This is a genomic window from Branchiibius sp. NY16-3462-2 (assembly GCF_001594145.1).
GTDB lineage: Bacteria > Actinomycetota > Actinomycetes > Actinomycetales > Dermatophilaceae > Branchiibius.
In genome coordinates this window covers 515964-573034 of the sequence record NZ_LVCF01000001.1, presented here as the reverse complement: position 1 = coordinate 573034, position 57071 = coordinate 515964, and the positions used below count along the sequence as shown (strand labels likewise).

Sequence of the window (57071 nt, the reverse complement as noted above, 5' to 3'; positions counted from 1 at the left end):
CGCCGAGCCGGAAGGCCGTCGCCGTGCGCTCGGGGTCACCGAGGTAGCCGTGGGCGACCGTCGGACCGGTGATCTCGATCTGGCCGTCCGCGTCGAGGCCGACGGTGGTGCCGTGGAGGGGTCGGCCGTCGTAGACCGCGCCGCCGGCGGTCTCACTCATGCCGTAGGTCCGCACGACGGTGACCCCCTTCTCGGCGGCGCGCTCCAGGAGCTTCGGGCTTGCGGCGGCGCCGCCGAGCAGGATCGCATCGAACGATCGCAGTGCCGCAGGTGACGTCTCCAACAACCGGGTCAGCTGGGTCGGGACCAGTGCGGTGTAGCGGTGCTCACCGGTGAGTTGCCTTGCGGCGTCATCGAAGTCGTGCTCGACGGCGACCGGTGTGGTGCCCGCTCGCAGCGACCGGATCAGCACCTGCGTGCCCGCGATGTACTGCGCGGGCATCGGCAGCAACCACTGGCCCGGTCCGCCGAGCCGGTCGTGGGTGGCGTCGGCGCTTGCGATCAGTGCATCGGTGGTGAGCATCGCGCGTTTGGGTACGCCGGTGGACCCGGAGGTGCCCACGACGAGAGCGAGGTGGGCTGGGAGGTCGGACTCGGCGTACGTCGGGAGGATCGGCGGCTGCCCGGTGAAGGGGATCAGCGCGGGTCCGGTGCCATCCAGGGCACTACGCAAGGCGTTCAGGTACGCCGCGTGCTCACCCGGTCGGACCTCGAACGGTTGCAGGGTGGGCACAACCGTCACTGTATGCCCGCCCTATCGTTATCCCTGTGACAGCCCGGATTGCAGTGGTGACAGGTGCTTCCAGTGGGATCGGCCGCGCTTCGGCGCGCCGGTTGGCTGCCGAGGGTTTCGAGGTGATCTGTGCCGCGCGGCGGACCGACCGGATCGCGGAGCTGGCGGAGGAGATCGGCGGTCGGGCGGTCACCTGCGACGTGACGTCGGCCGCGGATGTCGCCGCTTTGGCGGAAGCGGCCGGGGACCGGGTGGACGTGCTGGTCGCCAACGCCGGGGGCGCGCTCGGCACCGACCCGGTGGCGACGGCGAACCTGGACGACTGGCGGCGGATGTACGACACCAACGTCATCGGCGCGACGGCCACGATCCAGGCGCTGTTGCCGGCCCTGATCAACGCGCACGGTGTCGTGATCACGATCGGATCCACCGCTGGGCTGGTGGCCTACGAAGGCGGCGGCGGGTACTGCGGGGTGAAGGCGGCGGTGCACTCGATGATGCAGTCGCTGCGCCTCGAGATCTTCGACCAGCCGGTGCGGATCTGCGAGATCGACCCGGGGATGGTGAAGTCTGACGAGTTCGCCCTGGTGCGCATGGGTGGTGACGCTGCCGCGGCGGAGAAGGTCTATGCCGGGGTCGCGAACCCGCTGACCCAGGACGACATCGCCGACGCGGTGGCCTGGATCGCGACGCGCGCGGAGTACGTCAACGTGGACCAGTTGGTGATCCGGCCCCGCGCTCAGGCTGCTAACCACAAGGTCTTCCGGCAGTAGTCAGCCCTTCACGTTGGCTTTGATCCGGGCGGTGATACCCCGATCGCGAGCCATCCGGGCGGCCAGGGTCGTCGGCGGTGGCGGCTCTTCGTCGCTCAGTCCGTAGTGGTGACGGACGAACGCCGCGAAGCCCGGGATCGTGAATTCCAGCTGGCCGTAACCGGATTCGGCGATGATGCCAGCCGCGATCAACTTCTGCCGGGGCAGGCTCAGGTCGTTTGAGGTCTTGCCCAGGGTCTTGGCCAGATCGATCCGGCGGATCGGTCCGTCGCCGAACACCGCCAGCGCACCGACGAGCTCCACTTCCTGTTGACCGGAGATCTTGGCCAGCCGCGCTTCGTAGAGTTCGGCGAGATCCTTCCGGGTGTCGAGGATGGCTCCCGCAACATGGTGTCGCGTGATGCGTCCCCCCGGATCCGGTCGGCCCGCGCGTCCCCAGGCGTAGTCGCCGATGAGCTGCACGGTATGTGGGTAGCCGCGCGCTTCCTGCACGGCATCGCCCAGTGCGTCGTGGTCCCAGAGCACCCCGAGCTCGCGTGCTGGGCCACCCAGGGCAACAGCGACAGCATCGTCCAAGAGGCTGCCCAGCCGCTTGTAGGCGAAGCGTTCTGAGTTGCTGACCGCGCGGTTGATGTGACCGACGCTTTCGGGCAGTCCGGCTCCGAAGAACGCCACGGGAAGATCCTGAGCCTCCGACTGCAAGTGCTGCCAGGCGTAGGAGAGGGCCCGCAGGCCGTCTGGGTCAGCTGACTGGATCTCGTCGATGAATAGGACGATTCCCGTCTTCCCTTTGCCGATACCCGCCGAGGCAACCGCGACGATAAGGGCCTCGAGGTCGCGTGCCGCGGCTTTGGGCCTCGTATCCGAATGACGATGGGAAGCCTTGATGGATGCAATCCCGGGGACGCCGAGCTCAGCCTCGAGGTCGACAGAGTTGAGGGCGTGTCGTAGACGGCCACGTTCCTGAATTAGCTCGGTCAAGGCGCGCTCGCACTGAGCAGCAATGGCCGCGACCAAACCCTCAGCTTCTCCCGCGGTGACCCAGATGGTGAGAGCGCCGCGGGCGAGGGCTCGTTTTTGGACCTCCCGCATGAGCGACGTCTTACCAAGTCCCCGCGGACCATGGTCGATCCGGATCCGCGGGACCAGCCGACCTAATTGGGTCAGGTAGTCCAACCGCTCGTCGACCTCCGCCAGTTGCTCTTGCCGTCCGGCGAGGTGATGGGCGACCGCGCCGGGGCTGTAGGGGCTGGGTTGGACCATACATATGACTCTATATGAGTGACACCCAGTCATATAAAGTCATATGCCGGCACGGTGGATAACTGGTTCGGGCATAGTTGACCTGTGCAGACCGCCGAGGTGCTCGAACTGCTCCAAGACGTCGCCGACCGCATCGTGCGACCCCGATTCCGCAGCCTGTCCGATGAGCAGGTGATGGAGAAGAACCCCGGGGATCTGGTGACGGTCGCCGACCGCGAGGCGGAGGTGGCGATCACGGAGGTCCTGCGATCGGCGTACCCCGATGCGTTGATCGTCGGCGAGGAGGCGGTCGCTGCGGATCCGGCCATCCTGGGCCGCGCCGCGGACGCGGGGCACTGGTTCACCGTCGACCCGATCGACGGCACGAAGAACTTCGTGCACGGCTCGCCCGACCACGCGCTCATGGTGGCCGAGTTGCAGGGGCCGACCGTGGTGCGCAGTTGGATCTGGCAGCCGGAGCATCAATTGGCGTACGTCGCGGAGCGGGGTGCCGGGGCATGGTGCGGTGAGCGTCGGCTCACCCGGGCGGCTGTGGCGGGACAACCTGATGGGCGGACGTCATGGCGCCGCGAGGTGGGCCAGTCACTTGGGGCAGACCTACCGCCGATGAGTCTGACCTGGGCGTCCTGCGGCATCGACTACCCGAAACTCGCTGAGGGAGAGACGGATTACATCGTCTACGGGGGCACGATGCCGTGGGATCACGCGCCCGGGTCGTTGCTGTTGTCCGAGGCCGGTGGCGTGGTCGGTTATCCGGACCTTGCGCCGTACAACCCGACGACGTTACGCAAGCCGTTGATCGCGGCGGGGTCGCAGGCGGTCTTCGAACAGGTCGCCCCGAAGGTCTGACCCACGTGCTCAGCCTGTCGTCTGCGCCGAATCTGATTCAGCCGCTTCGACAATGGACGCCGGCGCGACGCGTTCCCACAGCACCGCACCACAGCAGGCGGTCAGGACCCAGCCCACGGCGATGGCGCCGCACCAGATGATGATGGTCATCGCGACCCCGATCGCCCCGAACCCGTCCCAGCTCTCCAGGAGCGGCGGCGAGATGACACGCAGCAGCAGCGGCAGGATGACCCCGTCGATGGCCAGACCGGCCAGGCCAGCCGTGGCCAGGAACCGGGCACCGCGACCGCCATCGTGCACCAGGAGGGCCGGTGTGATGGTCCAGAACAGCCAGATCGGCAACAACGACACCACGTAGAGCGCGATGCCCTGGGGGACAGGGTGGTCGCTGCCGAAGGCGATCATGTCGTGCAGGGCGAGACTGATCAGATAGGCCAGGAACCACACGGTGCCCCGCCACAGCCGTTGGCTGAAGGGCAGCATCTCCCGTCGCCAGGCGGCCGCGAAGATGCCGGCTACCTGCACCGTCATCGGGATGCCCCACACCAGGAACCCGGCCAGACCCAGAATCGTCCAGGACGAGCGCAGACCGTCTGCCGTGCCGAAGGCGTCGCGCACGGCCTTCGCCAAGTCGCCCGTCAGCCCCAGCTGGCGGTCGAAGAGGACACCCACGCTGATGTTGGACGCGAACCCGCTCAGATAGCCGAAGCCCAGGATGATCAGCGGCAGGACGGTCGTGAACAGGGTCAGCGACAGCAAACCGGCCTGGTTGCCTCCGTCGATTTCGCGGAACCGGCGGATGACCGTGGGAAAGAAGGCGGTGCTCTGCCGGTCCTTCAGCTGTTGCAGGTCCACACCTCAGCGTAAGCAGCCGCGATGCGCGCCACGACAGAATGGACAGATGGCTCCTGCTGTCCGACTCATTCGCGCCGATGCTCTCAGCGATGTGGCTCAATACGCCTACGCGGCCACCGTGGAACCGGGTGCGCGTCTGGTCTTCCTCGCTGGCGCTTGCCCGCTCGAGCACGATGGATCGATCGCAGCGGTGGGCGACTACACGGGGCAAGCCGCCAAATGCGTTGAGACCCTCACCGAAGCACTCCGGGCAGCCGGCGTCACGATCACGGACGTCGTCAGCACCCGTGTCCTGGTCGCGTCGTCCGAGCGCTCGGATCTGGTTGACGTGTGGCAGGTCGTGCGGGCAGCATTCGGCGATCACGACGTGCCCAGCACCTTGTTGGGCGTCACCGTGCTGGGCTATGAACACCAGCTGGTGGAGATAGAAGCGGTCGCCGCGGTTGCCGATCCTGACGGCAACCAGTTCTGCGTCGCCGGCGGAACCGACGAAGGCTAATCGCGCGAACCGGTGAAGCGCGATTCTTCGATGCGGGCGACCAGGCGACGCATGGTCTCGGCCGCCGCATCAGCGCGGGTCGACCAGTCGTCGGTGGCTTCGCCACGGTAGCCACGCGCGGCGAGGGTGAGCGTCGATCGGTCATCCGGGTCGAGGCTGCCGAGAATGACCTCTACCGCGACGTCCTTCGGATGGATCCGGCCGGTCTCCAACGTCGCCACCATCCGGGCGAGCGTCAGCAGCACGTTTCGCTCGTCCCCTGCGAAATTGCTTTGCAGAGAGGGCAATCCATCGTGCAGGGACTGGAAGAGGTCCGCTTCCGGAACAGGGTCGAGCAGTTGGCGCGGCGGGACACCCCTTACAACAAGCGCGTGGTCCCGGGCACTCGTCACGACAACCGGCAGGTTGGCGTCGATCGCGGGCTGCGGCACATAGCCAGCGAGGTAGTCGTCACGCAACCACTCGCCGTACAGGAAGTCACACGTCGACGGGTATCGCCAGGGCACCACGTCGCGCAGGGCTAGAGAGGTCAGTTCGACGGGGCGTCCCGGGGTGACCGTCGCGCGGGCTCCTGAGACGCGCAGGAGGTAGTCGATCATCGCGCGGCGGGCGCCTTGTGACCAGGACGAGCGAGTTATGACCAGCACGTCGAGGTCGCTTTGCGGGCGTAAGCCGCTGGCGGCCGCCGACCCGACGACCGAAACGGACAGCACCCCGTCCGGATCCAGTTCGTTGAGGAGCTCGACCAGGCCGGTGACCACCGGGTGGCTACGGACGTCGGGCTCAGGCGTCGACGTCATGCAGGTGATGTACGAGGTCGTGAAGGTAGTAGCGAGCCAGTGTGTCGACGGTGAAGATCGATCCGTTGCTGCGGCGACCGGGTCGATCGAGTTGGTCGGCGGTGATGGTGTCGAGGCGGGAGGCGATCTGCTCTGTCGCAGTGGCTAATTCGATGCTCACCGCATCGGGCGACAACGACGCGTAGTCACCGTCGATCGCGGCCGCGTCCTGATCCCAGTTGGCGAAGAGCGGATCGTCCTCGGTCAGTAGCTGCTCGAACCGCTCGTCGAACACGCGGTGGACGTCCCGCACGTGAGCGGCGTACTCGGTCGGTGACCATACGGTGGGTTCGGGCCGCGTCGTCGCATCCGGGCGCGCGAGCCGGTCCTGCCACCGCGGGGTCATCGATCGCACCTGGTCGGCGATGGTCGCGAAGTCGATCTGTGTCGGATCGAATTCGCAGTCCGGGCAGGCCTTTTCGAGGACCCAGGTCCAGTCCTTGGTGTCTGGTTCGATGGAGGTCACAACTCAGCGTAGGCAGCCGCGAGACGCTGCCGCCACCACGTTTCCCGCTCAGGCGCCGCGCGGAGGGATGAGAGACGGTCAGCCGAGGGTCGGCGTACGTCGATCGAACCAGCCTGGGGCACCAGCGGACTGGATGTCACATCACCTGAGAGAAGCTCGACGGTTCCTAAGCCACAGGCGAATTCGAGATCCGGAAGCGCCGCAGCCAACGCGACTCCGGCCGCGATCCCGATCGACGTGTCCAGCGCAGAGGACACCACCGTCGGCAATCCGGCTTCGAGCGCGATGTCGAGGGCAGCCTGCACCCCGCCCAGCGGCGCGACCTTGACCACTGCGATATCCGCCGCGCCCAGCCGGGCCACCAACAACGGATCAGTCGCCTTCCGGATCGATTCGTCGGCAGCCACCCGCAGGTCAACGCCGTTGTTCACCAACGCAATTCGCAGCGATGCCAACTCCTCCACGGTCGCGCACGGCTGCTCGGCGTACTCCAACTCAAAGCCCGACAACGCGGTCAACGCCCACACAGCGTCGTCCAGCGACCAGCCGCCGTTCGCGTCGACCCGGATCCTGCCGGTGGGCCCGAGAAGGGAGCGCACCTCGGCCACGCGGGCCACGTCGTCGTCCAGCGACTGACCACGCTCGGCGACTTTGACCTTGGCCGTGGTGCACCCGTCGTACCGCGCCAGGACCCCAGCGACCTCCGACGCGTCCACCGCCGGCACGGTCGCGTTGACGGGGATCGACGAACGCACCGGCGCAGGCCACGAGCCCCACCCGGCCTCGATGGCGGCCGCCAGCCAGCGCGCGGACTCGGCCGCGTCGTACTCCAGGAACGGCGCGAACTCGGCATCACCCGTCGGCCCGCGCAGGATCATCGCCTCGCGATGGTCGACGCCACGGAAGCGCGTCCGCAACGGAATGGAGACGACGTGCGCACTGTCCTGAAGCTCCTGCAGGTCGATCACGCAGTCCAGCCTAGGGTTGGCCCTGTGACTGATCAGAACCCGTTCGATGAGACCGCCTGGGCGTTGGTGCCCGGCTTCGAGGACCTGACCGACATCACCTACCACCGGTGTGTGCTGGACGGGCCGGCCAGGGGCACGGTGCGGGTGGCCTTCAACCGCCCCGAGGTGCGCAACGCCTTCCGCCCGCACACGGTCGACGAGCTGTATCGCGCGCTCGACCACGCCCGCATGACCCCCGACGTGGGCTGCGTGCTGCTGACCGGCAACGGCCCGTCGGCCAAGGACGGCGGCTGGGCGTTCTGCTCCGGTGGCGACCAGCGGATCCGGGGCCGATCGGGTTACCAGTACGCCGAGGGGGAGACGGCCGAGACCGTCGACCAGGCGCGCGTGAAGGCGGCCGGGGGACGGTTGCACATCCTGGAGGTGCAGCGGCTGATCCGCACGATGCCCAAGGTCGTGATCGCCGTGGTCAACGGCTGGGCCGCCGGCGGCGGGCACTCGCTGCACGTGGTGTGCGATATGACGATCGCCTCCCGCGAGCACGCCCGCTTCAAGCAGACCGACGCGGACGTGGGCTCCTTCGACGCGGGGTACGGGTCGGCGTACCTGGCCAAGCAGGTCGGTCAGAAGTTCGCCCGGGAGATTTTCCTCCTGGGCCGGACGTACGACGCGGAGACGATGCAGCGCATGGGCGCGGTCAACATCGTGGCGGACCACGCGGACCTTGAGAAGGAGTCGCTGCAGGTGGCGGCCGAGATCAACGGCAAGTCGCCGACGGCACAGCGGATGCTGAAGTTCGCCTTCAACCTGACCGACGACGGCTTGATGGGTCAGCAGGTCTTCGCGGGCGAGGCGACGCGGTTGGCGTACATGACCGACGAAGCGGTGGAGGGTCGCGACGCGTTCCTGGAGAAGCGCGACCCTGACTGGTCGGAGTTCCCCTGGTACTTCTAAACCTGCGCCTAGGGCTACCAACTCCAGGACACTCGACCTATGACGGGTTCTGATCCGCTGAAGACCGCTGAACACCGCCGGCTCGCCGAGGCGACCGGCCGTGCGGAAGACTCGCTGTCCGAGGCAAATCCCTGGTACGAGTGGGGCCCCTATCTGGCCGAGCGAGCGTGGGGATCGGTCCGCGAGGACTACAGCGCCGACGGCGACGCGTGGGCCAGCTTCCCGCACGACCAAGCCCGCTCCCGGGTCTACCGCTGGAACGAAGACGGCATGGCGGGGATCTGCGACGTCCGTCAGGAACTGTGCCTATCCCTGGCGCTGTGGAACGGCCGCGACCCGTTCCTGAAGGAGCGGATGTTCGGCCTCAGCGGGCCGCAGGGCAATCACGGTGAGGACGTCAAGGAGTACTGGTGGTACCTGGAAGGACTGCCCAGTCATGCGCTGCTGAAGTGGCGTTATCACTACCCGCAGGCGGAGTTCCCCTACGAACAACTCGTTGCTGAAAACGCCCGTCGCACAAGGCAGGACCCCGAGTTCGAGCTAATGGATACAGGTGTCTTCGACGACGGCAGGTTCTGGATCGTCGACGTCACCTACGCCAAAGAGTCGCCCACCGATCTGTTCATGCGGATCGACATCACCAATCACGGTCCGGACCAAGCCACCCTGCACGTCCTTCCCACCTTCTGGTTCCGCAACACCTGGCGGTGGACCGACGCGCAGCCGCCAGCGCTGTCCCTCGACGGCACGACCATCGTGTCGGACCATCCGATCGCCGGCGGGTACCGGTTCGACGTCGAGCCCGGGTCTGATCCGCGAATCCTGTTCTGCGACAACGAAACCAACCCTGACGTCCAGGACGGCGCACCACGACGCTCGGCGTACCCCAAGGATGGGATCAACGATCACGTCGTCTCGGGCGCACCCACCGTCAACCCTGACCAGCGGGGCACGAAGGCGGCGTTCTGGTTCGAGCCGACCGTGGGTGCGGGCCAGACGGTGACCCTGCGACTCCGGTTGCACCGTCCAGTGGACGAGCCGACCAGTTGGGACGCCGCGCTGTGCGATTCCGTTGTCGCCCAACGGATCAACGACGCCGATGAGTTCTACGCGGCGATCGGCAAGGACCTCGACGACGAACGCCGGCTGGTGCTACGACAGGCGTCGGCCGGGCTGGTCTGGAGCAAACAGATCTACCCCTACCGCGTGAGTCGATGGTTGGACGGCGATCCTGCCGAACCGCCCCCGCCACCGGAACGAGAAACCGGTCGCAACGCCAATTGGCGCCACCTGGACGCGTTCGACATCCTCGCCATGCCCGACCCGTGGGAGTACCCCTGGTTCGCCGCCTGGGACCTCGCCTTCCACTCGATTGCCTGGGCCCACCTGGACCCGGCGTTCGCGAAGTACCAGCTCACCGTCCTGTTGCGGGAGTGGTTCCAACACCCCAACGGTGCGCTACCGGCGTACGAGTGGGACTTCGACGACGTCAACCCGCCGGTCCACGCGTTCGCGACCCTGCGCGTGTTCCTCATCGACGGCGCCCGGGACCGCGCCTTCCTCGAGCGCATCTTCCAGAAGCTGATGCTGAACTTCACCTGGTGGCTCAATCGCGAAGACCCCAGCGGTCACAACGTTTTCGGTGGCGGCTTCCTCGGCCTGGACAACATCAGCCCGGTCGACCGGTCGCATCTGCCCCCCGGTGTCACGATCGAGCAGGCCGACGGCACCGCCTGGATGGCGATGTATTCGGAGAACATGCTGCTGATCGCGCTCATGCTGGCCGAGCAGAACGACGTCTACGACGACATGGTCGTGAAATTCCTCGAACAGTTCCTGCTGATCGCCGATGCGCTGGATGACGCCCATCTCTACGACCCGGCCGACGGGTTCTTCTACGACCGGTTGACTGACGCCGCCGGGCAGCAGATCCCGATCAAGGTGCAGACCCTGGTGGGCATGATCCCGCTGCTCGCCTCCGTGTCACTTCCGCCGGAGCAGGTACGGCGTCTGGCGGTCCTGGAGAAGCGCACCGCCCGCCGACTGGATGACTCCGAGCGCAGCCCTGCCCAGCGGGAGCACAACCTTGGTCGTGTCCCGCGGGTAGCAGGAACCGACGGGGTCCTGATCTCCCTGGTCACACCGGACATGGCGAGCACCGCCTTGCGGCACGTCTTCGATGAGCAGGGATTCCTCTCCCCGCACGGCCTGCGGTCGGTGACCAAAAGGCTGTCCACGCCGTACGTCGTGCCCGGACTTCCCAGCGCGGTCATCGATTACGAGCCCGGCGAGTCCACGACCGACATGTACGGCGGCAACTCCAACTGGCGCGGTCCGGTGTGGCTGCCCACCAACTATCTGGTGGTGCGCACGCTGGTGCGGTACGACAAGGTGCCCGGCTCCCGGTTCACCGTCGAATACCCCACCGGCTCAGGCGTACAGCGCTCGATGGACGACATCGCTACCGACCTGGCCGACCGCCTGGTGGGGATCTGGTTGCCCGGCCCGGACGGCCGCCGCCCGGTGTGGGGAGGCGATCCGCGGTTCGCCGACGATCCCGCCTGGCGCGACAACCTGCTGTTCTTCGAGTACTTCCACGGCGATACGGCAAAAGGTCTGGGTGCCAGCCACCAGACCGGCTGGACCGCCCTGGTGGTCGATCTGCTGCTCGACCCGCCCGGCCGCGCGGCGGGCTAGGCTCCCGACCATGCAACCCAAACGTCGTGGTCTGTGGCTGACCATCATCGGAGCAATCATCATGCTCCCGGTCGCCTTCGCGATCTTCCTGGCCGGCACGGTGTTCGGGGTCAAGAACATGGCCAACCTGGTCAAGGAGGCCCCGGTCGTCGCCGCGGGCTCCACCCACGACTTCGCCGCAAACACCACCGTCGCGATGTTCGGCGACGCCACCGGTTCGTCCTGCTCGGTGACCGATCCGGCCGGTAGCCCGGTGACGGTCGAGAACTCCACGAGTGGTTCGGTCAAGGAGGGCGACAGCACGTTCAACCTGCTCGGCTCGTTCACGACGACCGACGCCGGCGCCTACAAGATCGACTGCGGCTCTGTTGACGTGAGCGTGCTGAGTGGCAAGGACGCCGCGGACGTCAGCAAGAAGTTGCTCATGCCGATCTTCGTCGGCTTCGGTGGTGCCTCGCTGGCCGGCCTGATCGGCCTGGGACTGCTGATCACCGGCATCGTGAAGCTGGTGCGTTCCAACCGCGAGCGCACCGCGTGGAGTCAGCAGCAGGCGTACGCCGGTGGGTACGGCGCGCCCACCGGATATCCGTACGGCCAGCCCCAGCAACCCCAGCAATACGGCCAGGCCCCGCAATACGGCCAGCCCCAGCAATACGGCCAACCGCAGCAGCCGCCGCAGGCACCGCAGTACGGGCAGCAGCAGACGCCCCCACCTGCGCCGGGTTCAGACCAGCAGCCACCGACCCAGCAGTGAGCTTCGTTGTCGGCTTCGACCTGGACATGACCCTGGTCGACTCGCGCGCCGGCATCGTGGTCTGTATGCAGCGCACGCTGGCCGACCGTGGGGTCGAGGCCAGCGACGAGCAGTTGTGGCCGCTGATCGGCGCTCCGCTGGCGGACAACCTGGCCCAGTTCCTACCGCCCGACCAGGTCCCGGAGGCGGTGGAGCAGTATCGGTCGCTCTACCCCCGCCTGGCCGTCCCGATGACGACCGCACTGCCCGGTGCGCACGAGGCCTTCGCCGCGATCCGCGAGCACGGCGGCCGCCCCATGGTGGTCAGCGCGAAATACGAACCCGCCGTGCATGAAGTGCTGGACCAGGTCGACCTGCATCCGGACATCGTCGTCGGGGATGCCTTCGGTGCCGGCAAAGCAGTCCCGATCCGGGAGCATCACGCCACGATCTTCGTCGGGGACCACGAGGGTGACATGGCGGGAGCCGTGGCCGGGGGAGCATTCGCCCTCGGCGTGCTCACCGGACCCCACGACGAGGCGAGGTTGCGGGCGGCCGGCGCCCGGTCCGTCGTACCCGATCTGCGCAGTTTCGGCCCGTGGCTGAACGATTATCTGTCCGGCCCGCCCGCGCGTTAGCCTTAAGGACCGGCACGTTTCGGCGTGCCCTCATGACGTTCGGGTGAGAGCCCGATAACCCAGCACAACGAGGTGGACAGTGCCTTCCGGCAAGGTGAAGTTCTTCGATTCCGACAAGGGATTCGGTTTCGTATCCGGCGACGACGGCCAGGACGTGTTCCTGCCCTCCAGTGCGCTGCCCGCTGGCACCACGGCGCTCAAGAGCGGCACCCGCATCGAGTACTCCGTGGCCGAGGGCCGGCGCGGCGCCCAGGCGCTGAGCGTCACGCTGACCGAGCCGACGGTCTCGCTGGCCGCCCGCAGCCGCAAGCCGGCTGACGACATGGCGATCATCGTCGAGGACCTGATCAAGTTGCTCGACAACGTCGGCGGCAGCCTGCGCCGGGGTCGCTACCCCGACAAGGCCCAGGCCGGCAAGGTGGCCGCCGTGATGCGCGCCGTTGCGGACGATCTGGACGCCTGACCATGACCGTCGAGGTGCGTGAGAAGCCGAAGAAGGCCAAGGCCGAGAAGGCCGACAAGGTCCTGCTCGGCGCGGTCGATCTGGCCCGGGCCGCGCTGCTCGACATCACCCCCGCCGACACGATCGGGGAGCATCAGGGCGCCGAGATGATCGGCGAACGACTGGCCATGCACCACTTCGCCTACACCGCCAAGGGGTACGTCGGGTGGCACTGGACCGTGTCCGTCGCCCGGGCGCCCCGGCAGAAGTTTGCGACCGTGTGCGAGGTCAACCTGCTGCCCGGCGGTGGCGCGATCCTGACCCCCGATTGGGTCCCGTACGCCGAGCGGTTGCGTCCCGGTGACATCGGCGCCGGGGATGTCACGCCGTACGTCGAGGACGATCCGAACCTGGAGTTCGGATTCGAGGCCAGCGGTGACGAAGAGGTCGATGAGATGGCCTTCTTCGAGTTGGGTCTGGGCCGGCGCCGGGTGCTCTCACGGGAGGGCCGGGAGGCCGCCGCCCAGCGCTGGTACGACGGCTCGCACGGCCCGCGCTGCGCGGTCGCCGTCGAGGCACCGGCGCACTGCACGACCTGCGGCTACTTCCTGCCGATGCCGGGCGCGCTACGGCCGGTGTTCGGGGTGTGCGCCAACGAGTGGTCGCCGTCCGACGGGTCGGTCGTCTCCCTCGACCACGGCTGCGGCGCGCACAGTGAGGTCGATGTGACCGCGCGCGAGCCGGAGCAGGTCGAGCCGGTGCGACTGGACGACTTCGAGCTCGAGGTCGAGACGGTCGAGCTCTAGGGTCGCCACTTCCGCTCGAAGGGCAGCCGCCACGCCCGCGGTGCCACGAGTTGGTGGATCTGGTTGGGCCCCCACGACCCGGCCGAGTAGGGCCGCACCGGTGGTGGATTGTCGAGCAACGGCTGGCTGAGCTCCCACACCCGCTCGATGCCCTCGGCACTGGTGAAGAGGGTGTGATCACCGCGCACCGCGTCGTAGATCAGTCGCTCATAGGCCTCCAACACCGACCCGGTCCAACTGGTGTCCTCCACGCTGAACTGCATGGACAGCTTGTCCAGCCGGAACCCGGGCCCCGGGCGCTTGCCGTAGAAGGACAGCGACAGTTTGGAGTGGTCGGCCAGATCGAAGGTCAGGTGGTCCGGCCCGTGCTCACCGACGCCGGACCCGGCCGGAAACATTGATTTGGGCGGCTCGCGGAAGGCGATCGAGATGATCCGCTGGCCCTGCTCCATCTTCTTGCCGGTCCGCAGATAGAACGGCACGCCCGCCCACCGCCAGTTGTCGATGCGGCAGCGCAGCGCGATGAACGTCTCGGTCTCCGACTCCGGGCTGACGCCGGGCTCGTCGCGATACCCGACGTACTGACCGCGGACAACGTCGCTGGGCAGGATCGGCAGCATCGAGCGGAAGACCTTGTTCTTCTCCTCGGTGATCGCCCCCGGCTCCAACTCGGTGGGCGGCTCCATCGCGGTGAAGGCCAGCACCTGGAACAAGTGCGTGACGACCATGTCGCGGAACGCGCCGGTGTTCTCGTAGAACGCCGCGCGCCCTTCCAGCCCGAGCGCTTCGGGTACGTCGATCTGGATGTGCTCGATGAAGTTGCGGTGCCAGATGGGCTCGAACAAACCGTTGGCGAAGCGGAACGCCAGGATGTTCAGCGCCGCCTCTTTGCCCAGGAAGTGGTCGATCCGGAAGACCTGCTCCTCATTGAAGACCTCATGGACGGCCGCGTTGAGCTTCTTGGAGGAGGCCAGGTCGGTGCCGAACGGCTTCTCCATGATGACCCGGGATCGCTCGACCAGGTCGGCGTCGGCGATCATCTGGATGACGTTCAACGCGGCCTTCGGCGGGACGCTGAGGTAGTGCAGTCGCCGGGGCGTATCGGTGAACTCGGCCTCAGCCTCATCGACGGTCTTCTTCAGCCCGGCGGGGCCGTCCTGGCTGCGAACGAAGTACAGCCGCTTGGCGAAGTCCTCCCACACCGCATCGTCCGGGTTGTGGGAGGAGAACTCCGCGACCGCCTTGGCAGCGAACTCCACGAAGCTGTCCCTGGTGTAGTCCTCCATCGAACTGCCGACGATTCGCAAGTCGTTCAGCAGGCCGGTCTGGAACAGGTGCAGCAGCCCCGGTAGGAGTTTGCGTCGCGACAAATCGCCGGTCGCGCCGAACAGGATGATCGTGGTGGGCCGTTCCGCCATGGATCCAGCGTCCTGGCTCAGAAGGCCAACCGGAAGACCTGGCGTGAAAACGTCAGGTTACGAATTACTGGCTGATCAGGGAGTCGGTCCGCCGAAGCCGCCGCCGAAACCCGAGTTCCCGTCAGTCTGCTGGATGCGGGTACGCGCTACTTCGTAGTCGACATCCTTGGAGGCCATCCCGCGGTTGCTGCCACCGCCGATGAATACAAACAAGCCGATCAACACAACGGGGATCAGAATGGCGATGAGCACGCCCATGGCGGTTGTCCTTTCGGTGTCAGCGCGGTGCTGACGAACCAAAGTCAACACCTTGGGCGTTTCCACGTCCAGCGGCCAAGTAGGCCCATGCGAAGAACCCGAGAACGAACCCGGTCAGCGCGATCCAAGGCCAGTCCTTCTTGTCCCCGGTGTGCAGCGCCGGAACGATCCACGTGATCACGAACGCCACTGCCCAACAGGCGATTCCGACGAGCAGCACCTTCTTGGTGTCCACGCGGACGGGAGGGGGCGGCGTACGTTGGAAGATCGGGTCGTCGCTCACGGGGTTCAGCCTAGGCGAGCGCGGGCAGGTCGTCGGCGTCGACGATGCGGTAGGCGTACCCCTGCTCGGCCAGGAACCGCTGGCGGTGGGCCGCGAACTCGGCGTCGACGGTGTCGCGGGCGACCACGGTGTAGAAGTGCGCTGTGCGGCCGTCGCCCTTCGGTCGCAGGACCCGGCCCAGCCGCTGGGCCTCCTCCTGGCGGGAGCCGAACGTGCCGGACACCTGGATCGCCACGCTCGCCTCGGGTAGATCGATCGAGAAGTTGGCCACCTTGCTGACCACGAGCAGGGAGATCTCGCCCTCGCGGAACTGCTGGAAGAGCTTCTGGCGCTGGTTGACCGGCGTGTCACCGGTGATGATGTCGGCGTTCAGCCGGCCGGCCAGAGTCTCGAGTTGGTCGAGGTACTGCCCGATCACCAGCGTCGGCTCACCGCGGTGCTGCTCGACCAGTTGCTCCACGACCCGGTCCTTGGCGGGCGCGCACGAGGCGAAGCGATAGCGCTCGTCCGGTTCGGTGGTCGCGTAGGCCAGGCGATCCGACTCGGACAGCGTGACCCGGACCTCGACGCAGTCGGCAGGGGCGATGTAACCCTGGGCCTCGATGTCCTTCCAGGGTGCGTCGTAACGCTTCGGGCCGATGAGGCTGAAAACGTCTGACTCCCGGCTGTCTTCGCGCACCAACGTCGCGGTCAGACCGAGCCGTCGACGCGCCTGCAGATCGGCGGTCATCCGGAAGATGGGCGCTGGCAGCAGGTGCACCTCGTCGTAGACGACCAGACCCCAGTCACGGGCGTCGAGCAGCTCCAGGTGCGGGAAGACGCCTTTGCGCTTGTGGGTGAGCACCTGGTACGTCGCGATGGTCACCGGCCGGATGTCCTTGCGGGCACCGCTGTACTCGCCGATCTCCTCCTCCGTCAGGGAGGTGCGCTTCAGCAACTCATCGCGCCATTGGCGGGCCGAGACGGTGTTGGTCACCAGGATCAGCGTCGTGGCGCCGGCCTTGGCCATGGCGCCCGCGCCGACGATGGTTTTGCCTGCACCACAAGGGAGTACGACGACCCCCGAGCCGCCGTGCCAGAACCCGTCGACCGCTTGTTCCTGGTAGGGGCGCATGTCCCAACCCTCGGTCCGCAGGCTGATCGCGTGCGCCTCGCCATCGACGTACCCCGCCTCATCCTCGGCGGGCCAGCCCACCTTGATCAGCTGCTGCTTGATGGCGCCGCGCTCCGAGGGATGCACCAGGACGCGGTCGTCGGCGACGCGCTCACCCACCAGCGGGGTGATCTTCTTGTGCCGCAGGATCTCCTCGAGCACCGCCCGGTCGGTCGAGATCAGCAGTAACCGGCCGTCGTCGTCCTTGACCAGCCGCAACCGGCCGTAGCGGTCCATCGTGTCGGCGATATCGATCAGCAGCGCGTTGGGCACCGGGTAGCGGCTATAGGTGATCAGGGTGTGCACGACCGTCTCGGCGTCGTGACCCGCGGCGCGGGCATTCCAGAGGCCCAGCGGGGTGATCCGGTAGGTGTGCATGTGCTCCGGAGCGCGCTCCAACTCCGCGAACGGAGCGATCGCCCGGCGAGCGTCACCGGCCTGGGGGTGGTCGACCTCCAACAGCACGGTCTTGTCGCTCTGGACGATCAGCGGTCCGTCGGTCATGGGTGTCCTTTCCGGAAAGGGTGCAACCTATCGAACGCCAATGAACCCCGATTCTCTTCCCGCGTTTAATATGGCGCCTATGAATTCGGGGATCACCAATACGTTCGACCCGTCGGTCCGCGCTCAGGACGATTTCTTCGAGCACGTCAACGGCGAATGGATCAAGAGCACCGACATCCCGGCGGACCGTGCCCGCTACGGCGCGTTCGACCGGTTGCGCGAGGCTTCTGAAGCCGCGATGCGCGAGTTGATCGAGACCGCCGCCGCGACCGACGCCGAGCCGGGCACCGAGCAGGCGAAGGTGGGAGATCTCTACCGCTCGTTCATGGACACCGACCGCATCGAAGCCGTCGGCAGCGAACCGTTGAAGGACGACCTAGCGACGATCGCCGCCGTGCACGACGTCCCCGGTCTGATCGAGCAGTTCGGCCGCCTGGCCCGCCAGGACGTCTGGGGACCGGTTGCGATCTACGTGTCGGCCGATGCGGGTAACCCCGAGGAGAACATCGCCTACCTGGAGCAGTACGGCCTGGGTCTGCCCGACGAGTCGTACTACCGCGAGGATCAGTACCAGCCGATCCGGGAGAAGTACATCGCGCATATCGAGAAGCTGCTCAACCTGGCCGGGCATGAGGCAGCCGCCAAGCATGCGCAGGGCATCTTCGACGTGGAGCACCTGCTCGCGTCCTCGCACTGGGACAACGTCGCCAGCCGGGACGCCGTGCGCACCTACAACAAGTCCACCTTCGCCGATCTGCAGCAGTTGGCGCCGAACGTCGACTGGACCGCGTTCCTCACCGCCCTCGACGCGCCGGCGGGCGCTTTCGACGCGGTCGTGGTGCGCCAGCCCAGCTTCCTGACGGGCCTGTCCGCGGCCCTGGCGGATCTGCCGATCGAGCAGTGGAAGGACTATCTGTCCTGGCGGCTGATCAGCTCCCGGGCGCCGTACCTCACCGAGGCCATCGTGCAGGAGAGCTTCGACTTCCACGGCCGGACGCTGTCCGGGGTGCCGGAGTTGAAGGAGCGCTGGAAGCGCGGCGTGGGGCTTGTGGAGGACGCGCTGGGTGAGGCGGCCGGTCAGTTGTACGTCGCGGCGCACTTCCCGCCGCGCGCCAAGGAGCGCATGGGCGAGTTGGTCGCCAACCTCATCGAGGCCTACCGCCGCGACTTCGAGTCGCTTCCCTGGATGGGGGAGAAGACCCGTGCCCAGGCGCTGGAAAAGCTGGGCAAATTCACCCCCAAGATCGGTTACCCCGACAAGTGGCGGGACTATTCGAGCCTGAGCATCGAGTCCGACGATTTGATCGGAAACGTACGCCGCGCAGCAGAGTTCGAGATCCACCGCCAGTTGGACAAGATCGGCAAACCGATCGACCGCACGGAATGGTTGATGACCCCCCAGACGGTCAACGCCTATTACCACCCGGTGATGAACGAGATCGTCTTCCCCGCTGCGATCCTGCAGCCGCCGTTCTTCGACGTGGATGCCGACGACGCGGTCAACTACGGCGGCATCGGTGCGGTGATCGGTCACGAGATCGGCCACGGCTTCGACGACCAGGGCTCGCGCTACGACGGCAACGGTGCGTTGCGGGACTGGTGGACCGAGGAGGACCGCTCGCGATTCGACGCGCTGGCCAAGAAGCTGATCGACCAGTTCAACGAGCAGTCACCGGCAGATGCCCCCGACGTCAAAGTCAACGGTGCTCTGACGATCGGCGAGAACATCGGTGATCTGGGCGGTCTCACGATCGGCTACAAGGCGTATGAGATCTCCCAGGAATCCACCCCTGCCATCGAACTGGACGGGTTCACCCCCGCGCAGCGGTTCTTCATCGGCTGGGCACAGGTGTGGTGCGGCAAGGCGCGTGAAGCCGAGGCCAAGCGGCTGATCGCCATCGACCCGCACTCTCCGGCCAACTGCCGCTGCAACGTCGCCCGCAACCTCGTAGAGTTCCACGAGGCGTTCGGCGTGACGGAAGGAGACGGCATGTACCTTCCGGAGGACCAGCGGGTCCGCATCTTCTGAGGCAGGGTCAGGCGGGAGCGACGCCCAGGATCCGGTGCAGGGCGATCGTGCGCCGCTGTCCATCGACAGCGCCCACGACCCGTCCTCCCGCGACCTGCTCCGGCTGCAACAACGCTCGGTGCACGTCACCGGTGGGGTCGGAATAGCCGATCCATACCGGCATCCGACCGGCTGCGGCGTCCTGCAGGGTGGCGAGGGTGACCGCCGGGTCGGTCGATGCGATGCGTGGCCCCTCGGAGGAATCGGGATGCCGGCGTAGTCGGGCGACCGCCTGCGCCGCAACGTCCGGGGTGACGCTGTCGACGATGACCGCAGTAGCAAGCGGGCGCGGATCCGCGCGCGGTTGGCGACGCACGCCGACGATCGAGACGCCGTCGGGTGTCTCGGCGATCGGCGAATGTCCTTGTTCGCGAAGCACATCCAGGACCGTCTCAGCGGCAACCGGTGACACGAGGACGGTGGGCGCGATCTGCCGCAGGCGCAGGATCCCGGTACGCGGGTCGGCCATCATCGACTGGAGGGCGGCGGCGTCGTCGCTGCGGATATAGCTGGATGTCCCCCCGACCCGGGTCTGGCCGTGCTGTCGTGCCGCATCGTTGATGAGGTACTCGACCGGTTGTGGGATCGGTGCCGGAGATACGCTCTGCAGCCGGCCCAGGATGTCAGCCGCACTGAGTCCACGGTCGAAACCGCGCCGCAGGCTGGCCGGAGTGATCCGGAAAACCGTTGCGCCACCGCTTGATTCGACGGCCAGGACCAGATCGGCGAACCTGCGCAGGTCGTCCGAGAGCGCTCCGGGGGCCACGACTGTGTGGTCGGCCTGGACCAGGAGCAGGTCCTGAGGGGGAGGCAGGCTGCTGTCGAGGGCGGAGGCGATGGCCGACTCGTCGGCTGCGGGGTCCGCGAGCACTTGTCCTGCGGGGGTGAGCGCGTGTCCGGCGGTGGCGCCCAACCACTCTGCCTCCTGGAGCAACTCACCGGCTCGCGTGGGCGCACCGGGCGGCAGTCGCAGTGGTCGCAGCCACTGCAGCGCATGAGTCATCGCTTCCGTCGAATACCCGCCGTCGCTGCTCGCGAGAACCTCCAGGATGTCGCGGCGGCGAGCCCGCATCATCGGCCAATGCACCTCTGCCCCAAGGGCGTTGATCTTCCCTTTGTCACCAGTGCTGCCGACGAGAAAGGCAGCGCGCGGGCTGTCCCGCCAGGCCAGGGCCAGCCGTGCCCAGCGCAACGCGGTGTCGCGGCGCAGCCACTCGTCGTACTCCGTGGTGGGTAGCCAGACCGGCTCGTCGGCGTCGTCGGAGGCGATCAGGTCGGCGGCGTAGGCAAGTTCGATCAGGAACGCGGTGAACGCGGGGTCTTGGTCCAGTCGCTCGGAGGTGAGCTTCAGATCCCGCGCGCCCAGGCCGCCGGTGCGCAACACCCGTGGTGGCTCCTGTTGCCAGAAGGAGGCCAATCGCTCCAGTTGCCAGAGCAATTCACGGATCGCGACGGCTGCGCCCGCTCGCGCCCGGTCCGGTGGGATGGACAGGTTCGCGGTGGGCAGGCCGGTGAGGCCGCCGTCGACCAGCCGGCCGCCGCGCAACCAGAGTCCGACCTCGCGGGGCACCGTGCCGGTGGACTCCTCGGTGCGCACCATGAACCCGGCAGAGACCAACTCATCCAGTACGCCGATCGCGGACGCCCCGTCGAACCCCGCCTTGGCCGGGCCCCAGCGGAGGCGTTCCAACGCGGCGCGGGCCGGCTCGGACAAGGCCTCGAACCGCTCCGGCAGATCGGCTGGCGGACGGTAGTTCTCGATGGCGCTCGCGGCCGGGCCGAGACCGGCCGGCTCGGGGAGGAGTTCGCTGACCACCCGGGCCGGACGCAGACCTTCGGGCGATCGCCAGACCAACGCGCTACCCCACAACTGCTCGAGTTGCGCGGCGCCGTCCGCGCCGAGCAGCGTGGTGGGGTCACCGACCAGGAGTGCTTCGAGGACATGCAAAGTGTCGGCGTGCAGGGACTCCAGTGCACGCAGCGCACTGGGTCGTGAACCCGCGCGGGCCGCCAGCGCGGTCAGATCGGCGGGCACCGGCCGCGCCAGATCCGGGCGGGCCAGCAGGAGTTCGACAAGCGCGGTGTCGTCGCGCGATCGGATGTCGTCGGCGTAGCTTCGCGCCGTCGTCGGGCCCGTCATCGATGCGTGCGAGCGGCGGCGGCCCGGCCCGCGGCGACCAGTTGGTCACCGAGTTCGCCGGGCAGATGGGCGACTTCCCAATGAAAGCCGTCGGGATCGACGAAGTATCCGCTGTAACCGCCCCACTCGCGGCGGATAGCGGGGGACACCTCAACGGCGCCGGCTGCCTGCGCCGACCGCAGGACGTCATCAACCTCATCGTCGCTCGGGACGTTGTGGGCAAGGGTCACCGGAGCCAGACCATCCACGGGTGTGCCGACTTCCGCGACAAAGCTGCTGCGCTCCCATAACGACAGCACCAACCCGTCGCCGACCCGCAGGAAGATGACGTCCTGCTCGTCGAGCTCTGCCTGCCAGCCCAGGCCGGTGAGGAAGAAATCCCGGCTGCGCGCGAGATCGCTGACGGCGAGGGTGATGAAGGAGAGGTACTGCTGCACCGATCCAGCCTACGGGCCCCAGTTGTCCAGCCAGGTAAGAACGGCGGTCCGGTGCCCCCGATGCACCGGACCGCCCGTCTTGGATTGGCCGGATTAGTTGTCCGCCCAGGTGAGAACGACCTGACCGTTGGAGACGCTGTTGTCGCCGCGTTCCTTGATCCCGGTGTTGGTCATGCCGTAGGTGGCCGACGAGCCTGATCCGCCGCCACCGCCGCCCGAGAGGGCCTTGCCGCCCCCGCCGGCGCCGCCGCCTTGGAGGCCGCCGCCGCCGCCTCCGCCGTTGCCGCCGAGTCCGGAGCCGCCCAGGCCGCGGGCGCCGTGACCGCTGGCCTGATCGGCTGCCGTTCCGGCCGAGCCACCCGGGCCGACTCCCGCGTTGCCGTTCTGGCCGCTCCACCCTGCCCCGGCGTTACCCCCACCCCCAACGGCATAGCCGCCACTGGCCCCTCCGTCGCCGCCACCGCCGGCAGCGATCAGGACGGTGTGTAGGTCATAACCGTCGGCGTTCTCGATCTGGATCGTGGTGGCCCCACCGCCAGCGGCACTGGTCCGCAAATAGTCGGATGATGCGCCGTTACCGTTGCCGCCGCCCATGCCCAGACCACCCCAGCCGCCGCGCGGATCGTGGGTGTTCGTGCCAGCGGCTTGTCCCATCCCGCCGACCGAGATCCCGATCTTCTGACCCGGCGTGACCGGGATCATGCCGGAAACGTCGGCCCCGGCGCCTTCTACCGGGTTGGACGCATTTTCCACGCCGCCGTCGCCGCCGATGGCGTTGATGTTCAGCTCGTGGACGCCCGCGGGGACGGTGACCCACTGGACGTTGCCGGTGTAGTTGACGGTCTGCGGTGCCGGTGGGGTGTCTGCGTGCGCGCCGGGCGCCATGCTCAGTCCTGCGCCGCCGAGCGCGGCGACCGCTGCTACCGAGCAGATGCTCCGTGTGACGAATGTGCTGCTGGCTTTCATGGCGACTCCTTGGTCCTGGGGCCTGCTTGCTGCCGGCCGATGACTCCACCCTCCGCCGGATCAATCGGGTCGACCTTCGGCTGATGCGCCGATCGACCGGGTGAATCGACCGTCCCCCGATCGGGGGACCCGCCCGGGACGTGTCAGGATCGAGCCATGGGTCAGGTAGCGATTCCGCCGAGCGGTGAACAATGGACGATCAGCGCGCCGGCGGACGATAACGGGCCGGGTGCAGCCGCGATCATCACCCAGGTCGGCGCCGGTATCCGGGTGCTCAAGGTGGGCGGTGAGCCGGTCCTGCACGGCTACCCGCTGCAGAGCAAAGCCGACGGGGGCCGCGGACAGTTGTTGATGCCCTGGCCCAACCGGATCCGGGACGGCAAGTACACCTTCGACGGGGTCAGCCAGCAGTTGGCGTTATCCGAACCCGGCCGCGGCAACGCCTCCCACGGGCTGGTGCGATGGGCGTTGTGGAGCCTTGAGGAGCTGGCGGATTCATCCGTCACTTTGTCGTATCTTCTACTGCCGCAGCAGGGTTGGGATGCGTGTCTGCGGATCAAGGTCCGCTACACGGTGATGAGCAACGGCCTGGAGGTCGCCACCAAGGTCACCAACGTGGGCACCACGAAGGCACCGTTCGCCTACGGCGCCCACCCCTACCTGACGACCGGTGAGACGACGGTCGACGAGGTGACGTTGACCGTCCCGGCCGGACGGAAGATCGACGTCGACGACCGGTTGATCCCGACCGGCTCGTCCCCGGTCGGGGAGGGCACCGACTTCCGCGCCGGCGCACCGATTGCCAACACCGTGCTGGACACCGCGTTCACCGACCTGGAACCGGGGGACGACGGCAGGTGGCGGGTCAGCATCCAGCGGGGCGATCGGCGTACGACGATCTGGGCCGACGCGGGAACGTTCGGCTACCTGCAGGTCTTCACCGGGGACTCACTGCCCCCGGAGCGCAAGCGGCGCTCCGGCGTCGCCGTCGAACCCATGTCGGCGCCGGCGAACGCCTTTGCGTCCGGGGAGTCCCTGACCGTCCTGCGCCCCGGCGATGTGTGGTCGGGCACGTGGGGAATCAGCGCCTCCGGGAGAATGCCAGCGTGAACCCCTCGACCGCGCTGGCGACAGTGCTCGTGGACGAGTTGATCCGGCAGGGCGTGCGCGACTTCGTCGTGTGCCCCGGGTCGCGATCAGCTCCCTTGGCGTACGCCGCGCTGGCGGCTGAGCAGGCCGGCCGCGCGCGCCTGCATGTGCGGGTCGACGAACGATCCGCCGCCTTCCTCGCATTGGGGTTGGCGAAGGTGAGCCGCCAACCGGCCGCGGTCATCACCACCAGTGGTACGGCCGTCGCCAACCTGCACCCCGCCGTCCTGGAGGCGTCCCACGGCAACGTGCCGTTGCTGCTGCTCACGGCGGACCGGCCGGCCGAGCAGCGCGGCAGCGGCGCCAACCAGACCACCGACCAGGTCAAGATCTTCGGTGGGATGACGCGCTGGTTCCACGAGTTCTCCGCCGCCGGCCGACGCCCTGGTCAACAGGGCCAGTGGCGCTCGGTGATCGGCCGGGCGGTTGCCGAGTCCTGTGGTCACCCGTCGGGCGACCCGGGCCCGGTGCACCTCAACGTCAGTTTCCGCGAACCGCTGACGCCGGATACCGATCCTGCGGGATGGTCCGAGTCATTGGACGGCCGGCCGCACGGTGAGGCGTGGCTGAGTCTGCGCTCACCGGTGCGTCACGAGGCGGCCGGCGCCGGTCCGGGTATCGCACCGGTCCCGCGGACGCTGCTGGTCCTTGGCAGTCTCGCCGATCCGGCCCGGGCCGGCGAGATCACCGAACTCGCGGACGTCGCGGGGTGGCCGATCATCGCCGAGCCGGCCGGACTGTTCCGCCGCGCGCGGGTCACGCCGCACGGGCCGTTGCTGTTGTCAGCGACGGACTGGCTGGAGGCAAACCTGCCCGAACGCGTCCTCGTCGCGGGATCGGTGACCCTGGATCGCCGGGTGCTGGCGTTGCTGAGTCGCCCGGAGGTGACGGTCGAGGTCGTGACCGCTCTGACCAGTTGGGCCGACCCGGTGCACGCCGTCCATCGCGTTCACGACTGGGCTGACATCCAGCGCAGTCACCGGGTCGTGGCCGGGTGTGTCGACCGGGCGTGGGCGTCGCGCTGGCGGGCGGCTGGCGCGGTGGTTGCCGCCACCGCCGGACCGATTGTCGAAGCGTCCTGGCCCAGTGGGCCGGCGGTCGCCCGGACGGTTGCGAACAATCTGCCGGAGCAGGCGCTGCTCTTCGTGGGAGCCTCGAGTGCGGTGCGGGATCTGGACATCTCGCGGGAGCCGGCCCGGATCGCCAAGGGCGTTGTGACAGTAGGAAATCGGGGACTGGCTGGCATCGACGGTTCGGTCTCCAGCGCCATCGGTGCGGCGCTCTCGCAACCGGACCGGCCGGCGTACGCCCTCATGGGGGATCTCACGTTCCTGCACGACACCAACGGATTGTTGATCGGCCCGAACGAGCCGCTGCCCGATCTGACCATCGTGGTCGTCAACGACGACGGGGGCGCCATCTTCAGCACGCTGGAGGTGGGTGCGCCGGAATACGCCGGATCCTTCGAGCGGATCTTCGGCACCGCCACCGGTGCCGACATCGCCGGTGTGTGCGCCGCGCACCACGTGGCGCACCGGATGGTCGACACCGCAGCCGACCTGGCCGACGCGATCAAGGCCACCCCACAAGGTCTGACCGTGCTCGAGGTCCGGGTACCGCGCACGGATGCGCGCCGGCTGCGCCGCGATCTCGCGGCTGCGGTCGAGACGGCACTGACAGCAGACTCAGCCGGCCAATAGCGCTCTACTGCTGGGGAAGTCGGGCGCGCAGGCCGTCGATGAGTACACGCAGTCCGAACTCGAACGACTGATCAGCCCGTTCGCGGCCTCGCGGCGCTGCTTCGGTGACTGCGCGCATCCGGGCCTGCCAGTGCGGGCTGGTCCAGAGGGTAGGCGGAGCAGCCATATCCAGCGCGGAGCCGAGGGCAAAGTTGTCGATGGCAGTGATGGCGTCCAGGATCTGCTCATCGGGGAAACCGGCGTTATGCATCGTTGCCGCGAACTCCTCATACATCCGGGCGCTCGCCGCCGATGCCAGGGGGACCGTCGCGAGCAGGGGGACGACCGCCGGATGGTCGGAAAGGATCGCGCGGTAGAGGCGGATACCGTCGGAAAGGCCCTGTTCCCAGGGTAATTCGCGGAACGGGGGAATGGTCTCGGGGATCAGGCTGTCGCGGACCAGGGAGATGATCTCCTCGCGCCCGCCCACGTGGTTGTAGAGGGACGACGGGCGGACCGACAGGCGTCTGGCGACGGCGCCGATGGTGAACTCGCCGATGCTGTCGATGAGTTCCAGCGCTGCCTGGGCGATCTTGTCCGGCGACAGGATGGGTTCAGAGGGACGGGGCATAGACAGCCATTCTGCTTCCGTTGTCGGCTCGGTCACATCGAAACGTCGCTCTTGCCGAATTACGAGACACGGCACATCATGATGCGCATACTAAAACGAACGTCATTCGTTTATGGGAGAAATCCGATGGCCGGCACCGAACTCAAGGCGAACTCGCTGGGTACAGCGGGCATCACCTTCATGGTGGTGTCTGCTGCGGCGCCGCTGACGGTGATGGCCGGCGTCGCTCCGATCGCGCTGGCGATCGGTGGCATGGGGGTACCTCTGGGTTACCTGGCTGCCGGCCTGATCCTGATCATCTTCGCGGTGGGTTTCACTGCGATGGCGCGCGACCTGCCCGGCTCGGGCGGCTTCTTCTTCTATATCGGGCACAGCCTGGGTGGGGTCGTTGGTTACGCCTCCGCGATTGTTGCGCTCTTCTCCTACAACGCCCTGCAGATCGGTGTCTACGGCCTGTTCGCGGTGCAGGTGCAGGACACGCTGCAACAGCTGGTCGGCGTGCACATCAACTGGATCGTGCTGGCGATCATCGCGGTTGCGGCCGTCTGGGCACTTGCGTACCGGGGCATCGACGTCGGTGCCAAGGTCCTGGCGGTCCTGATCGTCGCCGAGAGCGCCATCCTGGCGGTCATGGGGGTGGCCATCGTGCTGCACGGGGGCGCCCACGGACTGAGCCTGGCCGGGTTCGCGCCGCGGAATCTGGCTGAGCCGGGAGTCCTTGCGATCCTCGGGGTCTGCTTCGCGGCGTTCATGGGGTTCGAATCCACCGCGCTCTATCGCGCGGAGGCCCGCGATCCGCGACGGACCATCCCCCGAGCAACCTATGCGGCAGTGATCTTCATGGCGGTCTTCTACGCGTTCGTGGTGTGGTCGGTGGTGCAGGCCTACGGTGACCAGCAGATCCAGGCCGTCGCCGAGCATCGCCAGGCCACCTTGTTCTTCGACACCATCGGTCACTACGTCGGCGGGTGGGCCAAGACGGCGATGTACCTGCTGATCGTCACCAGCGTCTACGCCTCCCAGCTGGCGTTCCACAACGCCATCAACCGGTACGGGCATGCCGTGGCGATGGTCGGGGGCCTACCGCGCGGGCTGGCCAGGACACGGCCAGGTTCGGGATCGCCGTACGTCGCGGGGATGGTCCAGAGTCTGCTCGCCGTGGGCGTCATCGGGCTGTGCGCTCTTCTGCGGGTCAAGCCCTATCCCGACCTGCTCATCCTGGTGAACACCCCTGGAGTTGTTGGGATCATCGGTTTGCAGTTCCTGGTCGCCGTCGCTGCCGTCGTCTATTTCGCGCGGCGCGGTGGGTCGGCCGCGCTGGTCGCCGTCTCCGCGCTGGCGGCGCTGCTGATGGCGGGGGTCATCTGGCAGTTCACCCAGCACATCGAGGTCTTCACAGGTGTCGCCGGGGCACTGGACGCCGTCCTGATTGCCGTGGTTCCCGTGCTGTTCGTCGCCGGGTTGCTCGCGGCACTCCTGCTGCGGCGACTGCGTCCCGGGGTCATCCGGCAGATCGGCCCCGGTCCGGATCCAACCGAAACCGTCCAACTCGCAGGGGTGCCGAAATGAGCAGTAACACCATCGTTCTCGCGGACACGATCCATACGCTCGACGACAGTATGGCCGCGCCGAAAGCCATCAACATCAGTGAAGGTCGCGTCGTCGCCCTCGGCAACCGCGCAGACGCTGCGGACTGGCTCAATCCGTCGACCGAGATCGTCGACCTGGGTGATGCGACAATCGTTCCGGGGCTGATCGACGAGCACGTCCACCCCGTCATGGGGGTCGCGCTGACCACCGGGCCGGACCTGCACGACGCCGCCAACCCGGCCGGGTTGAGGGATCTCCTGCAGGCAGAATTGCGCCGACTGGGGCACACTGACTGGCTCCTTGCCTGGGGTCTTGAGCCCAAGACGCTGCCACCGGATTTGCTGCACCGTCGGTCGTTGGACGCCATCGCGCCCGGCCGGGCGACTGTAGTGCGGTTCTTCGACGGCCACGGCATGGTGGTGTCCAGCGAGGCGCTGCGCCGGGCAGGGATCGAAGGCCCGCGTGAGTTCACGGACCGGTCGGAGATCGAATGCGACGCGGACGGGCCCACCGGCGTCCTGCAGGAGATGCAGGCGATGGACCTGATCAACAACGTCCTGCCGCCTCCCGACCCCGCCGCTCTGGCGGGCGCGGTCGCAGATCGCCTGCGGCAGATGGCAGCTCAGGGCTTAACGGCCGTCCAGGCCATGGAGCATGTGCCCGGGGCATCTGGGATCTACGCCGGGATCGAGTCCCACCTTGGTGGCCTACCGGTGCGCATCCGGGCTTTCCCTTGGTGCACACCGGGATTGGGCCCGGCCGGGTGGCAACAGATCGCTGATCAGATGACCGAGGGAGGAGAGCGCTGGCAGGTCGGGGGAGTCAAGCTCTTCATCGACGGCACCATCGACAACGGCACCGCGTGGCTGAACCAGCCGGACACACACGGCCAGTCCACCCAGTCAGTGTGGCCCGACCCGGAGGAGTACGCCGCGGCGATCGCGTTCTTCGACGAGCGGGGCATCCCGACCGCGACGCACGCTATCGGTGACCACGGTGTCCGGTTCGCCCTGGAGGCGATCGGCCGGACCGGTCGCGTTGCCCGGCACCGGATCGAGCACGTCGAGTCGATCCCGGATGACGTCATCGCCCAGTTCGCCGCCAGCGGTGTGAGCGCAGGGATGCAACCGACACACTGCACCCAGTTCACCTCCTCCGACGGCCAGGACAACTGGTCCCAGCGACTGGGTCAGCAGCGCGCTGCCCATGCATGGCGGATCAAGGACCTGCTACGAGCTGGTGTGCCCGTGGCCATCGGGTCGGATTGGCCCATCGCTGGCCATGACCCGCGGCGCATCATGGCCGCGGCCCGTCACCGGATGCGCACAGGGGACCGATCCCAGAGCAGTCTTGATGCACAGCAGTCAATTTCAGCGCTCGCTGCCTTGACCGCCTATACCCGGACAGCGGCTTGGTCGGTGGGAGAGGAAGACCTCGGTGTGATCAGGGTGGGCAGCCGTGCCGCCCTTACCGCGTTCGAGGTAGACCCGCTGCGTGCGGAACCCCAAGAATTCGCGACCGCACCGGTCGTGCTCACGATGGTCGACGGCGACGTCGTCCATCGCAGTTGAAGTGTCCAACACACGAAAGGTCCCGTCATGCACGAGTTCTGGCAGTTCTTGCTCTATGTGATCTACATCTTCGTTTTCATCGCCTACCTCATGATCATGTTCCAGATCGTCGTCGATCTCTTCCGTGACCATGAACTAAGCGGTTGGGCCAAGGCGGCTTGGGTGGTGGGCCTGATCCTGATCCCGGTGCTGACCGCGCTGGTCTACATCATCGCTCGGGGTGACGGCATGGCCCGCCGGCAGATGTCACGCGCCGCAGAAGCGGAAAACCAGGCACGCGCCTACATCCGGGACGCAGCTGGTCGTAGCCCGGCACAAGAGATCAGCGACGCGAAACAACTTCTGGATAGCGGCGCGATCACGCCCGACCAGTATGAGGTCCTCAAGACCAGGGCGCTGAGCATATAAGTCAGATCGTCCATCGGAGCTCCGTGAGGGGTCGAAAGGGCAACGTTTTGGTGAACATTCACCAGTGCTCCCCCGATTGCCTTGTAAGAGCGCTTTCCTGAAACAGACAATCCGTGGATCGTCAACACACCAAGGGGTGCGATATGCGTCATCCGGCTAAAGGCTCGTTCGACCCGATTCCGTCAGTGCGTCAACGCCCCGACGTCACAGTTGTTGACCAATTACCCGCGGTCTCCGAGGTGGCTGTGCTCGCGGTACCCGTACCCGAGGCAGGGGCGCCTCCACAGGACCTCGGCATCGATGCCGCCCACCTCTCGGTGGCGGGTTTCACCGGGAAGCGATCACAGACATTCGTGCTGGCCGGTGACGACGGCCGCGCCTTGGTCGCGCTGGGCATCGGTGATCCCGCAACGGTCGACCTCGACACGGTGAGAGACCTGGCGGGCGATCTGGCGCGTGCGGTGCCCCAGCACCGCACCATCGCTGTGGAGCTACCCCAGGAGGGCACTGCCCTGCCTCCGGCGGCGTTCGCCCAGGCGGTGGTCGAGGGTGTGCTTCTTGCGCGGTGGCGGTTCTTCGTCGGCAAGGGCGACGGCGAAGCCCTGCTGGATTCGCTGACACTTGTCGCACCCACCGACGTGCTCGCCGAAGCCACCGAGGGTGCGAAAAGGGGCGAGGTGATCGCCGAAGCCGCCGCCATCAGCCGGGACCTGGCCAACTGTCCGGGAACGACGCTCACCGCCACCCGGCTGGGCGAAGTGGCGCAGGAACTCGCCGCGGACGCTGACCTGCAGGTCACGGTGTACGACGAGCAGCAGCTGATCGAGATGGGCTGCGGCGGCATCCTCGGGGTCAACCTGGGCAGTGTCGAAGAGCCGCGGTTGATAAAGCTGGTGTACGCGCCGAAGGACCCGACCGGTCACCTGGCACTGGTCGGCAAGGGCATCATGTACGACTCCGGCGGGATCAGCCTGAAACCCTCGGACGACTCGCACGCCCAGATGAAGAACGACATGACCGGTGCGGGGGCGATCCTCGGCACCATGACCGCCCTGAAGGCGCTGGGTTGTCGGGCGGCAGTGACCGCCTACCTGTGTTGTACGGACAACATGCCGTCAGGCAGTGCGATGAAACTGGGCGACGTACTGACCATCCGCAACGGTCTGACCGTGGAGGTGCTCAACACCGACGCAGAGGGGCGGTTGGTCATGGCCGACGGGCTGAGCCTCGCGGTCGAGGATGGTGCGGATGTCATCGTCGACATAGCCACCCTGACGGGAGCCGCCCTGCGAGCGTTCGGCGTCGAAATGGCGGCCGTCATGGGCAACGATCAGGCAGTGGTCGACGGACTCATCACCGCCGGCGCCGCAGCCGGGGAACCGTTGTGGCAGTTGCCGTTGCACCAGCCGTATCGCTCGCAGTTGGATTCCACGATCGCCGACCTGAAGAACATGGGCGGGGTGAATGCCGGGTCGATCACCGCGGGGCTCTTCCTGCAGGAGTTCGTCGCCGGTACGCCGTGGGCGCACGTCGATATCGCCGGGCCGGCGTGGCAACCGAAACAGCGCAGTTGGCGCAACGAAGGCGCGAGCGGCTTCGGGGCAATGCTGCTGACCGAGTATGCGCTCGGATTCGGGATCGCGCGATGAGCCAGGCGGTCGCCGAGCCGGGCGAGGTCGAGGAGGGTCCCGGCGGCCTGCTGGGCTGGATCGAGCGGGTTGGCAACAAGGTGCCGCACCCGGCGATGATCTTCCTGGCTCTTATTGCTCTGGTCATCCTGTTGTCGGCGCTGTTGTCGGCGCTGGACGTGAGCGTGACCACGAAAGTCGCTGAGCCAGAAGGCACGACCGTCACCCACACTTACGACGACGCAGGCTCGACCTACCCCTCGATCGAGCAGCCAGAGCCCGGGACGACTCCGCACTACGAAGTGCACACCGAGACGATCAAGGTCGCGAACCTGCTGTCGGGGGACGGCATCCGGCACATGTTCACCACGGTTGTGCAGAACTTCAACGACTTCGGTGTCGTGGCCGTCATCCTCGTGGCGATGATCGGTGTCGGGGTTGCCGAAGAAGCCGGGTTGATGGCGGCACTGATCCGCAAGATGGTGCAGGCTGCCCCAGCGTGGGCGATCACCTTCATCATCGTCCTGGTCGGCGGGATCTCCAGCGTTGCCTCCGACGCTGGGTACCTGATCCTGATCCCCCTGGGTGCAGCGGCGTTCGTCAGCCTCGGCCGACATCCGCTCGCCGGGATCGCGGCGGCCTACGGTGGCGTGAGCGCAGCGTTCTTCGTCAACATCCTCATCACCCCGGCCGACGGGATCATCACCGAGGTCACCAACGAGATCCTGCACGGAGCCGCGCCGAGCGCGAAGGCGATGAACGTCACGCAGAACTTCTACTTCTCCATCGCCTCGACCATCTTCTGCGCCATCGTGATGACGATCCTGACCGAGAAGTACGTCGAGCCGCGGCTGGGCGTCTGGGATCCGGCTGACCGCGCGCCTGATGTGGAGGTCGACAAGGTGCCGACCGCCGAGGAACTGTCCCAAGAGGCGCGGGGTCTGAAGATGGCCGGCATCTACGTGCTGGTGGCACTGGTCATTGTGGGGCTGCTGACCTTCCTGCCGAGTGCGCCGTTGCGCAACCCCGAGACCGGAGAGGTCTTCGGCAACTCACCGTTCATGTCCAGCCTGCTGTTCATCATCTCGATGCTGTTCCTGGCCGCTGGCCTGGGTTACGCCAAGGGCGCCGGCACGCTCAAGGGCAGCAACGAGGTCATCGGCGCGATTACCAAGACGTTCAACGGCCTGGGCGGACTGATCTTCCTGATGCTGCTGATCGCCCAGTTCATCGCGTTCTTCAACTACTCGAACATGTCGACCATCGCGGCGACCGGTCTGGCCGATCTGCTCGGCAAATGGCACGTGGGTGCGTTGCCGTTGCTGATCGGGTTCATCCTGCTGACCTTCGTGATCGACATCATCATGCCGGGGGTCATTCCCAAGTGGGCGATCATCGCGCCGATCTTCGTGCCGTTGTTCTACAACCTGGGCATCGCACCGCAGACGCTCATCGCGGCCTACCGGGTCGGTGACGGACCGGTCAACGTCATCACCCCGCTGATGGTGTACCTGCCGTTCATCATCCTGGTGTGCCAGCGGTATCGGGCCAAAGCGGGGATGGGCACGGTGGTGTCGATGATGCTGCCCTACACGATCGTGGTGCTGATCGCGTGGACGCTGTTCTTCATCCTCTGGTACGTCATCGGAATTCCCTGGGGGCCAAGCGCACCCGTGCATCTCTAGGGGTCCTGGCCGCAGCTTTCAGCTCATGAGGGTTGCGGCCAGGGTGCCGCCCAACTCGGTGCATCGCTCCAGGTCGGATTGATCTACCGGGCCGATCAGTTCGACGGGTTCCGCGGCCAGTCGCCAGTTCAGTCCTGTGGCGACCGAGAGCAGTGACCGTCGGGCGCCCGTGGTGTCGGAGCGACCGTGGATCCACACCGAGAACGGCCGCTTGTCGACCCGCCCTCTGATGTCGTCGTACGTCGAGTCGAAGGCGTGCTTCATCGCGCCCGACATGTAGCCGAAGTTGGCGGGAGTCCCGAGCAGATAGCCATCCGCCGACAAGAAGTCGTCGATCAAAACCTCAAGTGCAGGAACGACATTGACGTCCACGCCCTCGATCGCGTCGTCCGATGCCCCCGCGACGACGGCCTCGGTCAAGGACCGCAGCAGCGGCGTGGGGCTGTGGTGGACGATCAGCAGTTGGCGCAGGTGAGGCCCCTAGTCGCGCAGGGCCGAGAGCATCGGCCGCAGCTTGGCATTGGACTCTGCGACCTCGTCCTGTGGGTCCGAGCCGGCCACGATCCCGCATCCCGCGAAGAGCCGAATGGTCGCAGGGTCCTCTTGAATCTGTCCACAGCGCAGGGCGATTCCCCACTCGCCGTCCCCGGAAGCGTCGATCCAGCCGACCGGTCCGGCGTATCGCCCGCGATCCATCTGCTCCAGATCGGCGATGACCTCGCGGGCCTTCCAGGTCGGCGTACCGCACACGGCAGCAGACGGATGCAACGCGGCGGCCAGCGCCAGCGACGACGAACTGTCCGACAGCACCCCGGCCACGTCGGTCGCCAGGTGCATCACGTTGGGCAGGTGCAGCACGAACGGTGCCTCGGGCACGTTCATCGACGAGCAGTGCGCATCCAGTGCCTCGGCGACCGACCGGACGGCGTACTCGTGCTCCTCCAGATCCTTGGAGGATCGGGCCAGGGACGCGGCCAGGGCCAGGTCGTGCTCATCGTCACCCGTGCGCTGGATGGTCCCGGCCAGGATCCGGGAGGTCACCAGCGCCTTCTCCCGGCGGACCAGCATCTCCGGGGTGGCCCCGATCAGCCGGTCGACGCTGAACGTCCAGGTCTTGCGGTACGCCGTCGACAGCCGTTCCAGGAGCCAGCGGGCATCGAGCGGTTCCCCAGCGGTCAGGAAGACGTCCCGCGCCATCACCACCTTGTCCAGTTCGCCGTCGGAGATGCGTTGCACCGCAACGCCGATGGCCTGCGCCCATCCGTCCTCGTCCAGCGACCCGGGCCGGGTCGTGAGGTTCGTCGGACGTACGGCGGGTGGCTGCACCGTGGGCCGAGGCGCCTGTTCGAGTGAGCCGCTGATGGTCGTGACCCAGGCCAGCCCGCCACGACGCCCGATGACCACGCGGGGCACGATCAACGTGCTGGGGTAGGCGGAGTCGGCAGCGAAGGCGAACGATCCGAAGGCGACCAGACCGGCACCCGGCACGTCGACCTCGGAGCGGACCACCGCCCGTCCCACCAGATCCGACCACCACGCGTCCGCGTCGGCGAACCGTGAGGTGGCAGAGGTTTCGAGGTACGCAGCGCGGCCCCACCCCACGAAACCCTCGCCGTCGCGTAGCCACGACAGCACATCGGCGGAGTCAACCTCCGGCGGAATGATCGCGACGAGGTCGCCGGGGTCGGGGATACGACGGGTGCGGACGACCAGTGCGGGTGCGCTCTGATCGGCGCTCGCGGGCATCGTCACAAGAGGCAACGATAAACCCGCGCTCGGGAGGCGCCGTCGCCATGCGGGAGGATGCAGGCATGAACCGCGCCACTCTGGACAAGCAACCCACCGACGTCGCGCGGATGTTCGACGATGTCGCCGCTCGGTACGACCTGACCAACGACGTGTTGTCGCTCGGTCAGGACCGCGCGTGGCGCACCCGGGTCGTGCATGCGGTCGACGCGCAACCCGGGCAGACCGTCCTGGACATCGCGGCGGGCACGGGTACCAGCAGCCTGCCGTTCCAGCGGCTCGGGGCACACGTCGTACCCGCAGATTTCTCGATCGGGATGCTGCGCCAGGGGCGCAAGCAGTACCCGACCCTGGCGTTCACGGCGGCGGATGCGACCCGGCTGCCGTTCGCGGACGCGTCGTTCGATGCCGTCACGATGTCGTTCGGGCTACGCAATGTGGTGCGGGTGGATCTGGCGCTGCGGGAGTTCCTGCGGGTGACCAAGCCCGGGGGACGGTTGGTTATCTGCGAGTTCTCGACCCCGGTCAACCCGGCGTTCCGCAAGGTCTACTCGGAGTACCTGATGGTCGCGCTGCCCAAGATCGCTCGCCGGGTGGGCTCCAACGCCGAGTCCTATGTGTACCTCGCGGAGTCGATCCAGGCGTGGCCCGACCAGGCCGGCCTGGGCGCCCAGATCGCCGATGCGGGCTGGGGACACGTGGAGTGGCAGAACCTGACCGGTGGGATCGTCGCCTTGCACCGAGCCACGAAACCCGGCGAGTGAGGTTCTCCTTAGTTCTCGCTGGGTAAACGGGAGGCATAGAGTCGGATTCACCAGGCAAGTGAAGAGATTCACAAGTACGGTCGATCCGTGTGGCTACCGCCGCGCCCGGGTTGCCGAGCATGCAAGGACGCAACGTGAGCCAACAACATCCGTCTGCCCTGTCCCAGGACAGTGCTGATGTCATCGTCGTCGGCGCCGGACCCGGCGGATCGACGACTGCCGCCTATCTGGCGATGGCGGGTCTGGACGTCCTGTTGCTGGAGAAGACGCACTTTCCCCGCGAGAAGGTGTGCGGGGACGGTCTGACCCCACGCGCCGTACGCGAACTGGTCACCCTGGGCATCCCGACCCCGGAGGATGACGGCTGGATCCGCAACAAGGGGCTGCGGATCATCGGCGGCGGGATGCGCCTGCAACTGGACTGGCCGGACACGACCAGCTTCCCGCCCTACGGTCTGGTGCGCACCCGCCAGGACTTCGACGACATCCTGGCCCGGCACGCGGTCAAGAACGGCGCGAAGCTGCGCGAGGGCATCAACGTCACCGCCCCGATCATCGAGAACGGCAAGGTCGTCGGCGTCGAGGCCAAGGAGATGGGTGTCGACGGTCGCGCAACCGGCAACACCATGACCTTCCGCGCTCCGCTGGTGATCGCTGCCGACGGCAACTCCGCCCGGCTCGCCCTGGCGATGGGTCGCGAGAAGCGTGAGGACCGGCCGATCGGCGTTGCGGTGCGCGCGTACTACACCAGCCCGCGGCACGACGACGACTACCTGGAGTCCTGGCTGGAACTGTGGTCCACCGACGAGGCGGGCAACAAGATCCTGCTGCCCGGGTACGGCTGGATCTTCGGCGTCGGTGACGGCACGAGCAACATCGGCCTGGGAATCCTCAACACCTCCAAGGCCTTCGGGCGCACCGACTACCGCGATGTCATGAAGCGGTGGGTGGCGACGATGCCGGCCGAGTGGACCTACAACGACGAGACGATCACCGGCCCGATCCGGGGCGCTGCGTTACCCATGGGCTTCAACCGTGCCCCGATGTACGCCGATGGGTTGCTTCTGGTGGGCGACGCCGCCGGGGCGATCAACCCGTTCAACGGCGAGGGCATCGCCTATGCGATGGAGTCGGGACGGATTGCAGCAGAGGTCGTTTCGCAAGCCTTCGCCCGCACCGATGCCGCCGGCCGCGAACGGGTGCTCGCGACGTACCCGAAGGTCATGCGCGAGGCCCTGGGCGGTTACTTCACGCTCGGGCGCTGGTTCGCCAAGGCGATCGGCAACCCGGAAGTGATGCGGTTGGCCGTGAAGTATGGCCTGCCCCGACAGACGATGATGCGCTTCCTGCTCAAGGTGATGGCCAATCTGGGCGACGAGAACGGCGGGCACGTCGACGATCGACTGCTCGCAGCGCTGAACAAGATCACCCCGGCGGCATGATGGGCCGCAATAGCATGGGGTCACGGAAGGAGTCGCGCAGATGAACGGGTACTCATACGCACCGTTGCTGTTCTTCCTCGCCCTGGGTGGGGGATTCGCAGCGTTCTCCGTGGCGATCGGTCCCATCACGGGCCGGCGCCGGTACAACCGCGCTAAGGCGGATGCCTACGAATGTGGCATCCAGCCGAGTCCGCACGCCGAGGGCGGCGGCCGTGTGCCGATCAAGTACTACCTGACGGCCATGCTCTTCATCATCTTCGACATTGAAAGCGTCTTCCTCTTCCCGTTCGCTGTGGCGTTCGACCGGATGGGGCTGTTCGCACTGGTCGAGATGGTGCTGTTCATCATCACCGTCTTCGTTGCGTACGCCTACGTGTGGCGCCGCGGCGGTCTCGAATGGGACTAATGGACAACGCAATCCACAATCAGAAGGGAGCCCGCTGATGGGGATCGAGGAGAAGCTGCCTGCCGGCTTCATGCTCACCTCCGTAGAGGTGCTCGCGGGCTACATGCGCCAGTTCTCGGTGTGGCCGGCCACGTTCGGACTGGCCTGCTGCGCCATCGAGATGATGGCCGTCGGTACTCCCGACTACGACATCGCCCGGTTCGGGATGGAGCGCTTCAGCGCCACCCCGCGCCAGGCGGACCTGATGATCGTCGCCGGCCGGGTGAGCCAGAAGATGGCACCGGTCGTGCGTCAGGTCTACGACCAGATGCCCGAGCCCAAGTGGGTCATCTCGATGGGTGTGTGCGCCAGCTCCGGCGGCATGTTCAACAACTACGCGATCGTCCAGGGCGTCGACCACATCATCCCGGTCGACATCTATCTACCGGGTTGTCCGCCCCGACCGCAGATGCTCGAGCACGCGATCCTGGAGCTGCACAAGCAGATCCGCAACACCAAGATGGGCGTCAACCGCCAGGAGGCGGCCAAGGCTGCTGAGGCGGCGGCGCTGGCGGCGACTCCGACGCACGCGATGAAGGGGTTGCTCGCATGACGAGTGACGCTCAGGGGGAGAACGCCGCGCTCAGCGGCGTGACCGAGCACGAGGTGGAAGAGCACCGCGAGCAGGACGGTCCCGTCCAGATCGCCCACCGCACAGGCATGTTCGGCTCCTCGCTCGGTGGGGACACCACCGGGTACGGCGGCCTGGACCGGCCGATCTTCTTCCCGGGAGCTGCGACCCCGCCCTACGGCTCGTACTTCGATGAGATCGTCGACCACCTGGGTCGCGCCCTCGGCGCCGCCGGGGAGGTCAGTTTCGACGACGCCGTACGCCGAGTGGTCGTCGACCGTGACGAACTCACCTTGTTCGTCGACCCGGCCCACATGCTGTCCGTCGTCACCGCGCTGCGCGACGACCCGGCGCTGCGCTTCGAGATGTGCATGTCGGTCTCGGGAGTGCACTACCCGCAGGAGACCGGCGCCGAACTGCACGCGGTCTACGAGTTCCTGTCGATCACCAACGGGTCGCGGCGCGTCCGGATCGAACTCACGACGGCCGATGACGACCGGCACCTGCCGAGCATCGAGCCGGTCTACCCGAGCGCCAACTGGCACGAGCGCGAGACCTGGGACATGTTCGGGATCATCTTCGACGGTCACCCCGCGCTGACCCGCATCCTGATGCCCGACGACTGGCCGGGCCACCCGCAACGCAAGGACTACCCGCTGGGCGGAATCCCGGTGGAATACAAGGGTGCGACGGTTCCGCCGCCCGACGATCGGAGGTCCTACCGGTGACCACAACTTCGGACGCGTACGGCGCGTCGACCCCGGACGATGTCGAGGAAGGCACCCCGGTCGTCAATTCCTACGGCGGTGACTGGGACAGCGTCGTCGATGAGGCCACGGCTCTTTCCGAAGAGCGCATCGTCGTCAACATGGGTCCGCAGCACCCCTCCACGCACGGCGTGCTGCGACTGGTGCTCGAACTCGACGGTGAGACGGTCACCGAGGCCCGCGCCGGAATCGGCTACTTGCACACCGGTATCGAGAAGAACATGGAGTTCCGCACCTGGGTGCAGGGCGTCACGTTCTGCACCCGGATGGACTACCTGACGCCGATCCTGAACGAAACGGCGTACTGCCTGGCGGTCGAGAAGCTGCTCGGCATCACCGACCAGATCCCCGAGCGCGCCAGCACCATCCGGGTGATGATGATGGAGCTGAACCGGATGGGTTCGCACCTGGTCGCCCTGGCAACCGGCGGCATGGAGTTGGGCGCGACCACGGTCATGACCATCGGGTTCCGCGAGCGCGAGCGGATCCTGTCGATCTTCGAGATGGTCACCGGTCTGCGGATGAACAACAACTACATCCGCCCCGGCGGTGTCGCCCAGGACATCCCGCCCGGCTGCCTGGACAAGGTCCGCGAGGCCCTGCGGGACATCAAGAAGGGCGTCGGCGAGCTCGAGGCGCTGCTGCTGGAGAACCCGATCCTCAAGGGCCGGATGGTCAACGTCGGCTATCTGGACCTGACCGCGTGCATGGCGTTGGGTATCACTGGCCCGATGCTGCGGGCGACCGGCCTGCCGCACGACTTGCGCAAGTCGAATCCCTACTGCGGTTACGAGACCTACGATTTCGATGTCTCGACCTGGAACACCAGCGATGCCTACGGCCGTCTGCGGGTGCGGATCAACGAGATCCACGAGTCGATGAAGATCGTCGAGCAGTGCGTGCAGCGCCTGGACGGGCCGGCCGGTCCGGTCATGGTCGCGGACAAGAAGATCGCGTGGCCGGCGCAGTTGGCGGTCGGCAGCGACGGTCAGGGCAACAGCCTGGACCACATCCGCGAGATCATGGGCGAGTCGATGGAGTCGCTGATCCACCACTTCAAGCTGGTGACCGAGGGCTTCCGGGTTCCGCCGGGCCAGGCGTACGCCCCGGTCGAGGGCGCCAAGGGCGAACTCGGTTGCCACGCAGTGTCCGACGGCTCGACGCGGCCCTACCGGGTGCACTTCCGGGAGCCGTCCTTCAACAACCTGCAGGCCGTGGCCGCCCTTGCCGAAGGCGGCCAGATCGGTGACGTGATCGTCGCGGTGGCGTCGATCGACCCGGTCATGGGAGGGGTGGACCGATGAGTGTTGATGACGCCGAGATCCGCGAGGCCTATGAGATCGAGGGCATTGCGGAGCCGTTCCACCGCCTGACCCCGATCCAGCCGAGCGAGAGCGGGTACGACGAGGAGCAGCTGACCGCGTTGCGCGCCGACGCCGCGCAGATCATCGCCCGCTATCCGCACAAACGGTCCGCGCTGTTGCCGCTGCTGCACCTGGTGCAGAGCGTCGATGGCTACGTGACCGGCCGCGGCGTCACCTTCTGCGCCGAGCAGCTGGAGCTGACCGACGCAGAGGTGACGGGGGTCGCGACCTTCTACACGCAGTACAAGCGCCACCCCAACGGTGAGTACACCGTCGGTGTCTGCACCAACACATTGTGTGCGGTCATGGGCGGCGACCTGATCTTCGAGCGTCTCTCGGAGCACCTGGGGATCGGCAGCGACGAGACCACCGAGGACGGCAAGATCACCCTCGAGCGCGTCGAGTGCAACGCGGCGTGCGACTACGCCCCCGTTGTCATGGCCAACTGGGAGTTCATGGACAACCAGACGCCGGAGTCGACGATCGACTTCGTCGAGGACCTGCGGGCCGGCAAACCGGTGCGCCCCAGCCGTGGCCCGAACGCCATCTGCACCTTCAAGCAGGTGTCGCGGGTGCTCGCCGGTTTCAACGACGGCCTGGCCGACCAGGGCGTCGGCGCTGGCGCTGCGTCGCTCGCCGGTCTCGAACTGGTACGGGCCGACGAGCGTGAGTCCGGTCAGAACACCGGGGCGACCCAGGGTTCCGCCGACACCTCCGATGAAGCGGCCGACACCAGCGGGATGCAGCCGGGGCGGCACAGCTCGCAGGACACCCCCGCCAACGATCCGGATACGTTGCCGCAGAGTAGCGGTGGCGAGGCGCAGCAGACCAAGGACGAGGAGTAGGTCATGAGCACTCCGCTGACCCCGATCCTTACGAAGTTCTGGGACGACCCGCAGTCCTGGACGTTGGACACCTACCTCAAGCACGAGGGCTACCAGGGCCTCGACAAGGCGCTCGGGATGAGCCAGGAAGACCTGGTCGCCGCGACTAAGGACTCCGGGCTGCGCGGCCGTGGCGGCGCGGGCTTCCCGACCGGTCTGAAGTGGTCCTTCCTGCCTAAGCCGGACGGTGGACCGCGCTACCTCGTGGTCAACGCCGACGAGTCCGAGCCGGGCACCTGCAAGGACATCCCGCTGCTCATGGCGGCGCCGCACTTCCTGATCGAGGGTGTCGCCATCACCTCCTTCGCGATCGGCTGCAACCACGCCTTCATCTATCTGCGTGGTGAGGTGGTGCACGTCTACCGTCGGTTGCTGCATGCCGTCGAAGAGGCTTACGCCGCAGGGCATCTGGGCAAGAACATCCACGGCACGGGTTTCGACCTCGACGTGACCGTGCACGCCGGAGCGGGCGCCTACATCTGCGGCGAGGAGACCGCGCTGCTGGACTCCCTCGAGGGCCGCCGCGGGCAGCCCCGGTTGAAGCCGCCGTTCCCGGCGGTCGCGGGCCTGTACGCCCGGCCGACCGTGGTCAACAACGTCGAGTCGATCTCCTCGGTCCCCCCGATCGTGCTGCACGGCGCGGACTGGTTCGCCGGGATGGGCACCGAGAAGTCGAAGGGCTTCGGCATCTTCAGCCTGTCCGGACACGTGACGACCCCGGGTCAGTACGAAGCCCCGCTGGGCATCACGTTGCGCGAGTTGCTGGATATGTCCGGCGGCATCCGCGAGGGCCACGAGTTGAAGTTCTGGACTCCGGGAGGCTCGTCGACGCCGATCTTCACGGCCGAACACCTCGACGTACCACTGGATTTCGAGTCGGTCGCCGCGGCTGGTTCGATGCTGGGCACCCGGGCACTGCAGATCTTCGACGAGACGGTGTCGGTGGTCCGCGCGGTCAGCCGCTGGATCGACTTCTACGCGCACGAGTCGTGCGGCAAGTGCACCCCCTGCCGTGAGGGCACCTTCTGGCTGAAGCAGATCATGGCCCGCCTTGAATACGGCCAGGGCACCCAGGACGACATCGACAAACTGGTCGACATCTGTGACAACATCCTCGGCCGCAGCTTCTGCGCCCTGGGTGATGGCGCCACCAGCCCGGTCACCTCCGCGGTGAAGTACTTCCGCGAGGAGTTCGAGGCTGGTATGCACACCCCGTGGTGGGAGGCCTTCCCGCCCGAACGCTCCGTTCTGTTCCCCGTCACGGCGAAGGAGACGATCCCCGCATGACGACTGTGACCTCACCGGCCGCGGGCGGCAACGCGGTCGACAAGGGCGGCAATGCCGCTCCGCCGATCGCGCCCGATGCGATCACCCTGACCATCGACGGCCTGCCGGTCAGCGTGCCCAAGGGCACCCTGGTCATCCGCGCTGCCGAGAAGGCCGGCATCGAGGTGCCGCGCTTCTGCGACCACCCGTTGTTGGACCCGGTTGGCGCCTGCCGCCAGTGTCTGGTCGACATCGCGACCCCCGGTCCCGACGGTTCGATGCGTGCGATGCCCAAACCGCAGGCGTCGTGCACCATCGAGGCCACCGAGGGGATGCAGGTCAAGACCCAGCACACCTCCGAGGTCGCCGAGAAGGCGCAGCACGGGGTCATGGAGTTGTTGCTGATCAACCACCCGCTGGACTGCCCGGTCTGCGACAAGGGCGGGGAGTGCCCGCTGCAGAACCAGGCGATGAGCAACGGGCGGCCCAAGAGCCGGTTCGAGGACATCAAGCGGACCTATCCCAAGCCGATCAACATCTCCTCCGAGGTGCTGCTGGACCGCGAGCGCTGCGTGCTGTGCGCCCGCTGCACCCGGTTCTCCGACCAGATCGCCGGTGACCCGTTCATCTCGTTGATCGAGCGTGGCGCGCTGCAGCAGGTCGGTATCTACGAGGAGAAGCCCTTCAAGAGCTACTTCTCCGGTAACACGGTGCAGATCTGCCCGGTCGGTGCGCTGACGGGTGCGGCCTACCGCTTCCGCTCCCGCCCGTTCGACCTGGTGTCCACCCCGAGTGTCTGTGAGCACTGCGCCGGTGGGTGCTCGCTGCGCGTGGACCACCGCCGTGGTGTCGTGCTGCGCCGGATGGCGCTGAACGACCCGCAGGTCAACGAGGAGTGGAACTGCGACAAGGGCCGCTGGGCGTTCACCTACGCCACCAGCGAGCGGTTGAACTACCCGCTGATCCGCGAGAACGGTGAGCTACGCGTCGCCGGGTGGCCCGAGGCGTTGGAGTTCGCCGCCCGTGGTCTGAAGGCCGCCGGCACCGCCGGGGTCCTGACCGGTGGCCGGATGAGCGTCGAAGACGCCTACGCCTACAGCAAGTTCGCGCGTCTGGTGCTGGGCACCAACGACATCGACTTCCGTGCGCGGCCGCACTCGGCCGAGGAGGCTGACTTCCTGGCCCACCACGTGGTCGCGACCGGTGTGGACGCCCCGGATGCCGTGACGTACGACGCCCTGGAGCAGGCGGACACCGTGCTTCTCGTCGGGCTGGAGCCCGAGGAAGAAGCTGCGATGGTCTTCCTGCGGCTGCGCAAGGCGTGGCGCAAGAAGCAACTCAAGGTCATCTCGATCGCGCCGTTCGAGACCAATGGTCTGCGCAAAGCCGGCGGCGAGCTGATCCAGGCCGCCCCGGGCACCGAGGCTGAGGTTCTCGACGCCCTGGCCAAGGGCAGCCTCAGTGAGTACGCCGATGCCCTGGGTCGGGAGTCCATCGTCCTGGCCGGTGCCCGACTGGCCAGCGTGCCAGGTGCATTGTCGGCCGCGCTGTCCCTGTCGCAGGCCACCGGTGCCCGCCTGGCCTGGCTGCCGCGCCGGGCCGGTGAGCGAGGTGCTCTGGAGACCGGCGCGCTGCCCAACCTGTTGCCGGGTGGCCGGCCCGTCGCGAGTGCTGACGCGCGGGCATCCATCGAAACTGCCTGGGGGGCAACGGATCTGCCCGATGCGCCGGGTCGTGACACTGCCGGGATCCTGCGGGCGGCTGCCGCCGGCGAGCTCGGTGCAGTGGTGATCGGCGGTGTCGACCTGGACGACCTGCCGGACCCTGCTGCGGCGCGATCGGCCCTGAGCAATGCGTTCGTGGTGTCCCTGGAACTGCGGACCAGCACGGTCAGCGAGGTCGCAGACGTGATCCTGCCCGTCGCCGCGCACCAGGAGAAGGACGGGTCTTTCGTCAACTGGGAGGGCCGGGTGCGTCCGTTCGAGCGGGCCATCGAGACCCAGGGGATGTCGGACTACCGGGTCCTGGATCTGCTGGCCGGTGAGATGGGCGAGTTCCTGGGCACCCGCACCGTGGCCGCCATCCAGAGCGAGTTGGCGGAGATCGGGCCCTGGACCGGTGAGCGGGCCAGCCGCCCGCGCGCGACCGGGGGTTCGGTGCCGCGGCCATTGGCCGGTGAAGCGGTCCTTGCGACCTGGAACCTGTTGTTGGACAAGGGCTCTCTGCAGGAGGGTGAGCCGTTCCTGGCCGGGACCGCCCACCCGAGCGTTGCACGGATCTCCGCCGCGACGGCTGCAGGTGTCGGCGTCGCCGAAGGGGAGCTGCTGACGGTCCAGGCCAAGGCCGGATCGGTGACTCTGCCGGTGGCCATCACCGATATGCCCGATCATGTGGTCTGGTTGCCGACGAAGTCGCAGGGGTGTGCGGTGCGCGCAGACCTCGCGGCCGATGCCGGCGCAATCGTGGCGCTGCGCGCCGGGACGAAGGAGGCGGTGCGATGAGCAGCCTGGTCACGCTCGCCGCGACCACGGACAACCCGGTCGCCGACTTCAGCGACACGCCGTGGTGGCTGTCCCTGGTCAAGGCCGTCTTCCTCTTCGTGCTCCTGCTGTTGTCGACGCTGATCGTGATCTGGTTCGAGCGGCGAGTCATCGGCCGGATGCAGCAGCGACCGGGTCCCAACCGGTTCGGACCCTGGGGCATCTTCCAGTCCGCCGCGGACGGCGTGAAGCTGGCCTTCAAAGAGGACGTGGTCCCCGCCAAGGCCGACAAGTTCATGTTCATCCTGGCGCCGACCCTGGCCGGTGCGATGGCCTTCGTGTCCTTCGCGATCATCCCGATCAGCAACAGCGTCTGGATGTTCGGCCACCACACGCCGCTGCAGCTGACCGATACCCCGATCGCCGTACTCCTGGTGCTGGCAGTCGCGGGAGTCGGCACCTACGGCATCGTGCTGGCCGGCTGGGCCTCCGGATCGACGTACCCGCTGCTGGGTGGTCTGCGCTCCAGCGCCCAGGTCATCTCCTACGAGATCGCCATGGGCCTGTCGTTGGTCGTGGTCTTCATGTACGCCAAGTCCATGTCGACCTCGCAGATCGTCGCCGCGCAGAGCAGCCTGTGGTTCGCGATCCCGGCGTTCTTCTCCCTCATCGTCTACGTCATCACGATGGTCGGTGAGACCAACCGGTTGCCGTTCGACCTCGCCGAGGGCGAGGGGGAGTTGACCGGTGGTTTCCACACCGAGTACTCCTCGATGAAGTTCGCGATGTTCTACCTGGGCGAATACGTCAACATGTTCACCGTCGCCGGTCTGGCCACGACGATGTTCTTCGGCGGCTGGCAGGCGCCCCCCGGGATCAGTGCCATCAACAACGGCATGTTCAACGGCGGTTGGTGGGGTCTGCTCTGGTTCGGCATCAAGCTGTGGCTGTTCATGTTCTTCTTCGTCTGGCTGCGCGGTTCGCTGCCACGCGTGCGCTACGACCAGTTCATGCGGTTGGGTTGGAAGGTGTTGATCCCCACCACCCTGATCTGGGTGGTGGCCATCGCCTTCATCCGCGCCGCCCAACTCGGTTTCCTGGGCGATCGGCAGGTCAGTCTCTTCGGCAGAACCTTCCCACAGGCCACGATGTTCGTCGTCGGAGTAATCGCGCTGCTGGTGCTGCTGGCCGCGTGGCTCTTCGACAGCAGACAGGCCCGCAAGGCCGCCGTGGACAAGGCCCCGCCAGCCGAAGTCGATCCGTTTGCGGGCGGCCACCCGGTGCCGCCGCTGCCCGGCCAGCGGTTGCGCGAACCGGTCCCCGCGCTGGCCGCAGCAAGCCCGACGCACATTGCCACCGACGACCCGATCACGACGGGTCCGACCACTGCGGAGGAATCCCGTGACTGACAACCCAGTGCCCACCAACGGGCCCGGCGACCAGGAGAAGAAGAGCTTCCTCGCGGAACTCTTCGCACCGGTCGCCGGATTCGGGGTCACCTTCTCGACCATGTTCCGCAAGGTGCCCACCGAGGAATATCCCGAAGAGAAGCGCCCCACCCAACTGCGCTTCCACGGCCGCCACCAGCTCAACCGCCACCCCGACGGTCTGGAGAAGTGCGTCGGGTGCGAGTTGTGTGCCTGGGCCTGCCCTGCCGACGCGATCCTGGTCGAAGGCGCCAGCAACGACGACGCGACCGGCCAGCGGTTCTCGCCGGGGGAGCGGTACGGCCGCGTCTACCAGATCAACTATCTGCGCTGCATCTTCTGCGGCTTGTGTATCGAGGCGTGCCCGACCCGTGCCCTGACGATGACCAACGAGTACGAACTGGCGGACAACAACCGCGCCGACCTGATCTTCACCAAGGACCAACTGCTCGCGCCGTTGCTGTCCGGGATGCTGCCCGCGCCGCACCCGATGGTCGAAGGTATGGAGGAGCGCGACTACTACCAGGGCAAGGTCACCGGCCCGACGCAGGCGCAGCGCGACTGGGTGGAAGCCCGCGATGAAGCCAAGCAGGAAGAGCACGTGTCATGACCCACCTCGGAGGTGCGGAGACCACCCTCTTCTGGTTCTGTGCACCGTTAGCCGTCTTCGGCGCCCTCGGGTTGCTCTTTGCCCGCAAGGCGGTCCACGCCGCCATGGGTATGGCGCTGACCATGATCATCCTGGGTATCTTCTACATCGCGCAGCAGGCCGAGTTCCTCGGCGTCATCCAGATCTTCGTCTACTCCGGCGCCGTCATGATGCTGTTCCTCTTCGTCATCATGTTGGTCGGCGTCGACTCCTCCGACTCCTTGGTCGAGACCATCCGCGGGCAGCGGGTCGCCGGCCTGCTGCTCAGCCTGGCGCTGATGGCGATGCTGCTGGCGCAGGTCGCGAACGCCAAGTTCCCCACGGCGGTCGGCCTGCAGCAGGTCAACGCCGACCCGGGCAACGTCAGCGGAATCGCGAACCTGATCTTCGGGCCGTACGTCTGGCCGTTCGAGGTCACCTCTGCGCTGCTCATCACTGCCGCGATCGGCGCGATGATCCTGGCGCACCGCGAGCGGCTGAGCGCCAAGCCCAGCCAGGCGGATTGGTCGCGCGAGCGGATCAAGTCCGGCGAGCACGTCGCTGGTCTGCCGGTGCCCGGTGTGTACGCGCGGAACAACGCGGTCGACACCCCGGCGCTCCTGCCCGACGGCTCGATCAGCGAACTGTCGATCTCGCGGGTGCTGCGCGCTCGTAAGCAAGTGGCCGACAGCCAGCGGGAGTTCGAGCACTCCCAGGAGTTGGAAGGGGAGTCGGGGGACATGACCTCGCAGGAAGTGGGTGACCGCCAGTGAGCCTGATCGGGTACATCTACCTGTCGGTGATCCTGTTCTCCATCGGCACCGCGGTCGTGCTGCTTCGCCGCAACGCGATCATCGTCTTCATGGGTGTCGAGTTGATGCTCAACGCGGCCAATCTCGCCTTCGTCACGTTCGCGCGGATGTTCGGCACGCTCGATGGTCAGGTGATCGCCCTCTTCGTGATGGTGGTCGCCGCTGCGGAGGTCGTCGTCGGCCTCGCGATCATCATGGCCATCTACCGGGCTCGCCGGTCGGCTTCGGTCGACGACGCGAACCTGCTGAAGTTGTAAGGGATCGGTGAACTGATGCAGTCCATGGAAACGACAGCAGCGACAGGGCTCGCCAGTGCTGGCTGGCTACTGATCGCGCTGCCGCTGGCCGGTGCGGCGATCCTCCTGCTCGGCGGGAAAGCTCTGGACAAGGTGGGGCCGTACCTCGCCGTTGCGATGTCCTGGTTGGCGTGCTTGCTGGGTATCGGCATCGTCATCCAGATGGTCGGCCGCGCCAGTGACGACCGGTCGATGCACCTTCACCTGTTCTCCTGGTTGCAGACCGGCGACTTCAAACTCGACGCCGGTCTGCTGATGGACCCGCTGTCGCTGACGTTCGTGCTGCTGATCACCTTCGTCGGCTCGCTCATCCACGTGTACTCCCTGGGGTACATGGAGCACGACCCGGACAAGCGGCGGTTCTTCGCCTACCTCAACCTGTTCATCGCCGCGATGCTCACGCTGGTGCTGGCCGACTCCTACGGTCTGCTCTTCGTCGGCTGGGAAGGCGTCGGTCTGGCCTCGTTCCTGCTGATCAGCTTCTGGAACTGGAACCCGGCCTACGCCACCGCCGGTAACAAGGCGTTCATCATGAACCGCGTCGGCGACTTCGGTCTGCTGCTGGGTATCTTCACGATGTTCGCGACCTTCGGACGCATTGACTTCGCCGGTGTCGACGCCGGTGTGCAGGGCGCGAGCAAGGGTGCGCTGACGGCGATCGGGCTCTTCCTGCTGCTGGGCGCCTGCGGTAAGTCGGCGCAGTTCCCCTTGCAGGCCTGGTTGGGCGATGCGATGGCCGGTCCGACACCGGTCTCGGCACTGATCCACGCGGCGACCATGGTGACCGCGGGTGTCTATCTGATCGCCCGCAGCAACGTCATCTACACCGCGACCCCGGATGCCCGCCTGGCGGTGTGCATCGTGGGAGCCATCACGCTGGTCTACGGAGCGATCGTCGGTTGCGCCAAGGACGACCTGAAGAAGGCGCTCGCGGCGTCGACGATGTCGCAGATCGGTTACATGATCCTGGCCGCGGGTCTCGGCCCGATCGGGTACGCCTTCGCGATCTTCCACCTGCTCACGCACGGCTTCTTCAAGGCGGGCATGTTCCTCGGTGCCGGCTCGGTGATGCATGCGATGAACGACCAGGTGAATATGCGCAGATTCGGTGGCTTGTCCACGGTCATGAAGATCACCTGGGCCACCTTCGGCCTGGGGTACCTGGCCATCATCGGCATCCCTGGTTTCTCGGGGTTCTGGTCCAAGGACAAGATCATCGAGAGTGCCTTCGTCGGTGACGGCTGGCGGCCCTGGGTGTTCGGGGGCGCGGCCATGTTGGCCGCCGGGCTGACCGCCTTCTACATGTCCCGGTTGTTCTTCATGACGTTCCAGGGCAAGGCCCGCTGGACCGACGACGTGCACCCGCACGAGTCGCCGCTGGTGATGACCATCCCGATGATGGTGCTGGCCTTCGGCTCGGCCTTCCTCGGTCTGATCCTCGGGCCGACCGGCATCATCACGAACTGGCTCAAGCCGGTGCTCGGTGAAGTCGGCGAGGACCATCCCGTGCTCCCGGTGTGGGTGCTGATGATCCTCACGCTCGCCCTGGTGTTGCTCGGCATCTTCGTGGCGTACCGGCAGTTCTGGGCCAGTGATGTGCCGATCAACCCACCGGTCGGTTCACCGCTCACCCAGGCCGCTCGCAAGGACCTGTACCAGGACGACATCAACGAGGCGGTCTTCGCCCGACCCGGTGTGCACCTCACGCGGGCCCTGGTCTACGCCGACAACAAGGGTGTCGATGGTGCCGTCGGCGGCGCGGCTGCCCTGATCGGTGGCTCCTCGTCCCGGTTGCGCAAGATCCAGAACGGTTATGTGCGCTCCTACGCGCTGACGATGCTCCTGGGCGTCGTTGCAATCCTCGGCATCGTGTGGGTGGTCCAGTGATGTGGTTGACAACGCTCGGTCTGATCCCGCTGGTCGGGGCCCTGATCGTCGCTTTCCTGCCGAAGGGCTCGGCGACCTACGCCCGGCACATCGCGCTGGCGTTCTCCCTGGCGACGCTGGTCTTCGGCATCGTGATGGCGACCCGCTTCGACCTGGACTCGACCACGCAGTTCCAGCTCACCGAGACCCACACCTGGATCCCGCAATTCGGTGTCTCCTACGCACTCGGCGTGGACGGGATCTCGCTGGCCCTGATCCTGATGAGCCTGGTCCTGGTCCCCGTGTCGCTGCTGGCGGCATGGAACGACGAGCCGCAGGCGGGTCGGCGCCAACAGGTCTACTTCGCTCTGCTGCTGGTGCTCGAGACGTTCATGATCGGTGTCTTCGCCGCGACCGACGTCTTCCTGTTCTACGTCTTCTTCGAAGCGATGCTGATCCCGGTCTACTTCCTGATCGGCTCCTTCGGTGGGGCCCGTCGGCAGTACGCCGCGGTGAAGTTCCTGCTGTTCTCGCTGCTCGGTGGCTTGATCATGCTGGTCGCCGTCATCGCGCTCTACCAGCAGGGCCCCGGCGGTGACGACGGCTTCCTGATCAGCAAACTGACCGGGCTGCACATGTCGACCAGCACCGAACGGCTGATCTTCCTGGGCTTCTTCATCGCCTTCGCCATCAAGGCCCCGATGTGGCCGGTCCACACCTGGCTGCCGGATGCGGCCGCGGAGTCACGCCCCGCGGTGGCCGTGCTGCTCGTCGGCGTGCTGGACAAGGTCGGCACCTTCGGGATGATCCGGTTCTGCCTGCAGCTGTTCCCCGAGGCCAGCAAGTGGGCGACTCCGGTGATCATCGTGCTGGCGTTGATCTCGATCATCTACGGCGCATTGGTAGCGATCGGTCAGACGGACATGATGCGTCTGATCGCCTACACCTCGGTCAGCCACTTCGGTTTCATCGTGCTGGGCATCTTCGCGCTCACCTCGACCTCCCAGGCCGGCGCGAACCTGTACATGGTCAACCACGGCTTCACCACCGCGGCACTCTTCCTGTTCGCCGGTTTCCTCATCGTGCGGCGCGGCAGCAAGAACATCGCCGACTACGGCGGTTGGCAGCGGGTGACCCCGGTCCTGGCCGGAGTCTTCCTGATCGCCGGTCTGTCTGGTCTGTCGCTGCCGGGGTTGAACTCCTTCATCTCCGAGTTCCTGGTCATGATGGGCACGTTCAGCCGTTACAAGTGGGCCGGTGCGATCGCTGCCCTCGGCGTGATCCTGGCTGCCATCTACGTGTTGTGGCTCTACAAGCGGGTCATGACCGGGCCCAAGCCGGAAGGTCTGGCCACGGCAGATGGCGGGACCGTCGCGGACCTATCGGTACGCGAGAAGGTGGTGGCCGGCGTACTCATCGCCTTCATGGTCGCGCTCGGGTTCTACCCCAAGCCCGCTCTGGACCTACTGAACCCAGCGGTCAAGCAGACGTTGGAATACACGCATTCGACCGACCCGGTTCCTGCGGTGCCGGTCGCTGAGGGGAGCGGCAAGTGAGCGACACCTTCACCCAGGCCAGTTTCATGTACTCGGCCATCACGCCGATGCTGGTGATCTTCGCAGCCGCCATCATCGGAGTGCTGATCGAGGCCTTCGCGCCCCGCCAGGTGCGGTATGTCGCGCAACTGGCGCTGACCCTCATCGCCCTCGTGGTCTCCTTCCTGACGCTGGTGCTGTGGGCCCGCCACCACCAGGGGTTGACCGCGGGCGACGCAGTCGCGATCGACGGCGTGACCCTGATGCTGCAGGGCACGGTGCTCGCGCTGGCGTTCATCGCGGTCCTCGCGATGGCCGAGCGGTTCGGCGGCTCGCAGGCGGACGCGTTCACCCAGTCCGGTGCCTCCACGCCCGGTTCGGCCCTGGAGGCCACCGCTGTGCGGCTGGGTGCCACGACTACGGAGATCTTCCCGCTGACCCTCTTCGCGGTCGCCGGCATGATGCTCTTCCCGGCCTCGAACAACCTCATCGCGATGTTCATCGCGCTGGAGATCCTGTCGTTGCCGCTGTACATCCTGACCGGGCTGGCTCGCCGGCGCCGGCTGCTGTCGCAGGAAGCGTCGTTGAAGTACTTCCTGCTGGGCGCGTTCTCCTCGGCGTTCTTCCTGTTCGGCAGTGCCCTGGTTTTCGGCGCCACCAAAACGCTGAATCTGTCGGGTATCGCTGACGCAGTCCCGGCCGTTGCTGGTCTGGACAACCTGCTGGTGCCGGGTCTGATGCTGATCGCCGTCGGCCTGCTGTTCAAGGTCGCGGCGGTGCCGTTCCACGCCTGGACCCCCGATGTCTACCAGGGCGCCCCGACCCCGGTGACCGGATTCATGGCCGCGTGCACCAAGGTGGCGGCCTTCGGTGCGGTCCTGCGGGTGTTCTACGTCGGCTTCGATGGGTTGAAGTGGAACTGGCAGCCGATCCTGGCCATCGTCGCCGTGCTGACCATGGTGATCGGTGCTGTCCTGACGGTGACCCAGACCGACATGAAGCGGTTGTTGGCCTACTCCTCGATCACCCACGCCGGCTTCCTGCTGGTCGGGGTCGTGGCGTTGGACAAGGCGGCTGTCTCCGGCACGCTGTTCTACCTGATCGCCTACGGCTTCACCACGATCGCCGCCTTCGCGATCATCGCCATGGTCCGCTCCGGCGGCTCCGAGGCAACGCACCTGTCGCAGTGGGCCGGTCTGGGCAAGCAACACCCGGTGGTCGCCGGGGTGTACTCCTTCCTCATGCTGGCCTTCACCGGTATCCCGCTGACCTCCGGGTTCACCAGCAAGTTCGCGGTGTTCTCGGCCGCGGTCGGCAATGGTGGCGCCTGGCTGGCCGTCATCGGTGTGCTCGCCTCGGCCGTGACCGCGTTCGTCTACGTGCGGGTCATCGTGCTGATGTACTTCTCCGAGCCGACCGGTGACACCACGGTGGCCATGCCCTCCCCGCTGACCGGGATCGCGGTAGCCGCCGGCACGCTGATCACGCTGCTGCTGGGGATCGTCCCGGCACCCATCCTCGACCTGGCCAACCATTCAGCGCTCTTCATCCGATGAGTGATCTGCAAGCAGGGCTGGCCCGGGTCGACACCCGGTTGCACGAGGTCGTGTCCCACGATGACGCGTTCATCGCGGCCGCGTCCGCCCACCTGCTCGATGCGGGGGGCAAACGGTTCCGCCCGATGCTGACGCTGCTGGCCAGCGAACTCGGCGACGGGATCAACGACGACGTCATCGAGGCTGCGGTCGGCGTGGAGCTGACCCACCTCGCCTCGCTCTACCACGACGATGTGATGGACGAGGCCGACGTGCGCCGCGGCGTACCTTCGGCCAACGCGACCTACGACAACGCGACGGCCATCCTCGTCGGTGACCTGCTCTTCGGTCGCGCCTCGGAGGTCATCGCGGGGCTGGGCGCCGAAGCGGTCCGGATCCAGGCGCAGACGTTCGTGCGGTTGTGCCAGGGGCAGATCCAGGACGAGCGCCAGGCGCCCGTCGGCGCCGATGCCATGGCCCACTACCTCGGGGTCCTGGCGGACAAGACCGGGTCGCTGATCTCTACCGCGGCGCGCTACGGGGCGATGTTCGGCGGTGCGCCGGACAAGACCGTCGACGTGATGATCCAGTACGGCGAGTTGATCGGCCTGATCTTCCAGCTCGCCGACGACGTTCTGGACATCACCTCCCAGAGCCAGCAGTCGGGCAAGGTGCCCGGCACCGACCTGCGCGAAGGCGTCCTGACGCTGCCGGTGCTCTACCTGCGCGAGTCGACTGATCCGGCGGATGCGCACCTGCTGGAACTGACCTCCGGTCCCATCGAGGACGAGGACCGGGTGCAGGAAGCCCTGACCCTGCTGCGTGCCCACCCCGCGGTCGAGCGGGCCCGGGCGCACGCCCTGCAACTGGCCGACGACGCAGCCGGTCTGCTGGATCCGCTGCCGGACAGCGAAGCGGTCCAGACCCTGCGCGCACTGCCCTACCAGGTCGCCGGCCGCTCGGCCTGAGCAGGATTCCCGTACGCCGAGTGGGCGCGTCCCGCTTCCGGTTACGCCCGCGAGGCGGCACACTTCGGCAATGGCAGATGACGGGGGTATGAATAGCTGGCACCGGGTCGCTGGACGGTGGCTGGAGCCCTGGTTCTCGGCGTACGCGCTGGCCGGTCTGCTGGTCAACGCCCTGGTCCCCATCCTCATCCCGGTCACCGTCGAGCCGCACGGGCCGGTGGCCGTGGCGGTCGTGATCTCCGCATTCTTCATCGGGCAGTTGACCGCGCCGTTCATCGGCAGCCTCGCCGACCGCACCAACACCCAGCGGCAGGTCTTCCTCGGGTCGTTCCCGATCATGGCCGCCGCCGCAGTCGCCTTCGGGCTCTCGCGCTCGGTGCCCCTGTGGGTGCTGGCGGCACTGGTGGCCGGCGCCGCGGCGGGCGCCGCCCAGACCACCGGCAGCGTTTTCATCGTCGAAGGTCACCCGCGCAGTGAGTGGGACATGCGCATCGGCTGGTTCCGGTTGACGTTCGGTGCCGGTCAGGTTGCCGGTCTGGCCATCGGCGCGGTTTTCGCCGATCACCACGCCAGCACCGGGTGGTTCGTCGGCGCGGCAGCGATCCTATGCGGAGTGTTCCTGGGCCGCTTGCGCCTGCCGCACCTGACCGCGGCAGGCGACCCGGACGCCCCCACGTCCGCAGATCCGGTACGTCGTGCCCACCCCGTGCACTCGGCCACCGCCGGCCCGGCCGCGCCGGTGCCGGCCCGCCACCACCGTGGACACGACGAACCGGCCGTGCAGAAGGGCGAACTGCGGCGGGAGTTGAGCGGGCCCTTCGGGATCTTCCTGCTGACCTGGCTGCTGGCGATGATCGCCGTCCAGACCATTCTCAACGTGATGCCGCTGATCATGAAGCACGCCTTCGAGGTACCGCCGTCGAAGACGGCGACCTATTACCTGGTCGGATCAGTGATCGGCGCGCTGCTCTACCCGGTGTGCGGTGCGTTGGCCGCCAAGATCGGTTCGGGCCGGGTCCTCGCGATCGGCATGATCATCACCCTCGCCGCGTTCGTGATGATGGCGGCCACGTGGCTCTTCCACCTGCCGGGCGGTCACGTGATCGGTCCGTGCGCCCTCATCGTCGTGGCCATCGGCTACCCGTTCGACTACGTCGGCGGGACGATGCTGGCGGCCGAACTCACCCTCGACGGGCAGGGGTCGGCGATGGGACTGTTCAACAGCGCCGTTGCGGCCGGTGCGATCGTCGGAGCCGTGGTCCCGTCGTTCCTGGCGGTGCGATTCGGGTACGGCGCGCTGCCGCCGTTGGCCGCCGTCATCATGGCCGTCGCCTTCCTTGTCGGGATCAAGATTTTCCGGGGTCGTCCTTCGGTGCCTGCGCAGTCAGCTCGGCCTTGATGTCGGCCAGTTTGCTCTTGGTATCGCCATCGACCTTGGGATAGTGCGGATCGATCTTTTCCAGCGCGGTGAGGATCACTCCGAACGTCGACAGGTGGGAGAACCACTTGTGGTCGGCGGGAATGACGTGCCAGGGCGCCCATTCCGTCGAGGTATGGCTGAGCATTTCTGAGAAGGCCTTGGTGTAATCCGGCCAGTGCGCGCGTTCGGCCATATCGGTGGGGGAGACTTTCCAGTTCTTGGCGGGATTGTCGACCCGCTCCAGGAAACGTAGGCGCTGCTCCTCCCGGGAAACGTTGAGGAAGAGTTTGACCACCGTGGTGCCGCTCTCGGTGAGGTAACGCTCCCAGTCGTTGATCTGCCGGTACCGCTCCTGCCACAGATGATGCGGCCGCTTGTGGGCCGTCCGCGGCCACAAGAACTCCGGGTGGACCCGCGTGACGGTGACGTTCTCGTAGTGCGACCGGTTGAAGACCGCGATCCGGCCCAGGGGCGGTACGACCAACTGGTGGCGCCACAGGTAGTCGTGTTCGCGTTCGGTCGCGCTGGGCGCCTTGAACGAATAGACATCGACGCCCTCGGGGTTCACGCCCGACATGACGTGTTTGATCGTCGAGTCCTTCCCGGCGGCGTCGATGGCCTGCAACACGATCAGAACGGCCGATTCTGCCTCTGCGTAGAGCCGGTCCTGTAATTCGAACAGATGCGTCTTGGCCTTCTCCAGGGCTGCCTTACCGGTGGTCTTGGTGAAGGCGGGGTCCTTGAATCCGGGATCAAAGTCCTTACGCAGATCCACGCTGCTGCCGGGGGTGACCCGGGCGGCCTTCGCCCATGCTGCATAGTCGATCTTGGCTGGCTGGGAATGCTTGTGCTGGGGCATTCGCGCACCTTTCAGTGAGATCGGGCGTTTCCTGAATACGAGATTCACACCCCTGATGGGACTACCGTAGCGATAACTATCAACAGGGCTCAGATCGTCACATTTTCAAGGAGTGCCATGGCCACGCCAGCGACCGCTGAAACGTCAGCTGCGGGAGCGCCGGACTTGGAAAAGGCCGCGTTGCCGGACGTTCTTTCCGATCTTTCGGTCAGCCCGGACACCGGTCTCAGTCCCGCCGAAGCGGCCAAACGCCTCACGACGTACGGGCCGAACGGGATCACCGACAAGCAGGAGTCGCTCGCTCACAAGTTGCTGGGCTATTTCACCGGGCCGATTGCCTACATGATCGAGGCCGCGGCCGTCGTGTCGGCGATCCTGGGTGACTGGCCGAGCTTCGCGGTCATCTTCGGGTTGCTGGTGATCAACGCAGGTCTTGCGTTCTGGCAGGACGCCAAGGCGGCGAACGCGCTCGCGGCGTTGAAAGCGGGTCTGGCCCCCCAGGCCAAGGTGTTGCGCGGTGGGGCCTGGTCCTCGATCAAGGCGCAGGACGTGGTGCCCGGCGACATCGTGAAGATTCGTCTGGGCGACATCGTGCCGGCGGATCTGCGACTGATCGGGGAAGGATTCACCTCGATCGACCAATCGGCGCTCACAGGTGAATCGGTGCCGGTCACCAAGCACGAGGGCGATGAGGCCTACTCCGGCAGTGTCGTCAAAGAGGGCGAGATGTCGGCGGTGGTCATCGCTACCGGCGGCAAGACCTTCTTCGGACGCACCGCCAAGCTGGTGGCCGGTGCGGGGGTGAAGTCCAACGCCCAGAAGGCGATGTTCCAGATCGGCAACTTCCTGATCGTGGTGGCGGTGGTCCTAGCGGCGGTGCTGGTCATCTTCCAGGTCTGGCGCGACGTGCATC

General features: G+C 66.9%; 53 protein-coding genes (2 of these 53 cut by a window edge). 36 read left to right on the top strand and 17 right to left on the bottom strand.

The window, feature by feature from the left end; genetic code table 11:
- Positions 1-733 carry the 5' portion of an o-succinylbenzoate--CoA ligase gene (gene menE, locus AZH51_RS02730; RefSeq protein ID WP_291521036.1) on the bottom strand. Its footprint begins 410 nt before the window's first position, so only the first 733 of its 1143 coding nucleotides appear in the window; its start codon is at positions 731-733; its stop codon lies beyond the left edge, outside the window.
- Between the two features lie 35 nt (positions 734-768).
- Between menE and AZH51_RS02725 the strand changes: the two genes are divergently transcribed.
- Complete coding sequence (locus tag AZH51_RS02725) at positions 769-1506, top strand: SDR family NAD(P)-dependent oxidoreductase (RefSeq protein ID WP_291521034.1); 738 nt, start codon at positions 769-771, stop codon at positions 1504-1506.
- Here the strand turns inward: AZH51_RS02725 and AZH51_RS02720 are convergent, their stop codons facing one another.
- Complete coding sequence (locus AZH51_RS02720) at positions 1507-2769, bottom strand: ATP-binding protein (protein WP_291521032.1); 1263 nt, start codon at positions 2767-2769, stop codon at positions 1507-1509.
- An 84-nt stretch (positions 2770-2853) separates the two neighbouring features.
- Between AZH51_RS02720 and AZH51_RS02715 the strand changes: the two genes are divergently transcribed.
- Positions 2854-3618, top strand: a complete 765-nt coding sequence (locus tag AZH51_RS02715) for an inositol monophosphatase (protein ID WP_291521030.1) — start codon at positions 2854-2856, stop codon at positions 3616-3618.
- A gap of 9 nt (positions 3619-3627) precedes the next feature.
- On the opposite strand, the gene AZH51_RS02710 is transcribed toward AZH51_RS02715, so the two are convergent.
- Positions 3628-4473 carry a hypothetical protein gene (locus tag AZH51_RS02710; RefSeq protein ID WP_291521028.1) on the bottom strand — a complete coding sequence of 282 codons (846 nt, stop codon included), beginning with the start codon at positions 4471-4473 and terminating at the stop codon, positions 3628-3630.
- A gap of 46 nt (positions 4474-4519) precedes the next feature.
- Between AZH51_RS02710 and AZH51_RS02705 the strand changes: the two genes are divergently transcribed.
- On the top strand, positions 4520-4972 hold the full coding sequence (locus AZH51_RS02705; RefSeq protein WP_291521026.1) for a Rid family hydrolase: 453 nt from the start codon (positions 4520-4522) through the stop codon (positions 4970-4972).
- Here the strand turns inward: AZH51_RS02705 and AZH51_RS02700 are convergent.
- The 3 genes from AZH51_RS02700 to AZH51_RS02690 are packed head-to-tail and all read right to left on the bottom strand — an operon-like array spanning position 4969 to position 7254.
- A complete protein-coding gene (locus tag AZH51_RS02700) occupies positions 4969-5772 on the bottom strand; it encodes an aminoglycoside adenylyltransferase domain-containing protein (RefSeq protein ID WP_291521024.1) in 804 nt (267 codons plus the stop codon). The genes AZH51_RS02705 and AZH51_RS02700 overlap by 4 nt on opposite strands.
- The gene (locus AZH51_RS02695) at positions 5756-6277 is read right to left on the bottom strand and encodes a DinB family protein (RefSeq protein ID WP_291521022.1); all 522 of its coding nucleotides are present in this window, start codon (positions 6275-6277) and stop codon (positions 5756-5758) included. The genes AZH51_RS02700 and AZH51_RS02695 overlap by 17 nt, the downstream gene beginning before the upstream one ends.
- Complete coding sequence (locus AZH51_RS02690; RefSeq protein WP_291521330.1) at positions 6274-7254, bottom strand: o-succinylbenzoate synthase; 981 nt, start codon at positions 7252-7254, stop codon at positions 6274-6276. The genes AZH51_RS02695 and AZH51_RS02690 overlap by 4 nt, the downstream gene beginning before the upstream one ends.
- Positions 7255-7269: 15 nt before the next feature.
- On the opposite strand from AZH51_RS02690, the gene AZH51_RS02685 reads away from it, so the two are divergent.
- The 6 genes from AZH51_RS02685 to AZH51_RS02660 all read left to right on the top strand — a co-directional run bounded on the left by AZH51_RS02685 (position 7270) and on the right by AZH51_RS02660 (position 13515).
- Entirely contained in the window at positions 7270-8199 is a 930-nt protein-coding gene (locus AZH51_RS02685; RefSeq protein WP_291521021.1) for a 1,4-dihydroxy-2-naphthoyl-CoA synthase, read from the top strand.
- A 39-nt stretch (positions 8200-8238) separates the two neighbouring features.
- Entirely contained in the window at positions 8239-10896 is a 2658-nt protein-coding gene (locus AZH51_RS02680) for a glucosidase (protein ID WP_291521019.1), read from the top strand.
- Positions 10897-10906: 10 nt separating this feature from the next.
- A complete protein-coding gene (locus tag AZH51_RS02675) occupies positions 10907-11650 on the top strand; it encodes a hypothetical protein (RefSeq protein ID WP_291521017.1) in 744 nt (247 codons plus the stop codon).
- Positions 11647-12267 (top strand): HAD family hydrolase, encoded by a 621-nt coding sequence (locus tag AZH51_RS02670; RefSeq protein ID WP_291521015.1) that lies wholly within the window; start codon positions 11647-11649, stop codon positions 12265-12267. The genes AZH51_RS02675 and AZH51_RS02670 overlap by 4 nt, the downstream gene beginning before the upstream one ends.
- Positions 12268-12346: 79 nt before the next feature.
- A complete protein-coding gene (locus tag AZH51_RS02665; protein ID WP_291521013.1) occupies positions 12347-12730 on the top strand; it encodes a cold shock domain-containing protein in 384 nt (127 codons plus the stop codon).
- A gap of 2 nt (positions 12731-12732) precedes the next feature.
- The gene (locus AZH51_RS02660) at positions 12733-13515 is read left to right on the top strand and encodes a DUF3027 domain-containing protein (protein WP_291521011.1); all 783 of its coding nucleotides are present in this window, start codon (positions 12733-12735) and stop codon (positions 13513-13515) included.
- Here the strand turns inward: AZH51_RS02660 and zwf are convergent.
- The 4 genes from zwf to AZH51_RS02640 all read right to left on the bottom strand — a co-directional run bounded on the left by zwf (position 13512) and on the right by AZH51_RS02640 (position 17131).
- Complete coding sequence (gene zwf, locus AZH51_RS02655; protein ID WP_291521009.1) at positions 13512-14933, bottom strand: glucose-6-phosphate dehydrogenase; 1422 nt, start codon at positions 14931-14933, stop codon at positions 13512-13514. The genes AZH51_RS02660 and zwf overlap by 4 nt on opposite strands.
- Positions 14934-15008: 75 nt before the next feature.
- Complete coding sequence (locus AZH51_RS02650) at positions 15009-15191, bottom strand: hypothetical protein (RefSeq protein WP_291521007.1); 183 nt, start codon at positions 15189-15191, stop codon at positions 15009-15011.
- 19 nt (positions 15192-15210) lie between these two features.
- Positions 15211-15474 (bottom strand): DUF2530 domain-containing protein, encoded by a 264-nt coding sequence (locus AZH51_RS02645; RefSeq protein ID WP_291521005.1) that lies wholly within the window; start codon positions 15472-15474, stop codon positions 15211-15213.
- Between the two features lie 10 nt (positions 15475-15484).
- Positions 15485-17131 (bottom strand): DNA repair helicase XPB, encoded by a 1647-nt coding sequence (locus AZH51_RS02640; protein WP_291521003.1) that lies wholly within the window; start codon positions 17129-17131, stop codon positions 15485-15487.
- A gap of 79 nt (positions 17132-17210) precedes the next feature.
- Here AZH51_RS02640 and AZH51_RS02635 point away from each other — a divergent pair, with 79 nt between their 5' ends.
- Positions 17211-19160, top strand: coding sequence for a M13-type metalloendopeptidase (locus tag AZH51_RS02635; RefSeq protein WP_291521002.1), 1950 nt, complete (start codon positions 17211-17213; stop codon positions 19158-19160).
- 7 nt (positions 19161-19167) lie between these two features.
- On the opposite strand, the gene AZH51_RS02630 is transcribed toward AZH51_RS02635, so the two are convergent.
- The 3 genes from AZH51_RS02630 to AZH51_RS02620 form a co-directional block, all read right to left on the bottom strand.
- The gene (locus AZH51_RS02630; RefSeq protein ID WP_291521000.1) at positions 19168-21339 is read right to left on the bottom strand and encodes a helicase-associated domain-containing protein; all 2172 of its coding nucleotides are present in this window, start codon (positions 21337-21339) and stop codon (positions 19168-19170) included.
- Positions 21336-21776: a VOC family protein gene (locus AZH51_RS02625; protein WP_291520998.1), complete on the bottom strand. Its 441-nt coding sequence runs from the start codon at positions 21774-21776 to the stop codon at positions 21336-21338. The genes AZH51_RS02630 and AZH51_RS02625 overlap by 4 nt, the downstream gene beginning before the upstream one ends.
- Before the next feature lie 93 nt (positions 21777-21869).
- Entirely contained in the window at positions 21870-22742 is an 873-nt protein-coding gene (locus AZH51_RS02620) for a glycine-rich protein (RefSeq protein WP_291520996.1), read from the bottom strand.
- 156 nt (positions 22743-22898) lie between these two features.
- Between AZH51_RS02620 and AZH51_RS02615 the strand changes: the two genes are divergently transcribed.
- Positions 22899-23852 carry an aldose 1-epimerase family protein gene (locus AZH51_RS02615; RefSeq protein WP_291520994.1) on the top strand — a complete coding sequence of 318 codons (954 nt, stop codon included), beginning with the start codon at positions 22899-22901 and terminating at the stop codon, positions 23850-23852.
- Positions 23849-25591, top strand: a complete 1743-nt coding sequence (menD, locus tag AZH51_RS02610) for a 2-succinyl-5-enolpyruvyl-6-hydroxy-3-cyclohexene-1-carboxylic-acid synthase (protein ID WP_291520992.1) — start codon at positions 23849-23851, stop codon at positions 25589-25591. Before AZH51_RS02615 ends, menD begins: the two co-directional genes overlap by 4 nt.
- Positions 25592-25595: 4 nt before the next feature.
- Here the strand turns inward: menD and AZH51_RS02605 are convergent, their stop codons facing one another.
- Positions 25596-26201: a TetR/AcrR family transcriptional regulator C-terminal domain-containing protein gene (locus AZH51_RS02605; protein WP_291520990.1), complete on the bottom strand. Its 606-nt coding sequence runs from the start codon at positions 26199-26201 to the stop codon at positions 25596-25598.
- A gap of 126 nt (positions 26202-26327) precedes the next feature.
- Here AZH51_RS02605 and AZH51_RS02600 point away from each other — a divergent pair, with 126 nt between their 5' ends.
- From AZH51_RS02600 to AZH51_RS02580, 5 genes are all read left to right on the top strand, one after another.
- Complete coding sequence (locus AZH51_RS02600) at positions 26328-27770, top strand: APC family permease (protein WP_291520988.1); 1443 nt, start codon at positions 26328-26330, stop codon at positions 27768-27770.
- Positions 27767-29362 carry an amidohydrolase gene (locus tag AZH51_RS02595; protein ID WP_291520986.1) on the top strand — a complete coding sequence of 532 codons (1596 nt, stop codon included), beginning with the start codon at positions 27767-27769 and terminating at the stop codon, positions 29360-29362. Before AZH51_RS02600 ends, AZH51_RS02595 begins: the two co-directional genes overlap by 4 nt.
- A 27-nt stretch (positions 29363-29389) precedes the next feature.
- Complete coding sequence (locus tag AZH51_RS02590; RefSeq protein ID WP_291520984.1) at positions 29390-29770, top strand: PLDc N-terminal domain-containing protein; 381 nt, start codon at positions 29390-29392, stop codon at positions 29768-29770.
- 239 nt (positions 29771-30009) lie between these two features.
- Entirely contained in the window at positions 30010-31419 is a 1410-nt protein-coding gene (locus tag AZH51_RS02585; RefSeq protein ID WP_291520982.1) for a M17 family metallopeptidase, read from the top strand.
- Positions 31416-33083, top strand: a complete 1668-nt coding sequence (locus AZH51_RS02580; RefSeq protein ID WP_291520980.1) for an AbgT family transporter — start codon at positions 31416-31418, stop codon at positions 33081-33083. The genes AZH51_RS02585 and AZH51_RS02580 overlap by 4 nt, the downstream gene beginning before the upstream one ends.
- Positions 33084-33101: 18 nt before the next feature.
- Here AZH51_RS02580 and AZH51_RS02575 read toward each other — a convergent pair whose 3' ends face one another.
- A complete protein-coding gene (locus tag AZH51_RS02575) occupies positions 33102-33503 on the bottom strand; it encodes a flavodoxin family protein (protein WP_291520978.1) in 402 nt (133 codons plus the stop codon).
- Positions 33504-33563: 60 nt separating this feature from the next.
- Positions 33564-34829 carry an isochorismate synthase MenF gene (locus tag AZH51_RS02570; RefSeq protein ID WP_291521327.1) on the bottom strand — a complete coding sequence of 422 codons (1266 nt, stop codon included), beginning with the start codon at positions 34827-34829 and terminating at the stop codon, positions 33564-33566.
- Between the two features lie 65 nt (positions 34830-34894).
- Here AZH51_RS02570 and AZH51_RS02565 point away from each other — a divergent pair, with 65 nt between their 5' ends.
- From AZH51_RS02565 to AZH51_RS02480, 18 genes are all read left to right on the top strand, one after another.
- The gene (locus AZH51_RS02565) at positions 34895-35593 is read left to right on the top strand and encodes a demethylmenaquinone methyltransferase (RefSeq protein ID WP_291520976.1); all 699 of its coding nucleotides are present in this window, start codon (positions 34895-34897) and stop codon (positions 35591-35593) included.
- A 134-nt stretch (positions 35594-35727) separates the two neighbouring features.
- Complete coding sequence (locus AZH51_RS02560) at positions 35728-37035, top strand: geranylgeranyl reductase family protein (protein ID WP_291520974.1); 1308 nt, start codon at positions 35728-35730, stop codon at positions 37033-37035.
- Positions 37036-37075: 40 nt separating this feature from the next.
- Positions 37076-37441 (top strand): NADH-quinone oxidoreductase subunit A, encoded by a 366-nt coding sequence (locus AZH51_RS02555; RefSeq protein WP_291520972.1) that lies wholly within the window; start codon positions 37076-37078, stop codon positions 37439-37441.
- A gap of 37 nt (positions 37442-37478) precedes the next feature.
- Positions 37479-38033, top strand: a complete 555-nt coding sequence (locus AZH51_RS02550) for an NADH-quinone oxidoreductase subunit B family protein (RefSeq protein ID WP_291520970.1) — start codon at positions 37479-37481, stop codon at positions 38031-38033.
- Positions 38030-38779: an NADH-quinone oxidoreductase subunit C gene (locus AZH51_RS02545; RefSeq protein ID WP_291520968.1), complete on the top strand. Its 750-nt coding sequence runs from the start codon at positions 38030-38032 to the stop codon at positions 38777-38779. Before AZH51_RS02550 ends, AZH51_RS02545 begins: the two co-directional genes overlap by 4 nt.
- Positions 38776-40122 (top strand): NADH-quinone oxidoreductase subunit D, encoded by a 1347-nt coding sequence (locus AZH51_RS02540; protein ID WP_291520967.1) that lies wholly within the window; start codon positions 38776-38778, stop codon positions 40120-40122. The genes AZH51_RS02545 and AZH51_RS02540 overlap by 4 nt, the downstream gene beginning before the upstream one ends.
- Positions 40119-41027 (top strand): NADH-quinone oxidoreductase subunit NuoE, encoded by a 909-nt coding sequence (gene nuoE / locus AZH51_RS02535; protein WP_291520965.1) that lies wholly within the window; start codon positions 40119-40121, stop codon positions 41025-41027. Before AZH51_RS02540 ends, nuoE begins: the two co-directional genes overlap by 4 nt.
- A gap of 3 nt (positions 41028-41030) precedes the next feature.
- Complete coding sequence (gene nuoF / locus AZH51_RS02530) at positions 41031-42353, top strand: NADH-quinone oxidoreductase subunit NuoF (RefSeq protein ID WP_291520963.1); 1323 nt, start codon at positions 41031-41033, stop codon at positions 42351-42353.
- Positions 42350-44833, top strand: coding sequence for an NADH-quinone oxidoreductase subunit G (locus tag AZH51_RS02525; RefSeq protein ID WP_291520961.1), 2484 nt, complete (start codon positions 42350-42352; stop codon positions 44831-44833). The genes nuoF and AZH51_RS02525 overlap by 4 nt, the downstream gene beginning before the upstream one ends.
- Complete coding sequence (gene nuoH / locus AZH51_RS02520; protein ID WP_291520959.1) at positions 44830-46221, top strand: NADH-quinone oxidoreductase subunit NuoH; 1392 nt, start codon at positions 44830-44832, stop codon at positions 46219-46221. Before AZH51_RS02525 ends, nuoH begins: the two co-directional genes overlap by 4 nt.
- Positions 46222-46228: 7 nt before the next feature.
- The gene (gene nuoI / locus AZH51_RS02515) at positions 46229-46849 is read left to right on the top strand and encodes an NADH-quinone oxidoreductase subunit NuoI (RefSeq protein WP_291521325.1); all 621 of its coding nucleotides are present in this window, start codon (positions 46229-46231) and stop codon (positions 46847-46849) included.
- The gene (locus AZH51_RS02510; protein ID WP_291520957.1) at positions 46846-47640 is read left to right on the top strand and encodes an NADH-quinone oxidoreductase subunit J; all 795 of its coding nucleotides are present in this window, start codon (positions 46846-46848) and stop codon (positions 47638-47640) included. The genes nuoI and AZH51_RS02510 overlap by 4 nt, the downstream gene beginning before the upstream one ends.
- Entirely contained in the window at positions 47637-47936 is a 300-nt protein-coding gene (gene nuoK / locus AZH51_RS02505) for an NADH-quinone oxidoreductase subunit NuoK (RefSeq protein ID WP_291520955.1), read from the top strand. Before AZH51_RS02510 ends, nuoK begins: the two co-directional genes overlap by 4 nt.
- A gap of 15 nt (positions 47937-47951) precedes the next feature.
- On the top strand, positions 47952-49862 hold the full coding sequence (nuoL, locus tag AZH51_RS02500; RefSeq protein ID WP_291520953.1) for an NADH-quinone oxidoreductase subunit L: 1911 nt from the start codon (positions 47952-47954) through the stop codon (positions 49860-49862).
- Entirely contained in the window at positions 49862-51397 is a 1536-nt protein-coding gene (locus AZH51_RS02495) for an NADH-quinone oxidoreductase subunit M (protein WP_291521323.1), read from the top strand. Before nuoL ends, AZH51_RS02495 begins: the two co-directional genes overlap by 1 nt.
- Entirely contained in the window at positions 51394-52932 is a 1539-nt protein-coding gene (nuoN, locus tag AZH51_RS02490; RefSeq protein WP_291520951.1) for an NADH-quinone oxidoreductase subunit NuoN, read from the top strand. Before AZH51_RS02495 ends, nuoN begins: the two co-directional genes overlap by 4 nt.
- A complete protein-coding gene (locus tag AZH51_RS02485; protein WP_291520949.1) occupies positions 52929-53879 on the top strand; it encodes a polyprenyl synthetase family protein in 951 nt (316 codons plus the stop codon). The genes nuoN and AZH51_RS02485 overlap by 4 nt, the downstream gene beginning before the upstream one ends.
- Before the next feature lie 88 nt (positions 53880-53967).
- Entirely contained in the window at positions 53968-55278 is a 1311-nt protein-coding gene (locus AZH51_RS02480; RefSeq protein ID WP_291520947.1) for an MFS transporter, read from the top strand.
- On the opposite strand, the gene AZH51_RS02475 is transcribed toward AZH51_RS02480, so the two are convergent.
- Positions 55226-56158 (bottom strand): PPK2 family polyphosphate kinase, encoded by a 933-nt coding sequence (locus AZH51_RS02475; protein ID WP_291520945.1) that lies wholly within the window; start codon positions 56156-56158, stop codon positions 55226-55228. The genes AZH51_RS02480 and AZH51_RS02475 overlap by 53 nt on opposite strands.
- 117 nt (positions 56159-56275) lie before the next feature.
- Here AZH51_RS02475 and AZH51_RS02470 point away from each other — a divergent pair, with 117 nt between their 5' ends.
- Positions 56276-57071, top strand: the beginning of a protein-coding gene (locus AZH51_RS02470) for a plasma-membrane proton-efflux P-type ATPase (RefSeq protein WP_291520943.1). It continues 1763 nt past the right edge of the window; the window shows 796 of its 2559 coding nt (coding positions 1-796); the start codon lies at positions 56276-56278; the stop codon falls past the right edge of the window.

Excerpts from the sequence above, each read along its gene's own strand:
- AZH51_RS02475 (WP_291520945.1), bottom strand. The coding sequence starts at position 56,158 with ATGCCCCAGCACAAGCATTCCCAGCCAGCCAAGATCGACTATGCAGCA.
- AZH51_RS02700 (WP_291521024.1), bottom strand. The coding sequence starts at position 5,772 with ATGACGTCGACGCCTGAGCCCGACGTCCGTAGCCACCCGGTGGTCACC.
- AZH51_RS02580 (WP_291520980.1), top strand. The coding sequence starts at position 31,416 with ATGAGCCAGGCGGTCGCCGAGCCGGGCGAGGTCGAGGAGGGTCCCGGC.
- nuoE (WP_291520965.1), top strand. The coding sequence starts at position 40,119 with ATGAGTGTTGATGACGCCGAGATCCGCGAGGCCTATGAGATCGAGGGC.
- AZH51_RS02510 (WP_291520957.1), top strand. The coding sequence starts at position 46,846 with ATGACCCACCTCGGAGGTGCGGAGACCACCCTCTTCTGGTTCTGTGCA.
- AZH51_RS02605 (WP_291520990.1), bottom strand. The coding sequence starts at position 26,201 with ATGCCCCGTCCCTCTGAACCCATCCTGTCGCCGGACAAGATCGCCCAG.
- AZH51_RS02635 (WP_291521002.1), top strand. The coding sequence starts at position 17,211 with ATGAATTCGGGGATCACCAATACGTTCGACCCGTCGGTCCGCGCTCAG.
- zwf (WP_291521009.1), bottom strand. The coding sequence starts at position 14,933 with ATGGCGGAACGGCCCACCACGATCATCCTGTTCGGCGCGACCGGCGAT.
- AZH51_RS02630 (WP_291521000.1), bottom strand. The coding sequence starts at position 21,339 with ATGACGGGCCCGACGACGGCGCGAAGCTACGCCGACGACATCCGATCG.
- AZH51_RS02620 (WP_291520996.1), bottom strand. The coding sequence starts at position 22,742 with ATGAAAGCCAGCAGCACATTCGTCACACGGAGCATCTGCTCGGTAGCA.
- AZH51_RS02600 (WP_291520988.1), top strand. The coding sequence starts at position 26,328 with ATGGCCGGCACCGAACTCAAGGCGAACTCGCTGGGTACAGCGGGCATC.
- AZH51_RS02680 (WP_291521019.1), top strand. The coding sequence starts at position 8,239 with ATGACGGGTTCTGATCCGCTGAAGACCGCTGAACACCGCCGGCTCGCC.
- AZH51_RS02675 (WP_291521017.1), top strand. The coding sequence starts at position 10,907 with ATGCAACCCAAACGTCGTGGTCTGTGGCTGACCATCATCGGAGCAATC.
- AZH51_RS02615 (WP_291520994.1), top strand. The coding sequence starts at position 22,899 with ATGGGTCAGGTAGCGATTCCGCCGAGCGGTGAACAATGGACGATCAGC.
- nuoF (WP_291520963.1), top strand. The coding sequence starts at position 41,031 with ATGAGCACTCCGCTGACCCCGATCCTTACGAAGTTCTGGGACGACCCG.
- AZH51_RS02590 (WP_291520984.1), top strand. The coding sequence starts at position 29,390 with ATGCACGAGTTCTGGCAGTTCTTGCTCTATGTGATCTACATCTTCGTT.
- AZH51_RS02660 (WP_291521011.1), top strand. The coding sequence starts at position 12,733 with ATGACCGTCGAGGTGCGTGAGAAGCCGAAGAAGGCCAAGGCCGAGAAG.
- AZH51_RS02650 (WP_291521007.1), bottom strand. The coding sequence starts at position 15,191 with ATGGGCGTGCTCATCGCCATTCTGATCCCCGTTGTGTTGATCGGCTTG.
- AZH51_RS02545 (WP_291520968.1), top strand. The coding sequence starts at position 38,030 with ATGACGAGTGACGCTCAGGGGGAGAACGCCGCGCTCAGCGGCGTGACC.
- nuoL (WP_291520953.1), top strand. The coding sequence starts at position 47,952 with ATGCAGTCCATGGAAACGACAGCAGCGACAGGGCTCGCCAGTGCTGGC.
- AZH51_RS02640 (WP_291521003.1), bottom strand. The coding sequence starts at position 17,131 with ATGACCGACGGACCGCTGATCGTCCAGAGCGACAAGACCGTGCTGTTG.
- AZH51_RS02495 (WP_291521323.1), top strand. The coding sequence starts at position 49,862 with ATGTGGTTGACAACGCTCGGTCTGATCCCGCTGGTCGGGGCCCTGATC.
- AZH51_RS02550 (WP_291520970.1), top strand. The coding sequence starts at position 37,479 with ATGGGGATCGAGGAGAAGCTGCCTGCCGGCTTCATGCTCACCTCCGTA.
- AZH51_RS02705 (WP_291521026.1), top strand. The coding sequence starts at position 4,520 with ATGGCTCCTGCTGTCCGACTCATTCGCGCCGATGCTCTCAGCGATGTG.
- AZH51_RS02570 (WP_291521327.1), bottom strand. The coding sequence starts at position 34,829 with ATGCCCGCGAGCGCCGATCAGAGCGCACCCGCACTGGTCGTCCGCACC.
- AZH51_RS02720 (WP_291521032.1), bottom strand. The coding sequence starts at position 2,769 with ATGGTCCAACCCAGCCCCTACAGCCCCGGCGCGGTCGCCCATCACCTC.
- AZH51_RS02595 (WP_291520986.1), top strand. The coding sequence starts at position 27,767 with ATGAGCAGTAACACCATCGTTCTCGCGGACACGATCCATACGCTCGAC.
- AZH51_RS02485 (WP_291520949.1), top strand. The coding sequence starts at position 52,929 with ATGAGTGATCTGCAAGCAGGGCTGGCCCGGGTCGACACCCGGTTGCAC.
- AZH51_RS02555 (WP_291520972.1), top strand. The coding sequence starts at position 37,076 with ATGAACGGGTACTCATACGCACCGTTGCTGTTCTTCCTCGCCCTGGGT.
- AZH51_RS02525 (WP_291520961.1), top strand. The coding sequence starts at position 42,350 with ATGACGACTGTGACCTCACCGGCCGCGGGCGGCAACGCGGTCGACAAG.
- nuoH (WP_291520959.1), top strand. The coding sequence starts at position 44,830 with ATGAGCAGCCTGGTCACGCTCGCCGCGACCACGGACAACCCGGTCGCC.
- AZH51_RS02480 (WP_291520947.1), top strand. The coding sequence starts at position 53,968 with ATGAATAGCTGGCACCGGGTCGCTGGACGGTGGCTGGAGCCCTGGTTC.
- AZH51_RS02565 (WP_291520976.1), top strand. The coding sequence starts at position 34,895 with ATGAACCGCGCCACTCTGGACAAGCAACCCACCGACGTCGCGCGGATG.